Origin of the sequence: Cognatishimia maritima, assembly GCF_900129685.1 — a bacterium.
GTDB lineage: Bacteria > Pseudomonadota > Alphaproteobacteria > Rhodobacterales > Rhodobacteraceae > Cognatishimia > Cognatishimia maritima.
In genome coordinates this window covers 1-53,872 of the sequence record NZ_FQWM01000011.1, presented here as the reverse complement: position 1 = coordinate 53,872, position 53,872 = coordinate 1, and the positions used below count along the sequence as shown (strand labels likewise).

The 53,872-nt window shown below is 55.5% G+C and carries 45 protein-coding genes; 29 read left to right on the top strand and 16 right to left on the bottom strand.

Annotation, left to right across the window (positions count from 1 at the left end; all coding sequences use genetic code 11):
* The 6 genes from BUA39_RS16340 to BUA39_RS16315 form a co-directional block, all read left to right on the top strand.
* The coding region (locus BUA39_RS16340) for a glycosyltransferase family 4 protein (protein ID WP_131814616.1) at window positions 1-1,598 on the top strand (1,598 nt) is incomplete at its 5' end.
* The gene (locus tag BUA39_RS16335; RefSeq protein WP_072794301.1) at window positions 1,585-2,958 is read left to right on the top strand and encodes a sulfotransferase family protein; all 1,374 of its coding nucleotides are present in this window, start codon (window positions 1,585-1,587) and stop codon (window positions 2,956-2,958) included. The genes BUA39_RS16340 and BUA39_RS16335, both read left to right, overlap by 14 nt.
* Window positions 2,959-3,245: 287 nt before the next feature.
* Window positions 3,246-4,112 (top strand): glycosyltransferase family 2 protein, encoded by an 867-nt coding sequence (locus BUA39_RS16330; protein ID WP_072794300.1) that lies wholly within the window; start codon window positions 3,246-3,248, stop codon window positions 4,110-4,112.
* 12 nt (window positions 4,113-4,124) lie between these two features.
* Window positions 4,125-4,979: a sulfotransferase family protein gene (locus BUA39_RS16325; protein WP_072794299.1), complete on the top strand. Its 855-nt coding sequence runs from the start codon at window positions 4,125-4,127 to the stop codon at window positions 4,977-4,979.
* A complete protein-coding gene (locus BUA39_RS16320) occupies window positions 4,973-5,899 on the top strand; it encodes a glycosyltransferase family 2 protein (RefSeq protein WP_072794298.1) in 927 nt (308 codons plus the stop codon). Before BUA39_RS16325 ends, BUA39_RS16320 begins: the two co-directional genes overlap by 7 nt.
* 79 nt (window positions 5,900-5,978) lie before the next feature.
* Complete coding sequence (locus BUA39_RS16315) at window positions 5,979-6,575, top strand: methyltransferase domain-containing protein (protein ID WP_072794297.1); 597 nt, start codon at window positions 5,979-5,981, stop codon at window positions 6,573-6,575.
* A gap of 59 nt (window positions 6,576-6,634) precedes the next feature.
* Here the strand turns inward: BUA39_RS16315 and BUA39_RS16310 are convergent, their stop codons facing one another.
* The 4 genes from BUA39_RS16310 to BUA39_RS16295 all read right to left on the bottom strand — a co-directional run bounded on the left by BUA39_RS16310 (window position 6,635) and on the right by BUA39_RS16295 (window position 13,138).
* Entirely contained in the window at window positions 6,635-9,406 is a 2,772-nt protein-coding gene (locus tag BUA39_RS16310) for a M10 family metallopeptidase C-terminal domain-containing protein (protein ID WP_072794296.1), read from the bottom strand.
* A gap of 128 nt (window positions 9,407-9,534) precedes the next feature.
* Window positions 9,535-10,494 carry a glycosyltransferase gene (locus BUA39_RS16305; protein WP_072794295.1) on the bottom strand — a complete coding sequence of 320 codons (960 nt, stop codon included), beginning with the start codon at window positions 10,492-10,494 and terminating at the stop codon, window positions 9,535-9,537.
* A 106-nt stretch (window positions 10,495-10,600) separates the two neighbouring features.
* Window positions 10,601-11,608: a ParB/RepB/Spo0J family partition protein gene (locus BUA39_RS16300; protein ID WP_072794294.1), complete on the bottom strand. Its 1,008-nt coding sequence runs from the start codon at window positions 11,606-11,608 to the stop codon at window positions 10,601-10,603.
* A 126-nt stretch (window positions 11,609-11,734) separates the two neighbouring features.
* Window positions 11,735-13,138: an AAA family ATPase gene (locus BUA39_RS16295; RefSeq protein WP_072794293.1), complete on the bottom strand. Its 1,404-nt coding sequence runs from the start codon at window positions 13,136-13,138 to the stop codon at window positions 11,735-11,737.
* 541 nt (window positions 13,139-13,679) lie between these two features.
* Between BUA39_RS16295 and BUA39_RS16290 the strand changes: the two genes are divergently transcribed.
* From BUA39_RS16290 to rfbA, 5 genes are all read left to right on the top strand, one after another.
* Entirely contained in the window at window positions 13,680-14,702 is a 1,023-nt protein-coding gene (locus tag BUA39_RS16290) for a replication initiator protein A (protein ID WP_072794292.1), read from the top strand.
* 154 nt (window positions 14,703-14,856) lie between these two features.
* Window positions 14,857-15,414 carry a dTDP-4-dehydrorhamnose 3,5-epimerase gene (rfbC, locus tag BUA39_RS16285; protein ID WP_072794291.1) on the top strand — a complete coding sequence of 186 codons (558 nt, stop codon included), beginning with the start codon at window positions 14,857-14,859 and terminating at the stop codon, window positions 15,412-15,414.
* Window positions 15,415-15,419: 5 nt separating this feature from the next.
* Entirely contained in the window at window positions 15,420-16,484 is a 1,065-nt protein-coding gene (gene rfbB / locus BUA39_RS16280) for a dTDP-glucose 4,6-dehydratase (protein ID WP_072794290.1), read from the top strand.
* Complete coding sequence (gene rfbD / locus BUA39_RS16275) at window positions 16,481-17,332, top strand: dTDP-4-dehydrorhamnose reductase (RefSeq protein WP_072794289.1); 852 nt, start codon at window positions 16,481-16,483, stop codon at window positions 17,330-17,332. Before rfbB ends, rfbD begins: the two co-directional genes overlap by 4 nt.
* Entirely contained in the window at window positions 17,329-18,204 is an 876-nt protein-coding gene (rfbA, locus tag BUA39_RS16270) for a glucose-1-phosphate thymidylyltransferase RfbA (RefSeq protein ID WP_072794288.1), read from the top strand. The genes rfbD and rfbA overlap by 4 nt, the downstream gene beginning before the upstream one ends.
* A gap of 49 nt (window positions 18,205-18,253) precedes the next feature.
* On the opposite strand, the gene BUA39_RS16265 is transcribed toward rfbA, so the two are convergent.
* Both BUA39_RS16265 and BUA39_RS16260 read right to left on the bottom strand, forming a co-directional pair.
* Entirely contained in the window at window positions 18,254-18,877 is a 624-nt protein-coding gene (locus BUA39_RS16265) for a hypothetical protein (RefSeq protein WP_072794287.1), read from the bottom strand.
* A 428-nt stretch (window positions 18,878-19,305) separates the two neighbouring features.
* A complete protein-coding gene (locus BUA39_RS16260) occupies window positions 19,306-19,641 on the bottom strand; it encodes a hypothetical protein (RefSeq protein WP_072794286.1) in 336 nt (111 codons plus the stop codon).
* 257 nt (window positions 19,642-19,898) lie between these two features.
* On the opposite strand from BUA39_RS16260, the gene BUA39_RS16255 reads away from it, so the two are divergent.
* Window positions 19,899-21,209 carry a glycosyltransferase family protein gene (locus BUA39_RS16255; RefSeq protein ID WP_072794285.1) on the top strand — a complete coding sequence of 437 codons (1,311 nt, stop codon included), beginning with the start codon at window positions 19,899-19,901 and terminating at the stop codon, window positions 21,207-21,209.
* On the top strand, window positions 21,206-22,417 hold the full coding sequence (locus BUA39_RS16250; RefSeq protein WP_072794284.1) for a glycosyltransferase: 1,212 nt from the start codon (window positions 21,206-21,208) through the stop codon (window positions 22,415-22,417). The genes BUA39_RS16255 and BUA39_RS16250 overlap by 4 nt, the downstream gene beginning before the upstream one ends.
* A 76-nt stretch (window positions 22,418-22,493) precedes the next feature.
* Here the strand turns inward: BUA39_RS16250 and BUA39_RS16245 are convergent, their stop codons facing one another.
* The 3 genes from BUA39_RS16245 to BUA39_RS16235 all read right to left on the bottom strand — a co-directional run bounded on the left by BUA39_RS16245 (window position 22,494) and on the right by BUA39_RS16235 (window position 25,666).
* Window positions 22,494-22,709 carry a hypothetical protein gene (locus tag BUA39_RS16245; RefSeq protein ID WP_072794283.1) on the bottom strand — a complete coding sequence of 72 codons (216 nt, stop codon included), beginning with the start codon at window positions 22,707-22,709 and terminating at the stop codon, window positions 22,494-22,496.
* Window positions 22,710-22,838: 129 nt separating this feature from the next.
* Window positions 22,839-23,489, bottom strand: a complete 651-nt coding sequence (locus BUA39_RS16240) for a YjbF family lipoprotein (protein ID WP_072794282.1) — start codon at window positions 23,487-23,489, stop codon at window positions 22,839-22,841.
* Window positions 23,486-25,666 carry a YjbH domain-containing protein gene (locus tag BUA39_RS16235; protein WP_072794281.1) on the bottom strand — a complete coding sequence of 727 codons (2,181 nt, stop codon included), beginning with the start codon at window positions 25,664-25,666 and terminating at the stop codon, window positions 23,486-23,488. The genes BUA39_RS16240 and BUA39_RS16235 overlap by 4 nt, the downstream gene beginning before the upstream one ends.
* A gap of 505 nt (window positions 25,667-26,171) precedes the next feature.
* Between BUA39_RS16235 and BUA39_RS16230 the strand changes: the two genes are divergently transcribed.
* The 5 genes from BUA39_RS16230 (at window position 26,172) to BUA39_RS16210 (ending at window position 31,241) form a co-directional block, all read left to right on the top strand.
* A complete protein-coding gene (locus tag BUA39_RS16230) occupies window positions 26,172-27,605 on the top strand; it encodes a mannose-1-phosphate guanylyltransferase/mannose-6-phosphate isomerase (RefSeq protein ID WP_072794280.1) in 1,434 nt (477 codons plus the stop codon).
* A 61-nt stretch (window positions 27,606-27,666) separates the two neighbouring features.
* Window positions 27,667-28,635, top strand: coding sequence for a glycosyltransferase family 2 protein (locus BUA39_RS16225; protein ID WP_072794279.1), 969 nt, complete (start codon window positions 27,667-27,669; stop codon window positions 28,633-28,635).
* Window positions 28,635-29,366: a class I SAM-dependent methyltransferase gene (locus BUA39_RS16220; protein ID WP_072794278.1), complete on the top strand. Its 732-nt coding sequence runs from the start codon at window positions 28,635-28,637 to the stop codon at window positions 29,364-29,366. The genes BUA39_RS16225 and BUA39_RS16220 overlap by 1 nt, the downstream gene beginning before the upstream one ends.
* Complete coding sequence (locus BUA39_RS16215) at window positions 29,363-29,743, top strand: GtrA family protein (protein WP_072794277.1); 381 nt, start codon at window positions 29,363-29,365, stop codon at window positions 29,741-29,743. The genes BUA39_RS16220 and BUA39_RS16215 overlap by 4 nt, the downstream gene beginning before the upstream one ends.
* Before the next feature lie 439 nt (window positions 29,744-30,182).
* Window positions 30,183-31,241, top strand: coding sequence for a hypothetical protein (locus tag BUA39_RS16210; protein ID WP_131814615.1), 1,059 nt, complete (start codon window positions 30,183-30,185; stop codon window positions 31,239-31,241).
* 68 nt (window positions 31,242-31,309) lie between these two features.
* Here the strand turns inward: BUA39_RS16210 and BUA39_RS16205 are convergent, their stop codons facing one another.
* Window positions 31,310-32,896 (bottom strand): hypothetical protein, encoded by a 1,587-nt coding sequence (locus BUA39_RS16205; protein WP_072794275.1) that lies wholly within the window; start codon window positions 32,894-32,896, stop codon window positions 31,310-31,312.
* A 207-nt stretch (window positions 32,897-33,103) separates the two neighbouring features.
* On the opposite strand from BUA39_RS16205, the gene BUA39_RS16200 reads away from it, so the two are divergent.
* Genes BUA39_RS16200 through BUA39_RS16180 form a run of 5 tightly spaced genes read left to right on the top strand, consistent with a single transcriptional unit; the run spans window position 33,104 to window position 38,428 of the window.
* Window positions 33,104-34,111, top strand: coding sequence for a glycosyltransferase family 4 protein (locus tag BUA39_RS16200; RefSeq protein ID WP_072794274.1), 1,008 nt, complete (start codon window positions 33,104-33,106; stop codon window positions 34,109-34,111).
* A gap of 3 nt (window positions 34,112-34,114) precedes the next feature.
* Complete coding sequence (locus tag BUA39_RS16195; protein WP_072794273.1) at window positions 34,115-35,407, top strand: oligosaccharide flippase family protein; 1,293 nt, start codon at window positions 34,115-34,117, stop codon at window positions 35,405-35,407.
* A 17-nt stretch (window positions 35,408-35,424) separates the two neighbouring features.
* Window positions 35,425-36,324: a sulfotransferase family protein gene (locus tag BUA39_RS16190; RefSeq protein ID WP_072794272.1), complete on the top strand. Its 900-nt coding sequence runs from the start codon at window positions 35,425-35,427 to the stop codon at window positions 36,322-36,324.
* Entirely contained in the window at window positions 36,312-37,283 is a 972-nt protein-coding gene (locus BUA39_RS16185; RefSeq protein ID WP_110721867.1) for a methyltransferase domain-containing protein, read from the top strand. The genes BUA39_RS16190 and BUA39_RS16185 overlap by 13 nt, the downstream gene beginning before the upstream one ends.
* Window positions 37,283-38,428 carry a glycosyltransferase family 4 protein gene (locus BUA39_RS16180; RefSeq protein WP_072794271.1) on the top strand — a complete coding sequence of 382 codons (1,146 nt, stop codon included), beginning with the start codon at window positions 37,283-37,285 and terminating at the stop codon, window positions 38,426-38,428. Before BUA39_RS16185 ends, BUA39_RS16180 begins: the two co-directional genes overlap by 1 nt.
* 20 nt (window positions 38,429-38,448) lie before the next feature.
* Here the strand turns inward: BUA39_RS16180 and BUA39_RS16175 are convergent, their stop codons facing one another.
* From BUA39_RS16175 to BUA39_RS16165, 3 genes are all read right to left on the bottom strand, one after another.
* A complete protein-coding gene (locus tag BUA39_RS16175; RefSeq protein WP_072794270.1) occupies window positions 38,449-40,311 on the bottom strand; it encodes a YfhO family protein in 1,863 nt (620 codons plus the stop codon).
* Between the two features lie 27 nt (window positions 40,312-40,338).
* Window positions 40,339-41,457: a glycosyltransferase gene (locus BUA39_RS16170; RefSeq protein WP_242648626.1), complete on the bottom strand. Its 1,119-nt coding sequence runs from the start codon at window positions 41,455-41,457 to the stop codon at window positions 40,339-40,341.
* Window positions 41,458-41,544: 87 nt separating this feature from the next.
* A complete protein-coding gene (locus tag BUA39_RS16165) occupies window positions 41,545-42,495 on the bottom strand; it encodes a glycosyltransferase family 2 protein (RefSeq protein WP_072794268.1) in 951 nt (316 codons plus the stop codon).
* A gap of 266 nt (window positions 42,496-42,761) precedes the next feature.
* Between BUA39_RS16165 and BUA39_RS16160 the strand changes: the two genes are divergently transcribed.
* On the top strand, window positions 42,762-44,438 hold the full coding sequence (locus BUA39_RS16160) for a hypothetical protein (protein WP_072794267.1): 1,677 nt from the start codon (window positions 42,762-42,764) through the stop codon (window positions 44,436-44,438).
* A 129-nt stretch (window positions 44,439-44,567) separates the two neighbouring features.
* On the opposite strand, the gene BUA39_RS16155 is transcribed toward BUA39_RS16160, so the two are convergent.
* Both BUA39_RS16155 and BUA39_RS16150 read right to left on the bottom strand, forming a co-directional pair.
* On the bottom strand, window positions 44,568-45,641 hold the full coding sequence (locus tag BUA39_RS16155) for a polysaccharide biosynthesis/export family protein (RefSeq protein ID WP_242648625.1): 1,074 nt from the start codon (window positions 45,639-45,641) through the stop codon (window positions 44,568-44,570).
* A 178-nt stretch (window positions 45,642-45,819) separates the two neighbouring features.
* Window positions 45,820-46,587, bottom strand: a complete 768-nt coding sequence (locus BUA39_RS16150) for an ABC transporter permease (RefSeq protein WP_072794265.1) — start codon at window positions 46,585-46,587, stop codon at window positions 45,820-45,822.
* A 117-nt stretch (window positions 46,588-46,704) separates the two neighbouring features.
* Here BUA39_RS16150 and BUA39_RS16145 point away from each other — a divergent pair, with 117 nt between their 5' ends.
* Complete coding sequence (locus BUA39_RS16145; RefSeq protein ID WP_242648623.1) at window positions 46,705-47,865, top strand: KpsE/RkpR family capsule polysaccharide export protein; 1,161 nt, start codon at window positions 46,705-46,707, stop codon at window positions 47,863-47,865.
* The gene (locus BUA39_RS16140) at window positions 47,862-48,545 is read left to right on the top strand and encodes an ABC transporter ATP-binding protein (RefSeq protein WP_072794264.1); all 684 of its coding nucleotides are present in this window, start codon (window positions 47,862-47,864) and stop codon (window positions 48,543-48,545) included. The genes BUA39_RS16145 and BUA39_RS16140 overlap by 4 nt, the downstream gene beginning before the upstream one ends.
* Before the next feature lie 47 nt (window positions 48,546-48,592).
* Here the strand turns inward: BUA39_RS16140 and BUA39_RS16135 are convergent, their stop codons facing one another.
* Window positions 48,593-49,759, bottom strand: a complete 1,167-nt coding sequence (locus tag BUA39_RS16135) for a nucleotide sugar dehydrogenase (RefSeq protein ID WP_072794263.1) — start codon at window positions 49,757-49,759, stop codon at window positions 48,593-48,595.
* Between the two features lie 271 nt (window positions 49,760-50,030).
* On the opposite strand from BUA39_RS16135, the gene BUA39_RS16130 reads away from it, so the two are divergent.
* The 3 genes from BUA39_RS16130 to BUA39_RS16120 all read left to right on the top strand — a co-directional run.
* Complete coding sequence (locus tag BUA39_RS16130) at window positions 50,031-51,140, top strand: GSCFA domain-containing protein (RefSeq protein ID WP_084605053.1); 1,110 nt, start codon at window positions 50,031-50,033, stop codon at window positions 51,138-51,140.
* A gap of 52 nt (window positions 51,141-51,192) precedes the next feature.
* Window positions 51,193-52,233 carry a hypothetical protein gene (locus tag BUA39_RS16125; RefSeq protein WP_131814614.1) on the top strand — a complete coding sequence of 347 codons (1,041 nt, stop codon included), beginning with the start codon at window positions 51,193-51,195 and terminating at the stop codon, window positions 52,231-52,233.
* 45 nt (window positions 52,234-52,278) lie between these two features.
* The coding region (locus BUA39_RS16120) for a glycosyltransferase family 2 protein (protein WP_131814613.1) at window positions 52,279-53,872 on the top strand (1,594 nt) is incomplete at its 3' end.

Genomic DNA, 53,872 nt, shown 5'->3' with positions numbered 1-53,872 from the left:
ATAGCCTCTCTGGACCAAGAGTCGTCGAACCTGATGGGCGCCTCTGTGTCAGCGCTATGATCCGTCCGCGCACACCACGGCGTGGTGCGAGACGTACCATGGAGTTACTCGCCCTTCTGAAAGATGAGTTTGGTAATGCTATTACCATCCGCATTTTTGGATGCGATACGACGACAGAAGAGTTTCAAGAACTCCCTCAGGATTTCGAATTTATTAACCACGGCATTTTGACCCGTCCCGAAGTAGCAGCCCTGCTACGCAGCTCAGACCTTTTTATCGACATGTCGGATTACCAAGCCTTCGGCAGAACAGGACTTGAAGCCATGGCCTGCGGCACGCTTTCCGCAGTGCCCAACGTCGGCGGCGGTAGGGAGTATGCTGTCGATGGTGCCAACGGGTTGATCATTGATACACTAGATGTGGTAGGAGCCTTCGATTACATTGCGCCACTTCTACGGGATCGTGAGAAGCTGGCTGTCATGAAGCTGCGTGCGATCGAAACCGCAAGCCGTTATTCTCCTGACCGCGCAGCCATCAGTGAGCTTCTGACCTTCGCACCAGCACTCAGTGAAAGACGTGCTACATTTCCCAAGCCAATTCGACCTCGTGTGGCGGTCCTCTCGGATACCTCTGCGCCTGGACGTGATGATCTGCCAGGTCGTGGTAACGAAAGGCTACCTGGCCCCCTTTTGCAAAACGGCTTACAGGCCAACTGGAACATTCGTATCTCAGCTGCGGGTAACCTACCCACGCCCGGTAGCGCCGAGATTGCTGTTGTCCAAGGGCAAGTACCCCGTCAGTTGAAGGACCACTTTGAGGCATGGCAAAGTGCCTGGCGCAAAGCGGGCGGACGCCTGATCTATGACATCGGCAACCGACCAGACATTGTCATCAATAAACCCGAACGCATGTGCGCTGAGGCCGCAGATGTAATCACCATAACAACGGGACAGAACCTTCCACAGGATTTGGAAAGCAAAGCGACAATTGTCCCCAGCTTTCTTAGCCGAGAAAGCTGGGTGTTGGGCGACGCGTTGCGCGCGCCGGGTTCACCTTTAAAAATTGGGTATTTTGGAACGAAACAAAACCTCCCAGATATCGCTCGCATTGCAAGCGATTTGAAACAGGTGCTGGAGCAAAGTAACGCCGAATTGGAAATAGTGGGCCCGTATCAAAATACGGATCCGATTGTTGGGAAAAGGGTAGGTTTCTTTAAGCGCCGTAACGACCCTGCTTTACAACACCCTGAATTCTTATCTTGGCTACAGGAAATCGCCCAATGGGACATTGTGCTTGTGCCAGAAAGGACGCTGGACCCCGCCTATAAGTTTGCCCGGTCTGCGGCTCTTGGGGCTGCAGTAGTCTGCGCTGACAGCCCGGATATTCGCGGATTAGCCAAGCATGAGGAAAACTGCCTGCTTGTGCCAGATAAGCCTGGTGCATGGACCTCAGCCCTGCGAAGGCTGCTTGAAGACCATACGTTACGACAACACTTGGTCTACAACGCACTGCGTACCCTACAGGAAGGGTGGATCGCCGAGCAAAATGTAGATATCTACGACGCTATTTTGAAAAAGGCATTGAATGGTGGGCATTGAATCAAGACCTCAAGCCCTTTTAGTGCTCGGTATGCATCGCTCTGGCACCTCAGCCGTGACCGGGCTAACGGGGATTTTAGGAGCGCAGATGCCCGCACATCAAATTGGCGCAGGCGCTCAGAACGCTAAGGGGTTTTTCGAAGCCAAAGCTATTGCTCGCCTGAATGACCGCCTACTGGGTTTGCGAGAGCGGACCTGGGATAGCTGGTCTCCCATGACCGCGGTTACCGCAGCCGAGGCACCAGAGTTGGTGGACGAAGCGCTGGAACTGCTTGAAAGCGAATTTGGCGATGCCCCCCTGATTGCCCTAAAAGACCCGCGTATTTGCAGACTTGTACCCTTCTGGATCGAAGTGCTCGAGCGTTGGGGACGGCATGTCACTTTTCTGCTGCCGATCCGCCACCCTGTCGAAGTGGCGCAATCCCTGCAGTCGCGGAACGGGCTTGATTTGCAGACGGGCATCTTGATTTGGATCAACTATGTTCTTGAAGCCGAAGCCTTTTCCCGCGACAAGACTAGGCTCTTCGCAAATTATGCCCAACTTTTAGAAACCCCATTCGAGACTATCGGAAAAATACGCTCGCTCTTGCCAGAAGCACAACTGAAGTCGGACTCCGATGTCAGAAAAGCGGTCGCCGACTTTCTCGATCCCTCATTGCGCCATCAAAAAGAAACAACTGGGCAGCCTTTGCCAGCCCTTGTCAAAACTATCTACGCAATCTTCCAAAATTGGGCTCTGAGCGGCGAAAATACCGAGGATTACGCAACTCTTGACCGCATCCGCGAACGGGTCAGGCGCCTGATAACGACAGTAGATGACTCCAGTGTTGCTCTTCAGTCTCTGTCATTCCTACAAGGCGGAACCACCGCTGAACAGCCGGCATCACGCTCAGAGGTTAACATGACAAAATCAGAACTCGTACAGGGCCTCGAAGCTCTACGCGCAACTAATGCGGCGCTTCATGTGGAAATAGATGCTTTACAGGCAGAAATGCGTCTAAGAGACACCGAAATGCGCCTGATGGCTCAAGGGGTGACACAGCGAGACCATGAACTTGCGACCCTTGGCAAGCTCCTGATACAATGCGAGGCTAAGTTGGAAACCAACCACCACACCTATCAGCGTATGTACCAAAAACGACATACTCTGGATAAGGTTGTTCAATCTCTAAAAACAGAAAATGACCGCACCAGATCCAAGCACATTGAGCTGCAAGACCAGTATAATCTGCTAAACAGAGAAAACACTGAACTCCACGCCCTCGTCGCTCGAGTGGAGAATGAACGTCATGCTATTGCCAGCAGCACTTTTTGGCGCGCAAGTGCACCCCTTAGAAAAATATTGAATATTTTCCGGTGACCCCTTTTGGCGAGGGTTCTTCTCTGGTTTTATTCAAGGCAACGCCAACACAAAAGTGAGTAACGCAATACATGAAACTTCAATTACGCACACACTGCCCAGCGCATTTGGAGCAAACAATTGCTTTATTAGGCTATGCCGGATTTACCCTGACCAACCAGCTCTATTTTCTATAAACAGAACAGAGGCCTCGCAGGCGTGACCTTTAAGCCTTTGAAAATTGGTTTCGGGTTTTATCGCCTTTTCTTTTTTATATCGAGGCCTGTCATAATAAGGATTGAAAAACTATGACGCTGGTGATGACGCTGCTCGTCAGAGATGAAATCGACATTATTCAGCAAAACCTCGATTTTCATTTCAGCCAAGGCATTGACCACATCGTCGTAATCGACAACGGCTCTGTAGACGGCACCCGCGATATTCTAGCCGACTACGCTCGGGAAGCTCCCGTTACTGTCCTAGATGAACCTGAGCAGAATTACAATCAATCCCTCTGGATGAGCAATGCCGCCTTCTTGGCCCGCGATACCCTCGGCGCGACTTGGGTGCTGAACAACGATGCCGATGAATTCTGGCTTAGCCGGACAGGTGACCTGAAGGACCAACTCGCGGGGCAGACCGCCGACGGCCTTAAGTGTGAGCGCTACAATATGCTCTTTGCCTACGATCAGGCCCGTCCGCCAACCCGCTGGTCAGAACGCGCGCTCTACCGTGTCACCACGCCCCAAGCTGTCCCTGTCTCCGAGCTGCCCTTGCTTACCCCCCTGCCCTGCCCCTATTTTTATCGCAAACTTCCGCCAAAGATACTATGCCAAACCCGGGGCCTACAGGAAATTACCCAAGGCAATCACAACGCTCGCTATGCCCATAAAGCGGCGGTCGTCCCTTCCGACATTCAGATCTATCACTACCCTGTCCGCTCTGAACAACAGATGCAGTCCAAGGTCGAAAACGGCGGGGCGTCTTACGCGGCCAATGCGGATTTTCCAATGAATATGGGCTGGCACTGGCGCCGGTGGTACCAGATGTTACACAGCCGCGGCATTGAAGCCGTTATGCAGGACGCACTTCCCTCACAGGCCCAATTGCAACAGGATATTGCCGAAAGCCGTGTCACTCTGGACCGAACAATGATAGAGCTGCTGCGGAGCTGATCAGGAGGCCCTATGGAATTTTGCGTCGTCGGAACCGGGCGCTGCGGTTCGAAATTGTTGCGCAGCATGTTCAATTACCATCCTGATCTCTTTGTCTTCAACGAAACCCATTGGTTTGCCAAGCTCCACGAATGGTTCGGTACGGCGCAGGCAGCCCCTTCCGCCATGCTGGATGTCATCCAACGCTCGCGGCATGTGGATGGCTCTACCATTACCGAAGTCGACAGCGCGCGGTTTCTGACTGAAATGAATTTGCCTGACCGCCTGCCGCCCGCAGACTTCTGCGATGCCCTGGGGCGGTATTTCGCCCGGCAACACGGCAAAACGCTTTGGGCCGATAAGACCCCGGACTATGGGTATATGGCCAGCACCCTGCAAATCCATTGGCCCAAGTGCAAAGTCATTCATCTGATCCGCGATGGCGCAGCTGTAGCGCAATCCATGTCAAAACATCCCGGCTATCAAGCTCTCGCCGCGCTTGGGCAGCGGTTCTGGTGCCCGTTGTCGCTGGACTTCCCAGGAATAGACGCCCCAGATACCCCGCCTGACATGGCACGCTATTCCGAACTCTGGCATGATCGGCTCACGCGTATTCGCAACGAGGCCACACGCCTCTCCCCCGGCAGCTATCTCGAAGTCCGGCACGAAGACATTCTGGCCTCCCCGCAGGACAACCTTGATAAGGTGGCCCGCTTCACCGGGTTGCGCAGTCCCTCTGAATGGCAGCAGCAAGCGGAAACCCTGATTAACCCCAAGATCGCTAATAAACCCCGCCCAACCCATGTTTTATCGTCTTTCGCTCCGCACCATCTGACCCTGATGCGCGAACTCGGGTACCCCGCTGACTCGGATCATCTGCCGTGCTGACCCGCCTCAGTGACGCCCCAGATATCCGCCCCGATGATATTCTCATCATCGGGTGCCTGCGCAACGAAGCCCTGCGCCTGCCATGGTTTCTGCGCTACCACCGGCAGTTGGGTGTGACCCGTTTTCTCTTGGTGGACAATGGATCCAGTGATGGCTCGCGCGCGTTTCTGCAGGCACAGTCTGACGTCACGCTCTTCCATACCGACCAGAGCTATTCTGCCAGCCAATGCGGGATTGACTGGCAGAATACCCTGCTGACCACATATGCATCTGGGCATTGGACACTTATTCTGGATATTGATGAGTTTTTTATTTTCCCAGGGTATGAACGGACCGCCCTGCGCGATCTGCTGACCTACCTTGAGCAGATCGAAACCGACGCCATGGTCGCGCCGATGCTGGATATGTATGCGGACCGCCCTTTTGCAGAGACGGGATATGTCGCCGGTGAGAACCTATTGGACTGTTGCCCTTATTTTGACACGCAGGGCTATACACTCGGTAAAGCAGGCACTCCAAGCGCAGGCCTTCCCGTGCGCGGCGGCCCTCGCCAACGGCTGTTCTGGGCATCGCAAGACATGGACTACCCAGCACCTTTCTTGCAGAAATTTCCTTTGGTGCGCTGGCGCGACGATCTGTACCTCACCGCCTCAACCCATAAAATAGATGGCGTCCGCGTAGCCCCGGTGACCGGGCTTTTGCTGCATTTCAAGATGTTGCAGGATTTCGCAGAAACTGCACGAGAAGAAACAGAAAGACAGGAACATTTTGCAGAGGCTCGACAGTATCAAGCCTATGACCGAGCCTTACATCACCGACCCGACACCAAGGCCATATATGAATATTCGGAGCGTTTTCAGAGCAGCGCTCGGATGCAAAAACTTGGTTTGATGAAAACTCCTAAAGAGTACCCATTCTAATCTAGCGCCGAACGATTGCAACTCAAAATAGTCTCACCTATGGTCCAAGAATAGTATTCTTAAACAGGGCTTTCACGACATGCACGGCTATTGGAAAGATTTTTGTGTAGTTGATGACGAAGCTCCAGATCTTGGCGGAAACCTGCTACACGGTGATACTCAAGCAATCACGCCAGCCCTATGGCGTTTTCTGATTGATCGATTTTCACCCAGAACAGTTTTGGACATCGGTGCCGGTGAAGGCAACGCCCTGAGTTTCTTCCATCGTCAGGGTATAATTGCTCATGGATTTGATGGGTTACCGCGTAACGTTCTAAACGCCAAATATCCCATTGCCCTACATGATCTGAAGGCTGGCCCCTATATATACCCATGCGACTTGGTGCATTGCGTCGAAGTGGTCGAACACATTAAAGAAGAATTCATCGACAACCTTTTGAAGACGTTAATAAATGCCCCTATCGTTATGATGACCCACGCCCTACCGGGGCAGAAGGGTCACCATCATGTGAATACGCAGCCCGAAGCCTACTGGATCGACAAGATGTCCGAGTATGGCTATGCTCTATCGCTCGACAACGCTAAGTTCCGCGAAATTGCATCCCGCGAAAACGCAGATAGTTACTTCGGAGAAAGCGGTCTAATTTTTCTACGTCGTTTATCCGATCATCCTTAGCCGCACAAATACCTGTGGGAAAATCGGGCACACCGCCAACTTCTCATTGCAAGACCCCCTCAGAAAATAAAATCCGTCGCATCCAAATCGCTCAGGCTAATTCCGGCCAGCGTGATGGAATTGCCCGATCCTGTGTCAATCACCACATCGCTACCCGATTGCACGGCGTGGTTGGACAGGAGGTCGCTCAGGCCGGTAATTGCGGAAATCTCAATGAAATCAATACGTTCCTGACTACTTCCTGCGTCAAAACCAAGGATGCGGTCTACCCCGTGATCATCCGCAAAGACAAACGTATCGCTGCCCGCGCCGCCGGCCATCGTGTCATTGCCACTGCCACCAGTGAGCGTGTCATTGCCGCCACCGCCGGTCAGAACATCATTACCGCTCTCCCCGTTGACTTCGTCATTGCCAAGGTCCCCATGCACAGCGTCATTGCCGTCACCGCCAGAGACCGTATCGTTATCCCCACCGCCGCGCACAAGGTCATTGCCCCAACTGCCATCCAGTACATCGTCCTGATAGCCGCCAAAAAGGCTATCCGCACCGATCCCACCGTTCAAAGTGTCGGCGCCGAGTTCGCCGTTCAGCAGGTCGTTGCCGCCACCGCCATTCAACACATCATTCTGATAGCCACCATAAAGCTGGTCCGCCCCGGTTCCGCCGTTCAACACATCGTTGCCGCGGTCGCCAAACAGAGTGTCGGCCCCGTCCTCACCATTGAGCGTATCTTTGTCCCCACCGCCACGCGCGAAATCATCGCCAGTGCCACCATTCAGGACATCATCCTGATAGCCGCCAAACATCGTGTCATTCCCGGCGTCCCCGTTCAGCGTATCCGCACCCAATTCCCCCTTGAGGAAGTCGTCACCGTCCCCACCATGTAGAATGTCATCTTGGTAGCCACCATAAAGTTCATCAGACTCCGCACCGCCCATAAGCGTGTCGTTGCCACGGTCGCCAAACAATACGTCGCTGCCGTCCTGACCGAGCAAGGCATCTTCTCCGCCACCGCCACGTAGCAGGTCGTTGCCGGCACCGCCCTCGGCACGATCATTATCATTGCCACCAAATAAACGGTCATAGCCCACACCGCCAAAGAGCCTATCATTCCCCGACCCACCGGAAAGCGTGTCATGACCAGCACCGCCATTTACGGTGTCATCGCCGGCAAGGCTGTCGATAACATCATTGCTAGCACTACCCGTAATGGAATCCGCGTCCGGCGTTGGTCCCGTGCTCCCCGCTCCCAACAGGGTCGCCAAGCTCACGGTCTGGTCCGAGAACTGAAAATATTCGATGTTTGTGAATCGGTCCGTGCCGTCCGCCGAAACGATCTGCACAACGCCACCGCCAAGGTCCGTGACAGTTACGCTTGCGTAGCCAGCTCCAATCACAGCCGTATCCGTCCCTGCACCCCCATCGACCGTGTCATTTCCCGCGCCCGCATCCAGTACATTGTTCGCAGCATTACCAATCAGCGTATCATTGCCGCTGCCAGTCGACAGATTTTCGATCACTGCTCCGATGGCAATCACCAAATTGCCGGTTTGCCCGGCGATATTGCTGATCCCGCCTTGCCGCAGGTCCACAAGTTGGTTTTCGCTGCGCGTGGACACATCAATCAGGTCGGTGCCGCCGCTGTCATAGATGGTCAGCCCGACCGCACCACCGCCGTAGACGCTGCTGTCCACCGCATCACCATCAAACATGTAACCAAAAAGCGTCCCAAGATAGCCGCCGACATTGGAGTTCGCTCCCCAGACCGTATTGCCAGCATGCACGGTTGGTGTGCCATATAGGGACTGGATTGCATAGATATCCGCAATCATCGGCGTCACGGGCCGGTAATTTGACGCGTCCACATAGGTGTTTTCGCTATTGCTGAAATAGGACATGACCGACATCTGGTAGCTGTCGTTCAAATAGTGATTGCTACTGCCATAGGTCGCAGACCCGTTGTAATTGCCAGTATGCATCAGCCCCATCGCATGGCCGATTTCATGCATATAGGCGAGGTAAGCATAGCTGTCGATCGTCGTGCCGTAGTAATCAAGCCAGGTCTTGCTGACGTTAACCGAGGACTGCACGATATTGCCATTCGTTGGATAGTAGCTGTCCGGTCCTGCAAAAGCCCCCGAGGCCTCATCATCAAACAGGATGTCTGCACCAGACGATGTGCTGGTTGTATAGGTGATGCCCGTCACATTGGACCAGGCTTCCAGCGCCCAGAGCGCCAGCTTTTGCCCGTCTGCTGTCAGCGCCGAGATATTGACCGTCATCGTGTCGCCGGCCTTCTCGTCATGCTGCAGCGTGGTGTTTACGCCCCAGCCGAATTCCGTCATCTGCGTCGCAATCTGCTCTACGGTAAACACATTGGTTGCTGCCTGCAGCGTATAGTCGCCCGTGTCCGACCCATAGCCTGAAACGGCTATATAATAGGTGCCAGAGCTTGTCGCGGTGAAGCTATATTGCGAAAAACTATTTACACCGCTCCAGGCATCGTCATTGCCACCAACATAGGTGCCGCTATTGTCATAGAGCGCCAAGACCGTATCCGACACCCCGTTGTAATACCCTCCAGTGCCCCATGCCGAAAACACATAGGTTTCACCGGCTTCAAGTGTGATACTGACCCAATCCGCATCCCCCGAAGAACTGATGGAGCCATCAAAGGTGTCATTCACACTCATGCTGGCCGAGGTTGCGGTGCTGGCGGCCGCATCGCCGCTTTCGCTGATCTCGGCCTGTGGTGTGATCCCGGCCCAGCTAGCTTGCCCCAGAACGTCCGGCAAGGGCTGTCCGTCATTGACGGCTTCAATGACCTTCATCTCACTGGAACATAAAATACACACAAGAAACTCCTAAACGATACGGATCTGCATCAAAAAAGACTGAAATTTTGAGGCTACAATATGGCGCTGGCATGCAAAGAAAACTGCTTTTTGCCGAGCTGCGGCTAAACGCGCTTTAGCAGCGTCGCAATCCAGATCGCGCAGGTGCCAGACCGGGACTGCCGGTAGGGACGCAGGCGAAAAAATGCCTGAAGACGGCGCAGAAAACGCCCGCTATGCATCTCGGAAAACAACGCAAGCGCGGTTTTATTTTCCGGCGTGAAGCGATGCGATGACGCCTGCAAAACCGGGACATTCACCGCACTCCAGGCGTGTAAATCGCCGCGCAACAAAGCCCAGAGCCGCACCAGCTGCGCCCAGTACCCTAAGTTTGCTCCGATCGCGTTATTGCCGTGCTGGCGATACAGCAGCGTTGGCTCATCTTCATGCAGGACAAGGCCCCCTGCCCCGGTGATCATCTGATATGCCCACCAGTCATGCACAACAAAAGCTTCGGCATCGCCTGCCGCAGCACAGAGCAGCCGCGCCCCGGCCGAATTGACTAGGATGGTGTTCCCTGCGGCGATGTTTTGCACCAAAGCGTTGCGGAACGCCGGAGGCTTTGGGCGCGGGGCCGACAATCGCCGGTTCTCAAGCGCCTCATCAACCACCCAGGTTCGGCTGCAGAACAGCGCCGGCTGATCCTCGGGCACGTCAGTCAGGGCGGCAACGCCCCTGGAGAGACGATCAGGAAGCCATTTGTCATCCTGATCAGCAAAGGCCAGCCAGCCACCCGAAGGCATATGGTCGCCCGCGCGCAGCAAGAGGCTTTTGAAATTCGCCGTGCTGCCTTCTTGCGGGCCTGGCAATAACTGCCCCCGGTGGGTTTCGTAAAAGGCTGCAAGCAGGTCTTGCGTGCCATCGGCAGACCCATCATCACTGGCCAAGAGTTGCCAATTCTTATGCGTTTGATCGGTAAAGCTCTGCAGTTGCTCTGGCAACCAAACTGCGCCCTCATAGGTGGCCATGAGGATGGTGACGTGAGGTGTCCCAGCAGATTGGGATACGTCGAATTCTGCTGTCATCGCCCCTGCACTCAATTGTCTCGTTTGTCAGAGGGTGCATACAAGAGCTGATGCTGCTCTGCATCCCCCAAAAAAATGTTTCGCGCGCGAAACATTTGGCGGTTTCCTACCGCTGGTATTTCAGCCAGTTCAGCAGTTTGGCGCGCAGTTGTGGGGTCAGGGCCTCGCCTGAAAGTTCCAGCCGATCACCTTTGGCCGACGTAACCGCCACAAGCCCTGGGCGCAATTCTTGCCGGCTGGGTTGGGGTTTGGGGGCTTTTGCTTCGGCGTTGTTAGAGACTGTTTTCCCCTGTTTTAGACTCTCATTTAGCAGGGCTTGCAATTGGGCCTGTTCGGCCTCGGCGCTGTCGGGTTTTGCCTGTTGCAGCGCCCCAAGGACCTTAGCCGCAAAACCGGCGTCGTCTTCGATCTGCTTCGCCAGCCCCAGCCCCAGCCGTTCGCCGATGGCCTGGGGGTAGGTCAGGTGATCGCCCAATGCGTCAACCACCGTCAGAAAGCTGCGGATCTTGGAGCGTTTGGCGCGAGATGCGGCTCTAAACAGGCTGAGTAGAGCCTGTTTTTCCGTGTCAAACACGCCCTGCTCGACCGCTTTCATGGCAATCCGCGCGCGTTCGAAATAGCTCAGACCCACGCGGATTTCGTTTTCTTCCACCATGGCCAGATAGGCATCAGAGGCCTGATCGGGTTTGCGCAAAAGCGCCTCGACCATGGCAACGCCCTGCCCGGCTTCTTCGGCCAGCCGCCGCAGTGCTTCGCAGCGTCGCCAGCCGGAAATCAGCCCGTAGCGGCCACCGTCGAGCACCACCACTTCGATGGGCATCTGCTGACCGCGGGTGCGGATGGATTCCACGAGGGTCTCCATCTCGGCCTCATCAAAGGCCACGCGGTCGCGCACCAGATAATTCAGATCGATCTGCGACAGTGGCAGGCTTTGCACCAGACGGCCGTTTTCCAGATCATCCTTACGCCGCTGGGTCAGCTCTTCTAAGGCGGCCATGGCAGAAGCATCAGAGGCGACATCGGCAATGGGCGCGCGTTTGGCGGTATCCGCCGCAGGGGCTGGATCGGCAAAGAAGGCCGGGTTGGCCGGTGTCAGGCGTTTACGCTTGGCCATGGGGACCTCCTGTGAAGGCACGAGGGAAGATGGGATGGTCATTGGGCACTCCTGCAGGGTTGGGCTGTGTCAGAGCCACATAGGAAGCAGGAGAGGGGGTTAAGATCGCGTGAGGTCGGCGTACGGTCATTCTGCAGCCTCTTGCCCAGTATCATTTTCGGCAAGTTCATCGCGCCGCCAGCTGCCGATCAGCAACTGTTTGAAGGCGGCATAGGTGGCATCGAAGGCTTCGCGGCCGCGCACATAGGTCTCGCGGTTGAAATCCCGATAATCCGCCTCGTAGATGCCCTGCACCTGTTCGCCTGCCTGACCAATCAGCGCGGTGAAATCCTGCCGATGCGGGGAAAGCGTCTGGCCCAGATAGGCCTGCATGAGGGCCGCCAGTTCGGCCTGTTGCGTGCCATCATAGCGGGTCACGACCGCGCGGACGGCATCCCATTGAAAGGCCAGTTCATCGCGGCCCAAAGCACGGGCGGCCATGTTTTCGGCTTCCTCGATGCTGCCAAAGGTGGAATGCAGCATGTCAAAGAACCGCCCGGTGCTGTCAAACTCCAGGAAAGACGCGCCCATGGGCACGAGCAGGATGTCAGCGGCGGCGAGGCCATTGATCGTCAGATAGCCAAGGGCCGGGGGGGTGTCGATGAAGATGACATCGTATTGGTCGAGGATGCCGTCGGCCTCAAAGCTGTCTGTCAGCGCCTCCCAGAGCTTCCAGCCGCGCCCCTGCATGCGCCAGACGGGGATCTGGAATTCAGCCCAGTAGAGGTTCAGCTGCGCGCCGATGAGGTCGATATTGGGCCAATGGGTGTTTTGCACCAGATCCTGCGCTTTGACCTCCAGCGCGTCGGTCAGCGTATCATCCAAGGGCAGGGGGGCTTCGCCCCGATCCAGCCGCCGCTGGTTGTCAGACCGCAGATGCTGGGCGTAGTGGCGCGCCAGCAGGGGAAAGACGGTTTGCCATTCGTCATCCACTTTGCCGCCAAAAACCGATGTCATCGAGCCCTGGCTATCCAGATCCACCACCAGCACCTTGTAGCCATCCAGGGCCGCGCTCATGGCCAGATGGGCCGCTGTGGAGGTCTTGCCTACCCCGCCTTTGAAGTTTGCCACAGCCACCAGCTTGGCGGGCTGACCGGCGGGCCGATAGGGGAGGTATTCCTTGGCCTTGCTGCCCTCTTGGCCAAAGTGGGCGCGCAGACGCAGAACCTCATCAAGCGTAAACCATTTCGCCCCACCCGGTGTTTCGCTGCTGCCCTGGGGCAGGTCAGGGTTTTGTTTCAGCACGCGGCGGAAATGGCCGGTGGCGACAGGGATCAGATATTTGGTGATTTCCCAGGTCGAAAACAGACGCAGCTGACGGGAGCCATCGGCCTCTAACCCCCGGCTGGCGAGGTCCGTACGCCCCGCTTCGCAGGCCTTGGCGATGCTGCCGAACCCCGCCGTGGTGGTCGGGTCGCCCAACATGCGGAGCGCCTGATCGGGATCAATATTAAAATACGGAGGTTTGCCCGCCTGTGCGTCAGATTTCATCTGAGTGATCCATGTCTGTGATCCAATGCCGTGATCATTGCCTGTGCCTGTGTGGGGCGATGGGGCTGCTCTTTTTCAGGTGCTTTTCGCCAATGTTCGCCCTTTTGACCAGTATAGCAAAAAACTGCACACATGAAAGAAAATAGCTGACATGGCCATCATATTCTCAGCAAATCAAGGGATTTCAACCTGCGGATCGCTTGCGGTTTGACCGCTGATCCCGCTTTTTTCAGTTATTATCTGTTATTTATACGTTACGGGGATTTGGGCCTTGCCGTAAACCCCTTTGAATCCTGGCTCATTTGGCCATTTTCAAAGAGCGCAGTGACTCTGAAACCCCGATGGTCCGACTCTGATCCCCCGAAGCGGCGACTCTGAACCTCCGAAGTGCCTCTGGACCCGTCCTGTGGATAACTCTAGGGTGGGCGTCACTGAAACCCCGAAAACGGGGGCAGGGATTCGAGCGGGATTTGGCGCCTTTCCGCGAGACATAATGAGCAGTAGGCGCGGACCATTGAGGTCCATTGGTGAGGGTACAGGTATGGCGCAAGCCGTTTCATCAGGTGTGACCAATGGGGCAGGGGTGATCCCTGTGAAAACCGGCGACTTCTTCGTCTGCGATATTTTTGACGCCAGCCCCAAGGATGATCTTGGGACGATGGAACATCCGATCTTTTCACTGTCGACGCGACCAGACCGGCGCATTCTGGAGTACACCCATAATGGCGTGGCGGTGCAGGTGACGCCCTCGGTCAAGGGGCGCGCCACGATCCACGACAAGGACATTCTGATTTACTGCATCAGCCAGTTGATGGCGGCGGTGAATGCAGGCCGGGCGATTTCCCGCAGGCTGACGCTAAAGGCGCATGATCTGATGTTGGCCACAGGGCGCGATACCTCGGGCGATGGCTACACGCGATTGCGGGAGGCCTTTGAGCGGCTGGCGGGCACCCGCATCACCACGAACCTGACGACGGGCGGTGTGGAAACCACCCGTGGCTTTGGCCTGATCGAAAGCTGGGAGATTGTCAGGAAGGCAAAAGGCGGACGGATGGTGTCGGTCATGGTCACGCTCTCTGAATGGCTGTTCCGGGCAGTGGAGTCCAAATCGGTGCTGACGCTAAGCCGCGATTACTTTTCCCTGCGCAAACCGCTGGAGCGGCGCATCTACGAGCTTTGCCGCAAACACTGTGGCCGCCAGCCCGAATGGCGGGTGAGTGTGGCGACCCTGCACAAAAAAGCGGGATCGGCTGCGCCGCTCAGGGTGTTTCGCGCGGCCATGCGCAAGATGATCGCGGAAGGCAAATTGCCCGATTATGACCTTTTGGAAGAACCGAGCGATCTGATCACAGTCAGCCGCCGTGGCCAGGTGGTGGCCGATCTGGACGCGCCGGTACTAAAACCCGAAACGTTTGACACCGCCCGCGCCCTGCGCCCCGGCACCGATGTCTACGCGCTGGAAGCCCAATGGCGCAGCTTCTGGGCCGAGAGCGGCAAGCCGCGTCTGCAAAGCGCGGATAAGGCGTTTTTGGGCTGGGTGAAATCAGCCCAGAGTTCCGTCTAGGGTTCCGGCCAGAACTCTGGGCGACCTTAAGGCATATTGCGAAAGCCTGCCGGGAAACCCATCCGAATTTCATTGCAGACTTTTACTTGTTGCACTGGCTCGTTATGCAGGGCCTGACCGAGACCATTGCCACGCGAAATTATGTAAGAAGATTATGTTATACGTCACAGAAACCCCGCTCCCCGGTGTCCTGATCCTTGAACCGCGCCGCTTTGGCGATGCCCGTGGCTTTTTCAGCGAAAGCTGGAACAAGCAGCGCATGGAAGAAGCCGGCATTGATCTGGATTTCGTGCAGGACAACCATTCGCTTTCCGCCCAGGTGGGCACTGTGCGCGGTTTGCACTTCCAATCCCCTCCCCACGCGCAGGACAAGCTTGTGCGCTGCGGACAAGGCGCGCTTTTGGACGTGGCTGTGGATGTGCGTAAAGGCTCCCCCACCTACGGGCAGCATGTGGCAGTCGAACTGACCGCTGAAAACGGCAAACAGCTGCTGGTGCCCAAAGGCTTCCTGCACGGCTTCCTGACCCGCGCGCCAAACACCGAAATCATTTATAAATGCACCGATTACTACGCGCCCGAATGTGACGGCGCAGTGCATTGGGACAGCTGCGGCATTGATTGGGAATTTGAAGGCGACGCGCTCCTGTCCGAGAAAGACGCCGCCGCCCAAACCCTCGCAGACTTCGACAGCCCATTCGTCTGGGAAGGATAAAGACTATGAAACTTCTTGTCACTGGCGGTGCGGGCTTTATCGGATCAGCGGTGGTGCGCCGCGCCATTGCTGCAGGCCATCAGGTGGTGAACCTGGATGCGCTGACCTATGCGGCCTGTCTTGAGAACGTGGCCTCGGTTGCGGATCATCCAAATTACAGCTTTGTTCAGGCCGATATTCGCGATCGGGCGGCATTAGACACTGTTTTTGCCCAACACAGACCCGATGCCGTCATGCATCTGGCGGCGGAATCCCATGTGGACCGCTCGATTGACGGGCCGGGCGATTTCATCGAGACAAATATCACCGGCACCTTCAACATGCTGGAAGCCGCGCGCAAATATTGGATCGAAGCGGGCAAACCCGAAAACTTCCGCTTCCATCATATCTCCACCGATGAGGTCTATGGTTCGCTGCCAAATGACCCCGCCGTGATGTTCACGGAAGAGACCGCCTATGATCCGCGCAGTCCCTATTCCGCCTCAAAAGCCGCCTCAGACCATCTGGTGCGGGCCTGGGCCGAAACCTATGGGTTGCCGGTTCTGCTGACCAATTGCTCCAACAACTACGGCCCCTATCATTTCCCCGAAAAGCTCATTCCGGTGATCATCCTGAATGCTCTGGCCGGGAAAGACCTGCCGATCTATGGCGATGGCTCCAATATTCGCGACTGGCTCTATGTCGAAGATCACGCCGATGCGCTGCTGACCGTGGTGGCAAAGGGGAAGGTGGGCCGGACCTATAATATTGGCGGGGAAAACGAGCGCACCAACTTGGAACTCGTAAAAACGCTCTGCGGGATTCTGGATCGCTTGCAACCGCGCGCCGATGGTTTGCCCTATGCCGATCAAATCACATTTGTGACCGATCGCCCCGGCCATGATGCGCGCTACGCGATTGATCCGAGCCGCATCCGCAAGGAGCTCGGCTGGCGCCCGTCTGTGACCGTCGAAGAGGGGCTGGAGAAAACCGTGCGCTGGTATCTTGATAACGAAGCCTGGTGGCACCCCCTGCAGGCGCGGCACGGCGTGGGTGAGCGGCTTGGAGTTGGGAAGGGGACAAAGGCATGATCCTGGTCTTTGGCAAAACCGGGCAGGTGGCGACCGAATTGCAACGGCAGGCCGAGGTTGTGGCCCTGGGCCGTGATCAGGCGGATCTGTCAGACCCCGCCGCCTGCGCGGCGGTCATTCTGGAACGGCGCCCTGACGCGGTGATCAATGCGGCCGCCTATACCGCGGTGGACAAGGCCGAAGACGACGAAGCGCTGGCGACCGTCATCAATGGCGAAGCCCCCGGCGCCATGGCCAAGGCCTGCGCCGAATTGGGCATACCCTTTGTGCATATCTCAACCGATTACGTCTTTGACGGCTCTGGCGACCAGCCTTGGAAGGCAACGGACCCGGTTGCCCCGATCAACGCCTATGGCCGCAGCAAGCTGGCGGGCGAACAGGCAGTTCAGGCGGCGGGCGGGCACTACGCCATCCTGCGCACCTCTTGGGTGTTTTCCGCCCATGGCAATAACTTCGTGAAAACCATGCTGCGGCTGTCTGAAACCCGCGATGCGCTGAGCGTGGTGGCCGACCAGATCGGTGGCCCGACACCAGCGGCAGATATTGCCGCCGCTTGTCTTGAGATGGCGCGCCAGCTTGCAGCGGGGCAGGGGGCCAGCGGCATCTATCACTACGGCGGCGCGCCTGCGGTCAGTTGGGCGTGTTTCGCGCGCGAAACATTTGAACGTGCCGGGCGGCCGGTGACGGTGACGGATATCCCCAGCGCGGACTACCCAACGCCGGCCAAACGCCCATTCAATTCCCGGATGGACGGCACAGGCCTGATGCAGGATTTCAAAATAGAGCAACCGGACTGGCGCATGGGGCTGGACCGGGTTCTGACAGACTTGAAGGTGAATTCACAATGACCCAACGCAAAGGCATTATCCTCGCAGGCGGCTCTGGCACGCGGCTCTATCCGATCACGCTGGGGGTCTCCAAACAGCTTCTGCCGGTCTATGACAAACCGATGATCTACTACCCGCTGTCGGTCCTGATGCTGGCGGGCATCCGCGAAGTGGTGATCATCACCACCCCCGACGATCAGGCCCAGTTCCAGCGCACGCTCGGAGATGGCAGCCAATGGGGCATGTCTTTCACCTTTATCAAACAGCCCAGCCCCGATGGGTTGGCGCAGGCCTATATTCTGGCCGAAGATTTTCTGGATGGCGCGCCCTCGGCCTTGGTTCTGGGCGACAACATCTTCTTTGGACAGGGCCTGCCGGAACTCTTGGCGGCGGCCGATCAGCGCGCCTCTGGCGGTACGGTCTTTGGCTATCGCGTGGCCGACCCGGAACGCTATGGCGTGGTGGATTTTGACGCCGAAGGCCGCGCAGTTTCGATCATTGAAAAGCCCGAGGTGCCGCCCTCAAACTTTGCCGTCACCGGGCTTTATTTTCTGGACGGAGAGGCCCCCGCGCGGGCGCGCGAAGTCCAGCCTTCGGCCCGGGGCGAGTTGGAAATCACCACGCTTTTGGAAATGTATCTGCACGAAGGCAGCCTGTCCGTCGAACGCATGGGGCGCGGCTATGCCTGGCTGGATACCGGCACGCATGGGTCTCTGCTGGATGCAGGCAATTTTGTACGCACGCTTGAAAAGCGCCAGGGATTACAGACCGGCAGCCCTGATGAGATCGCTTTTGATCAGGGCTGGATCAACCGCGCGCAACTGGCCGCGCGCGCGGAGCGGTTCAAGAAGAACGATTATGGGGGGTATTTGAAGCGGATTTTGGGGGAATAGAAGAGTTGCAACGGCTACCTTTTGGGGGTGGCCGTTGTATTTTTTGTGATCATGATTTTCGGAAATCAGCCACGTTTTTATAAGATTCAGCAGCCATAAACCCGTCGAAGTCAAACGCTTTGAAATCGGCTTTAAGCCCGGTCCAGGCTGCAAGTTCTCTGACAAACTGTCGTTTGTGACGCTCGGCCTTTTCGTAAGAAACAAACAGCGTGGGGCAGGCGAGTTCACGCGCGAGCCCAAGGTTCTTTTGCTGTCGTTGTAGGCTGGCGTTGGTGGCTTTCAGCCCGTCATTCTGGGAGCCCCAACGTTGCAACCCGCGTGCATTTGCGGCAGGATCGCGGAACACACAGATGAGGTGTGGGTTGACGATGTCGTCCCAGATGTCTTTCAGGTAGTCTGCGGCATGGGGGAATTTCCAACCCCAGACATCATGGGTCGCGTTATATTGGACAAGCGTCTCGCGCATTTCCTCGCGGCTATATTGCCGGGTGAACAGCGGGCTTTCATGGTTCTGCTCACTGACCTGCGGTCCAAGATCAAGACCCATCCCCCGCAATACGCCGGCAACCATCGATGTGCCGCCGCGCATGACGCCGATGACAACATAAGTACGGGGCCCCAATGTGTCGTTCTCACCGATGGCCAGAATGGCGCTTTCTCGTTCAGTATTCATGCAGAAATTCCAAGTGCTCGACGCTGTCTATTCTCAACTCAAATGCCGTGGCCTCAGACCCAACGAATACAGGTTTGCTGACCTTCCATGTGCGTTTGTCTTATAGCGGGCTTGTCAGCTTGCGCAACTCGTGGCGGGCCGCGAATTGCAGTAGGCGGACAGAGACGTCATTAGAAGATAAAATCATCGGCATTAAAGGCGTGAATCCAATCGTTTCCGTGGCCGTCTGCTAAAACCAAGGTATCATTGCCTGGCCCCCGGTCATGGTGTCAGCCCCGATGCCGCCTCCAATGTGTCCTTGCCACTTTGTTCACAAGGCACTTGGTCTTGGTGAGAAGGGCTATCCGTAGACACGGCATTTGTTTTCTAGATATTTTTCAAGTTTTTAACGATGTCTTCTGAAAGTTTTATTGTTTCCGAGGCCCTCGTTACGGCGTGGGTATTTGAGCAATCAGGCTATCTAGAAAACGGATCAGCTTATCCTCGGGCAGTGCAAATCCGCTGCTGAGAGTCCCCATCGGAGGGCTTGACCACGGGCCGTCGGCGGACAGCCAATGAAGCTGGGCTTCCATGCGATTGGGCGTCAGAGTCAGGACCTGAAGCGTTGCCGGCAATGCTCCGGTCTCTGCGTTTTGCTGGGGGCGCACATCATAGCTCTCAAACCGGGCGGCAAGTCGCGCTGCAAATAGGGCGCAGAGATCGGCTGGAGCCGTGTCAGGTGCCACGCAGCTGTAGGAAATCTGCGGATTGGGTGTCTGAGACATGGCAGTGCTTTCACTGGAGAGTACGTGTGAAATGAGACATATGGTCAGAGCGAAAAGAGTCCCCCTGCCTGAGAGTCGATGCGGCCTATGCAGCCGTGAGATACTGTTCGCCATTAAGGAGTCTCCATTTAGGGGTATTTTAGAAAGCGGACGCTGAGCGTGCAACTCAGGTTGCGGTGGCTTGCCGATCAAGGGGGGATACCTTCTCAAAGGGCGGGCGAACCTTTAAGGACGATCTCTGAGGCAAAGGTTAGAACATGATTCTGTTTGATATTTTAAGCCGCGAGAAATTGAAGCGGTTCTTTTTGATTTTACGACAAGAAGGGCTGCGCCCGGCAATGAAAACCGGTTGGCGTTATGTCAGCGCGCGTCTTCGGGGCAATGGTTTGACCAGCATTCACCGTGCAGGTCAGGCAGGGGCGGGCGGGCCTATGATGGTCTGGCTGGAGCTAGCTGAACAGAAGGCCTTTCATGTGTCTGAGCCACCCGCGCTTGTGATGAAGCGACGTAAGGTGGCGATGATCGGGGACCTCAACTTGCCGCAATGCCGCAAGTATCGGGTCGAACAGCTGGATGAGCTGTGGCGGTTGAAAGATGTCGGCTACGATTTTGCCCATTACGAGGATATTCCCCGCGCTATGGCGCTCATGCAGGATGCCACTCATGTGATGTTCTACCGTCTGGCAAACCTGCCGGTCACATCGACCCTCGCCTATGAAGCGCGTCGTCTGCGCTTGCCGATCCTTTATGATCTGGATGATCCGCTGTTTTCTGTATCGGCTTATGGCACCTATCAGAACATGAAAGCGCTGCCCGCCTGGCGCAAAGCGCATTTCATGCAGGAGGCGCCACGTTATCTGGATGTGATGAATGGGGCGGATATGATTTCCGTTTCAACGCCCGGCATGGTGGCACATACGCAGCTTTACACCAATCGACCTGTGCATATGCGGCGCAACTTTGCGGATCAGGTCTCTTTGCAGGCGGGCCAAAGGGCCATGGCGCAGGTGCAAAAAGATGCGTCCTCTGCGTTTCGGGTTGCGTTCGCAAGCGGGTCACAGGGCCATGAGGTGGATTTCGCAGAAGTCCAAGAGGATATCATTGCCTTTCTGGATGCAGGCCAAGATCGCGAATTGGTCATTCTGGGCCATTTTGACAAAAAGCTTCTGCCTGACGCCCTGCGGGCCCGCGTGAAAACCCACCCGTTTTCCACCTATGAGACATATCTGGAAACACTGGCATCAACAGATGTGGCGGTGATGCCTTTGGCTGATGATCTGTTCAACCGCTGCAAAAGCGGTGTGCGAGTGATTGATGCAGCCTCGGTTGGCGTACCAAGCCTTGTGGGCACGGTGTCGGATATGACGGCCTTGGTGATGGACGGACAGACAGGACATGTTCTGCCAGCCGGAGCCAGCTGGCGGACGGCGCTTGAAGATATGGCGCAGGACCGGAGGCGCACGCAGGCCATGGGGCAGGCGGCGCGCAAGACTTTAGAAAAGGAATGGTCAGCCCGCCTGGAGCAGCCGGTGATGGATCCTGAAATCACCCGGTGGGTCTGCTCATGAGTGTGCCGCATATCCTCGTCATCAATATCTACTTCGCGCCTTATACCTATGGCGGAGCCACCGTGGTGGCCGAACAGGTCGCGCATCATTTGAAGGATGATCACGGCTATCGCGTGACGGCCATCTCGGCAATGAGCCGGAGCGACATGCCGCCATATGCGATCCTCAAAAGTGAAGTCGACGGGATTGTCAATTATCTGATCAATTTGCCGTTTGGGCGATCTTATGGGCAGACCTACGACAACTCCGAGGTCACCGAAGTGGTTGCGAGACTGATCCGCCGCCTTGAGCCCGACCTCGTACATCTGCATTGCTTACAAGATATCGGTGCCGGGGTTATTGGTGCGGCCAAGCGCCAAGGGGTGCCCGTCATTCTCTCGACGCATGATTTCTGGTGGCTCTGTGAGCGGCAGTTCATGATCCGCACCGAGGGGCGCTATTGTGGCCAGGATCCGATCCAGATTGAAAACTGCAAAGGCTGTGTGGACGACCTGTCGCGGGCGCAGCAGCGGATGGAGCGCCTCAAGGCACTGGCAGCCGAAGCGGATTTGCTGACGTTCCCCAGTCAATTTGCCCATGACCTTTGTACGCGCTCCGGATTGGTGGCGCAGGATAGCATGGTCTGGGCCAATGGGGTGCATCTGCCGGGGCAGGACTTCCCGGTGCGACAGGCTGCGCGGCGGGCGGCGGAGTCGAGACTGGTTTTTGGCTTTGTCGGGGGGCCTTCGCTGATCAAGGGCTGGCCGATTATTCGCAAAGCATTTTCGCAGTTGAAAGCCGATCAGGAGTTTGACGCTCTGTTGGTTGAAGGCAGCTTGGATGGCAGTTGGTGGGGGCGTGCGGATTTTTCTGACCTGCCGGGGCGTTGGCAAGTTGTGCCGCGGTTTGCGCAGGCGGAGATGGATGGGTTTTACGCCCGTATTGATGTGCTGCTCTTTATGTCGCAATGGAAAGAAACGTTTGGGCTGACCATTCGTGAAGCCTTGGCGCGGGGCATCCGTGTCATCCAGACGGACAGCGGTGGTACGGTCGAGCATCCGGCTGCCGATCCGGAACGATTGCTGCCAATCGGGGCTGGCCCTGAATGTCTTGTGGTGGAACTCAAGCGTGTGCTTGCTGAAAAAGATATGCACCCTGACGCTTTGGATGTGGTCAGCTTTGCGGATCAGGCCCTTACCCTGCACAGGCGGGTTCAAGCTCTTTTGTGACGAATTTCAAAACGGGCAGCCAAACAAAAAAGGCGGACCAAATGGCCCGCCTTTCTGCATCCCTTTCGGGACAAATTTAGTCGGTTGTTGTTGTGCTGCTGTCGTCGTCACCCAGCAGAACAGCTGCCAGAAGCAGGCCGCCAGCGATCAGCGGTGCAGATGCACCCAGGCTGCTGCCAGCAACAACTGGAGGCATAACCATTGCGTCGTCTTGACCCACAACTGGGTTACCAGCGGAAGCTGCGGTGCCAACCATTGCGGTCAGAGCGAAAGCGGCGAAGAACTTTTTCATAATTTAAACTCCATAGAACGTTGGCCTCAACCTAGATAACCTTTTGAGTGTTTTCAACCGGCATGTTTCTTGTCTTGCTGCAGTAGCAAAAAAACTCTGGTCCGATGGCAATTTTACCACGGTGATTGGTTATTTTTCCAGCACTCTTAGCATAATATAGCCGATGGTTGGTCCCGCCCACTGTCGGGATTGGCGCATTTGGCCGCTGCCTGCGTCCAGCCAGTAGTCGTTTTGAATGATTCCCGCCGGGCCCTCGCAGCGCTCGCGCAGATGGGTGGTGGCATAGGCTTTGCCGAGAATATCCAAAGAGGTCCGGCCCAACTGTGCGCCCTGACAACTCAGGGTGAAGGTCTGGCTCTGGTTGTCGCCGTGATGCAGCACAAACTGGCGTTTGCCATCGCGGGTAAGGGCGGAGGCTGAGAGTAGATCATCGCGCAGCCCGCGGGTGGCGATCAAGACGCCTGACCGTAGCGCGAGCGTCACATCGTCATCGCTGCGCCAGACGGTGATCACACCGGGCTGGGTGTCGGTGCGCTGCCGCTGGGCCACCAGATAGGCGGTCTGAGCGCGGTTCTCGATCGTGGCTTCCAAAAGCGGGACGTTGATCTGATTGAGTGCGGCACGGGTCACGGTGGGGGCCGCCGCTGTCTCTTCTTTGGCCAAAAGCCTTTTTGAGCTGCTGAAAAGTTCGCTTAGTACGTTGGTCGGTTGATCCCCGCGGCTGCAGCCCGCAAGCGCCGCGATCAACAAAAGGCCAGAAATCAGCTTGAAGCGTGTCATTCCCAGAACCTCGCACTTTGATCGGTCAGGCTGCGCTGATGCGCGGCCCGGATGTCGTCATAAAGCCGCCCCGGCACATCCACGCGCTGCGCCCCGTCACGCTGAATCGGGCGAATGACGGCGGTCTGCGTACCGCGGTGTGGGCGGCCCAGCATCCAATCCAGCGGGATGGTGAACTTCAAGCCTTTGTCAAAAGAGCCTTCGCCGAAATCTGCGGCTGAAACATCGGTTTTTGAGGCAAAAGCCCCCACGGACCAGCCATTGGAAAAGGTTTTGTCCACCGAGAGCGTCGCCCCCACATCGCCTGCCAGATAGCGGCCAACATCAAGCTGCACGAGGAAATCCTGCGGCGCTTCGTAATAGGCCGAGGCATGGCCGGTCACGATATTATAATCCCGGAACCCAAGGCGTTGGTTGAAATCGCGCTGCTGCACGTAGTTGGCCTCAAGCCCGAAGGCGAGGCGGCTGTCGACCGGCTTCCAGAGAACCTCGCCCGAGATGCCGCCATACATTTTTTCCAGATAACCGGCGGTGGCGCGGGCATAGAGATCGGGGGCCAGTTTCCAGCGGCCTGTCACGTAAAGGTTGCGCAGGGTGGTGTCATATTGCGCGTATTTGTCCTGATCGGTGCGCACATGCGGCAGAACGGAATTGGACGCGCGGGTGCCGTCGACATTGCCCGCCAGCCGGTGGCGGACCGCCCCGGCGACTTCCCAACCGGGCGCAAAGGCATAGCTGGCCTTGGCTTCGATGCCCACGTCCGCGCGCAGCGGCACATCCGGGTCAAAGAAAGAGGTCGAGAGGTATGGGCCGATGCCGCCGGTGAAATTCGGATAAAGCGTCTCGTTGCTGAGGGCGCTGTCTGCCAGCGCGGGCGCGCCGGAATATTCTGCGCGGGCCTGTAGGGCCTCTGTGGCGTCCGGCGCAAATTCCAATGCTTCCAGATCGCTGCGTTTGAGCGTCATGCGCGAAAGCGGCAGGCCGCCCTCCATGGGTACGATGTGAAAGATTTCCACAGACGCTGGCAGGCTGCGCGCCATGGCGCGGGCCGCGCGCCCGTTGGTCAGGCTGAAGGACCGGTGGCGATTGCTGCGATAGCGCAGCTCGGCACTGGTGCCGGTCAGGCTCAGGCTTTCCAGAACCAGCCCGTCTTCGGCGAGTTTTTCCGTCAGCGTCTCGCGCAGGCTGACCTGTTCGGCCTCGCTTTCGGCCCAATCCTGACTCCACTGCGCCGGGGTCGTGGCCCAGAGGCTGCGCGGGGTCAGGGGCACCGGGGCTTTGACGCGGATCGGGTTGGCCGGGCGTTTGGGGTTCAGCTGCATCTGCGCGCTGATCCCGAGTTGTGACCCATAAAGATAATAGGCCCCTAGGCGCAAACCCGGTCGCGCCTGATATTCCACCCCGAAACTCAGCGGGGATTTGCGCTCAAACACATCGGAGGCTTGGGTTTCATTCACATAAGCGTCTGACGAATATTCCGCCTTCAGCCCCCAGCGGTCATCCAACTGCCATTCAATGCCAGCAAAAGGCGCGACATCACCACGAAACCATTGGTCATAGCTCAGCTGGCCGCCGGTCGAGCTTGGGTCATAGGCCGCGCGGGTGCCGATTGTATCGATCGTGCCATAAGAGCCAAGCCGCCCCCAACCGAGACCCGCGCTGACCTTCAGCTGACCGGGCGCGCGGCCCGCTGCCAGGGCAGGGGTTTCAAAGGTCTTGGTGCCGACAACATATTCACCCGCATAAAGACTGGTGCCGATGAAATCCTGCAGGCCCACGGCGACGGCAGGGCGGTATGTGCCTTCGTCCCAGAGACGCAGACGCAGATCAAAACTGCGGTCGTAATAGTCGTCAAAGCCAAAAAGGTTCAGATCCTGCACCCCAATATAGCGGAAAGTCGCGGTGGCCCAGGGCGTGGGTTGAAAGGTGACGTTATAGCGGCTCTGCCCGGCAAAGGTGGAAAAACTGGTGGCCAGTTGCCCTTCGGGCATCATCTCGGCCGAGGCGGTATCCATCAGCCCTGGCAAGCCGTAAAAACTCAGGGTGGGAGAAGTCAGCGGATCAAACTCTGGCGCGCCTTGCTCTTGCGCAGTTGCTGGCACCAAGAGGGCGGTTGACAGCAGCAAGGCCCCCGAGGTTTTCCGAGAAAATCGCGTAAGAAAAGACTTACCGGGCATCCGTTGTTCCGTCCCAATCAACACTTTGACATTACGTCCTTACAGCATGAATGCCCGGGGTGGGGCAACGCCGGATTAGGCGCAGGGCGACACTTCGCAGGCGGGTGCGGTCATGGGGGCACGTTTCTCAGGAATTTTCTTGGGAAACTTAGCCAGATTAAACTTTTTCGGCGCTCGGAAATTTGCAATATATTTTTATTTATCAATGAATTAACATAATTTTCCGTAAACTTTGCGTTTTGACCCTTCGAGAGCGGGTTTCCCGCGCTAAATTGGACAAATGGCCAATGGGTTGTTTCAGCTAGGCACCGGGCTCTTTGTGGTAAACGCAGAGCTTCAGCTTTCCCTTGCCCCGGCTTGCCCCAAGTTGCCCAAGTGTGGTCACCTTTGATTTAAAGTTTAAACAAAGTGTTAGGTATAACCGTCTTCAATAAGAGCAGATGTAACGCGCAGATTTGTGGGTGCCCTTTGCGCATGATCGGCACCCCATGAAGGGACAAAGACAATGACCATTGTACCGGTTTTACTCTGTGGCGGGTCTGGAACGCGCCTTTGGCCCTTGTCGCGCAAGAGCTATCCCAAGCAATTTGTGCCCCTGATGGGGGATGAGACCCTGTTTCAGGCCGCCGCGCAGCGGTTGACGGGGCAGGCGGGCAGGGTGGTGTTTGACGCCCCGCTTGTGCTGACGAACTCTGACTTTCGCTTTATCGTGACCGAACAGTTGCAGGCCGTGGGCATTGATCCCGGCGCGATCCTGATTGAGCCCGAAGGGCGCAACACCGCCCCCGCGATCCTCGCCGCCGCGCTGCATGCCGCCGCGCATGATCCCGAAGCCGTCCTGCTGGTTGCGCCGTCAGATCACGTGGTGCCCGACACAGAAGCCTTTCACGCCGCGGTCGCCCGTGGGCTAAAGGCGGTTGAGGTCGGGCAGCTGGTGACCTTTGGCATCACGCCCACCCATGCAGAAACCGCCTATGGCTATCTGGAACTGGCGGAGTGCCCGGATCACACCGGCGCGCCGGTGGCCTTAAAGCGCTTTGTCGAAAAACCGGATGAGGCGCGCGCGCAAGAGATGCTGGCGGCAGGCAATTTCAAATGGAACGCGGGGATTTTCCTTTTTAAAGCCGCCGACATGATCGCGGCCTTCAACCAGCATGCGCCAACCCTGCTGGACCCTGTGCGCAGCGCCCTGACAGCCGCGCGACCCGACCTTGGGTTTTTACGCCTTGACCCCGACGCCTGGGCGCGGGCTGAGGATATCTCGATTGACTATGCGGTGATGGAAAAGGCCACGAACCTGTCTGTTGTGCCCTTTGATGCGGCCTGGTCTGACCTTGGCGGCTGGGACGCGGTCTGGCGGGAAAGCGGGCCAGATGCCGATGGCATTGTGACCTCCGGCGCAGCGACCGCCCTGGACTGCAAAAACACGCTTCTGCGATCGGAAAGCGAGACACTGCAAGTGGTCGGCATCGGGCTTGAAAACATCATGGCGATAGCCATGCCAGATGCGGTTTTGATTGCGGATATGAGCTGCGCACAAAGCGTGAAAAAGGCGGTCACGGCTTTAAAGGAAAAAGGCGCTGCCCAGGCCACGCAATTCCCCAAGGATCACCGCCCCTGGGGCTGGTTTGAAAGCCTTGTGGTGGGCGGGCGTTTCCAGGTGAAACGCATCCTGGTGCACCCCGGCGCGGCCCTGTCGTTGCAAAGCCACGTGCACCGTTCTGAGCATTGGATCGTGGTCGCAGGCACGGCCCGCGTCACCATCGAAGACAAGGTGAAACTGGTGACGGAAAATGAATCCGTCTACATCCCGGTCGGGTCCAAACACCGGCTGGAAAACCCCGGCAAAGTGCCCATGGTGCTGATCGAAGTGCAAACCGGCGCTTATGTCGGCGAAGATGACATCGTCAGATATGACGATGTCTATGCGCGGGGGTAGGGCGCTTGCTGGCCTTCTATTCTCTGTTAGAAACAAGTGCGAGTAGCAAGTTTGGGATGTGATGCAGGATATTGACCCCATAGAGCAGGCTGAGGCAGCGCCTTTTGTTGTGTCTCTGATCGTGCCCGTCTTTAATGAGGCAGAGGCTGTTCGTCGGTTTGTCGACACTGTGACGCAGGTGCTGGCAGGGGTCGCGACATTTGAGGTTGTCTTTGTAAACGATGGCAGCCGAGATGCGACAGAGCGCAAAATCGAAGCGCTCATGGCAGAAGGTAAGCCCCTCCGCCTTATTAATTTGTCACGTAATTTCGGCAAGGAGGCGGCTTTGGCCGCAGGTCTTGCCCATGCACGCGGCGATGTCATTATTCCCATGGATGTGGATCTGCAGGATCCCCCAGAACTTATTCCAGAGATGCTTGAGCGCTGGCGCGCGGGTGCAAAAATTGTGAATGCGCGGCGCATTGACCGCTCACAGGACACTTGGGCGAAACGGCTTTCGGCAGCGGCCTATTACAGGATTTTCAACTGGCTCGCAGAAAACCCAATCCCCAGCAATGTTGGCGATTTCCGCCTGCTGGATCGCGAAGTTGTGCAGGCCGTGCTGCAAATCGGCGACCGGTCGCGCTTTAACAAGGGTATTTTCAGCTGGGTGGGGTTTGAAACGGTCGAAGTCACCTATGAGCGTCCCGCCCGCGCCGATGGTGCAAGCTCCTGGAGCTGGTGGCGGCTGTGGACGCTGGCACTGGATGGTATCTTTGCCTCCTCAACAGCGCCCTTGCGCATTTGGTCTTATGTCGGCGGCACGATGGCGGTCTTTGCCTTTGCCTATTCGGCCTATGTGTTCCTGTCAGTACTAATCACGGGGCGCGATGTGCCCGGCTATGCTTCGACCCTGATTGTCATTTTGATTTTCGGCGGGCTAAACATGGTCGCCCTTGGCATTATCGGAGAATATATCGGTCGCATTTACTACGAGGTGCGCAAAAGGCCGCTTTATATCGTGCGATCGGTGAAAGAGAGCGAAGACTGATGGATCGTGGTGTTTATGACCGTATGAATGCGCTTGAGGCAGAACATTGGTGGTTCGTGGCCCGTAGGCGCATTATCGAAACCGCGATCCGGCAGTTTGTGCCCCTAGGCCCATCGCCTCGCATATTGGAAGCCGGGGTCGGGACCGGTGGCAATATTGCCATGCTACAGCAATTCGGAGACCTGCAGGGCTTTGAATTTGATGCCCCCGCCCGCGACATGGCGACGGCCAAAACCGGGCTTAGCGTGCCATATGGGGCTTTGCCGGATGATATCCCGTTTTCCGACGGCCGGTTTGATCTGATCTGTCTGTTTGATGTGTTGGAACATGTGGAGCCGGATGCCGAGTCTCTGGCAGCCTTGGCGCAAAAACTGGCCCCGGGGGGTCGCATCTTTGTGACCGTGCCCGCCTACCCTTGGCTTTGGTCCGAACATGATGTGAGCCATCACCATTTCCGCCGCTATACCCGCAAATCGCTTGCACAAGCGGCACAGAGCGCGGGGCTGACCGTAGAGCGATTTTTCAATTTCAACGTCTTTTTGATGCCGCTTATTCTGGGGGTCAGACTGGTCAAACGCCTACTCGGGTCCAAGGCCTCAGATGATGTGATGCCGGGGCCGGGGCTGAACCGGGTTCTGGGGCGGGTCTTTGCTGCGGAACGCCATCTGATCGGGCGCACGCCGATGCCTGCCGGGGTTTCGCTGGGCGCGGTCCTCATGCGAAACGCATGACAATGCTGGCTGGTCAAATCAAACGGTTTTTGGGCGTCGGGCTCCTCGCGACCGCTGCGCATGTTGTGACCGCAACCGCAGTGGACGCACTCTTTGATGTTGCGCCGCTTATTGCGAATTTCTGCGGGTTCTCAATGGCGGTTCTCTGGTCCTACATCGGCCACACCAAAGCAACCTTTGCGATCCGCCCGCGCCATGGGTTTCACTTCCCACGGTTTTTGGTGGTCTCGTTGATAGGGCTGACACTCAGCAGCCTGATCACATGGTGGGGGGTGGAAAAACTCGGTGCGCCCTTTGCTCTGACCATGCTGCTGGTCGCGGTGGTGGTGCCTGCCTTTACCTTTGTCTCGCTGAAGCTTTGGGCGCTGAAGACATGAGGTTTGCAATATGAAAACCGACGCTCAGACGCCAGCCCGAATAGGACCGACGATCCTAGTTTTTATGGTTTCGGCCGTCGGAACCTTTCTGCTTTTTCAAGGGCGTCTCATTAACCATGATACCGCTTGGTTTCTAATTGCGGTCGAGCGCTGGCTCGCTGGCGCAGAACTGTATCATTCGGTGATTGAGGTCAATCCGCCCCTAAACTTCTACTATACACTGCCCGCCAATTGGCTGGCACATCTCACCGAGATGTCATTGCCAGATGCGCAGTATGCAGTGACATCCCTTTTGATTGGCGGCGTTTTGGCGTGGTCTTATCGTATCTTGGTGGGCCATGATCGCTCCGTCCCAGCGCGCCAAATGGTCTTTGTTGTGTTGCTATGGGCGGCTGTGGTCCTTCCTGCGCTCAGATACTTTGCGCAGCGGGATCACCTTTTGGTCTTGTTCCTGATGCCGTGGGTCATGGGATTAGCGTTTCATGAGCGCGGAGCCTATGGCAGGGGCGGAGCACTGCGTGGTGCGTTTGCGGCACTGGGCATTTGTCTAAAGCCACATTTTTTGGTCTTTCCGATTTTTGTGACACTCGCTCTTGCGTTGCGAGAGCGCAATTTGCGTCCGCTGTTGGCGGCATCAAACATCAGTATCATCGCGATGGGTGCAGGCTATGTCGCTTTCGTCTGGGTAGTCCACCCAGCCTATTTCTTAGAAATCGTGCCAACAGCGGTCCTGACATATGGCGCGTACGGGGGCACAAATAGTCAGGTCATTTTAAATATCGGGATTATAAAGCTGCTCTTCGTTGCGCTCTTATTGTTGGAATGTTGGCGGCAGAAATCGCTTCCCCAAGGTCTAGGTCCGCTTGCCGCTTTATATTTCGCTGGCGTCGCCTCTTATACGTTGCAGTGGACCGGCTACGGATATCAGGCGGTCCCCGTGCATAGCTTTGGATTAATCCTATGCGGGTTCTTAATCCTGCGCAGCCCTGTCAAAGCAATCATACGCTCCGCGATTATTTGTGCGCTTATGATTTCCCTGCTTTCCATTCATCGCGGGTTCTACAAATCGCTGAGCGTGCAGAATTTAGCTGCTGAACTCGTGAAGGGGCCGACTGAGAGCGGCATAACTATTCTGAGTTCACATGTTTTCCTTGGACCGATTGTCGCGCTGGAACTGGGGGTGCCTTGGCACAATCGCTATCCAGCTTTGTGGACAGTTCCTGCCATCGCCAATGCCAAAGCGGAGGCGGCTTGCAATCAGACAGAGGCAGTATGCGCTGAGCTACAGGTGCTCGCCGCAGAGACCCGCGCCAATGTGTTGGAAGATCTGCAGACCGGTCTTCCTGATGCCATCGTTTTTGACAAAAAGGCCGGGTATTTCAACGAGCCCGGGTTTTCTTATGAGGTGTTCTTGAGGCGGTCTGCAGGACTGTCAGATTTCTTCGATGGATACACGCAAAGAGTAAGTACAGACCGGTTTGATATCTTGTACAAATAGGTGGTTTGCAACATCATTTCAGTGCGCTTGATACATATCGGAAACGGCACAGGCGGCATAAAACTCCATCATGCCGGAGACCGGATTCCCAGCAACGTAAACCTTCCTTTGGAGCCTAGCTCTAACACCGTCTCACTGAGAGGTGCTGGGGGCGACATTTTATCCAAAAACAAAATATGCGTGAACTTTGTCTCCCAATCTCGCAGATACGCATAGGGGAGTGATGGATCGATTGCATCTGCGTTCAGCAACTGTTCGATGCTCTTTGGTCGCAAAGCGGCGGTCGCGTATTGGTCCCATTCCCCCTTTAAAATGACCGCATGCGAGCCCTGAAAAAAAGTAGGAATAAAAGCATCTTGATAGATCATTGCGTAAGCTTGTGCATGCCACAATCTTCGCTGCATGTTTTCCTGGTCTGAGGCTCTCAATGGCAAAAGGCGGCTATTCGGAGGGAGCTCGGAAAGGACAACCTTAAGGTCATTTATGTCCTGATTGTGTGTCGCCCATAGTTTCTCAAATTGAGCGGCCTTCAAAAACAGCAGGCCTGTCAACACAAGCGTCAGCACTGCCTTGTGATGCAGGCGTAAGCCCATACAATAGGTTCCGGCAATCAGCAGAGTCATTGCCACAAATGGGAACCGTATATGGATCAGTGCCACGCCGTTCAGCCAAGAAGGCGCGATCAATGACAGCAAAGCAAGCGCAATAACCGGCCCTTTCATTGAACTGACGATATGAAGTCGGGGGCCGGAGGTTCGAAAAATTGCCAAAAAGCAAAGACCCAAAACGAATAGGGTCAGAAGCGCTGAAAGAAAAATCTCCGGAAATTCATGTAACGGATTTTCCCACTGGATCGATAGCAGGGCACGTAGCCTGCCGCTCCACCAGTGGCCAAGCTCCGTACGGCTTCCCAATGCGCCTGCCGGCTGGCTCATGGTTTGATAAAGATACCACAGGGTCGGTATCAGGAATGGAACTCCTGATATGAACGTGTCGGAAATTTTATGTGTCCTGCCCCCTTCATCCCCAATAATCAGGTGAATTTCCCGACCTAAGAGCGCGACGATGAGCACACCAAAAGCCAGCAGGTGCATCGTATAAAGCAATATGCTGATTGGCAGGAAAATTAGGGCACGCCAGACCGTCGACCGCCGTTCCAATACCAACCACAAAGAAAGCGCGTGCAGACTGAACGGTATTGTAAAGACATAGTTCTGAAACCCCCAGATGAAGTTTCCATTATAGACCAACAGTCCGGCGATAGCGGGCCATGCCGCCCAGCGCCCCGTTGCGACACGATTGAGAACCACAACTGACAAAATAAAGTTAACGACGTAGACCATCATGGTCATACGAGCGAAGGCGACAGGGTCTCCCTCCATTCCGGTCACCAGCCAAAGCAAATCCGTGGCCGAATTGGGGTACAAAAAAGCTGCCTGGAGATCGTAATATTTCGAGAGCGGTCCCTCAGGGTCTGCCATTACTGTAAATCTGGCGATGTGATTGGGAATATCCACCAAAGGCAAGTAGGGCTGCCAAAGCATCGGATACAGCATCAGCAGAGTGGCGAAGGCGAAGGCGAGGAAGGCAAGTGCGGCCCCAATTCGGGGGTGCCGCAGAATACCTTGGTGTGCTGATCCCTCTGACATCGACATAGCTGCTGTCCTCTTGGCAAGCTTCTTGTAGTTATTCAGCCTCACCTGAATGCCCTTTTGATAAAAACTGAATGTCTGATGTAATCAACGACATAATTTGGATTACAAAGTGATTGATGGGGTGTTTCAGAAGAGGGTTTATCCCGCACATGTGGTCTCTTAGATATTTGTCGCCCGGTAAGCATCACATTCTTGAGGTGCAATAAGATGGCCAAAAAACGCGTACTTCAGATCGTGCGGCGGCTGGACGTTCCGCGTGGGGCAGAGCGTCTTGTTGCTGATCTGGTGCGCACCCAAGACAACCACGACGTTCTTGTATTTGACGGTAGCGGCAGTTTCTATGATCTGGGCACCGGACAATTAATACAGGTGCAGGGCTTTGCCCAAGCGCTCTGGTATTGCCTTAGGAACCGGCACCAATATGACCTGTTTCATCTGCATATGGTCCCGGCCTGTTATTTGGCATTTTTTCTGCGTCAGCGCGCCATTCTCCATGTGCACAGCGCGCATTACCCCCGCCGAAAGCGCCATTTGGTCCGCCTGCTTGATTGGGGCCTGCACCGCATCGCGCGGTCCACGATCACGGTGAGTGCAGAGGCGAGCGACGGCATGCGCGCCTTCATTGGGGATGTGCCTCGTATGTACACCCTGCCAAATTTTGTCCCAGAAGTTGCTCCCGTTACAAAACCCATCACTACAGAAACAGGCATAACGCGCATCCTAATGGTTGCGTCATTAGATCGGCCAAAACGGCAAGACATCCTGATCAAAGCGCTAGAATATCTGCCGCAGTATTTTGTTGTTACACTGGCTGGTGTTGGGGCACATGAGCAAAGCTTGCGTGACTTGGCTAAAAACTTGGGCCTGGCAGACCGGGTGGTGTTTTTAGGGGCGGTCAAAGATATCGCCTCGGCTTATGCAAGCGCGGATATATGTGCGCTCATCTCTGACTGGGAAGGGTTTGGCTTGGTCGTACTTGAGGCCGCACAACTTGGCAAAGTGACCGTTGTCACCGATGTGCCGGGGTTGCGCGAAAGCTGCCCTGACCCCCGGCTTATCGTTCAAGACCCGACCCCGGAGGCCGTTGCCAAAAAGATTGTCGAAACCGTCGAATTGAAAGACGATGCAGCACTCTCTGACGTTCTGAAGTCACATGCTGCGAAGCATTCCATCGGAAATTATGTCACCCAACTGGACAAGCTCTACGATTTATAACGGATGCTTCAAACAAACCTCTTCCAAAAACTAAGCGCGCCCTTCGGCCAGTTCTCCCAAATCTTGCTCATGCGGCTTTATGCGGCAGCGGCCAGTTTTGCACTGACGATGCTATTGGGGCGGCTGCTTGGCCCAGACGGGTTCGGGGCCTATGTCTTTGCCTTGGGCTTGGTCAGCATCGCCGTTCTTTTTACCACTTTTGGGTTTCAGCACCTCGCGGTGCGCACGCTTCCTCAAATGCTGGTGCGCAAGGCACAAGACGAAGCGTCGGGCTTTATTCTCGGCACATTCTTGGCAGTTTCAGTCCTGTCGGTTACGGTCTGTGCGCTCGCCATTTGGAACGTTCCGCTGCTTGCGCAAGACACTGTTGTGCAGGGCACCGTCGCCGCGGCTGCGGGGCTCTTGCTGGTGCGATCTCTTAACTTGATGCGCACGGGCGTCCTGCAGGGGCTAGGCCGCCCGATTGCCGGGCATCTGCCGGATCGTTTGATCGAGCCGTCGGTTCTGCTGATTGCTGTTTTGGTGTGGGTCTATGTGACATCCGACATCAGCCCACGCACGGCCATGTTTCTGACGGCGGGGGCAAGCCTCCTGTCGTTGCTCATTGGCCTGCACAGCCTGAGACGCGCCATCAGGTCGATCTGGCACCCGCCCGATTTTTCCAAAGCCCGTGATTGGGTCATCGAAGCCGGGAAATCGTCTGTTCTCTTTGGTGCCGCGACCTTGCTGGGGGCGACGGACGTCATCATGTTGGGATATCTATCCACCCCCGAGGAAACCGGGCTTTATGGGGTTGCAGCACGGTTTTTTCTGCTGGTGTCCTTACCCTTCCACGCCGCCGGTGTGCGCATTTCTCAGCAAGCCGCAAAACTGCATGCCGAAAATGATCTGGCCGGATTAGAGACACTTTCCAGAGGCCTTGCGAACCGGATGCTGCTCGCAACGCTTGCCTTGGCGATCCCAAGCACCGTGGCTGCACTCTACATCGAGGTGATTTTCGGGGCTGGGTTCAGCGCGGCGGCAACTCCGCTGCTCATTCTTGTGTGGCTTCGGGTTGTGATATCCGCTGCGGGCGTGCCAGGGCCGATATTAGCAAACACACGCCATGTGGGCACAACGGCCATGACAGTGGTCGCGGCAACCGCATTGAACATCGTCTTGAACGGTATGCTCGCCCCGCGTTTCGGCGCCAATGGTGCCGCAGCCGCAACAGTTGTCAGCCTCGCCCTAATGACAGTTGGGCATTCGGTGATGTTGCGGCGCAGGTTGGGTATTTATTCTTTCGTAACGCGTTAAGCCGGGTTGGACCAAAAATGTCTGCAAATGAAACCATAGGGAAATTCCCCAACCTGTTCTTAGTCGGGGCCCCCAAATGCGGGACAACCACCCTGCATCATCTGTTCACGCAGCACCCAGATGTGTACTGCCCTTACAGAAAAGAACCCGCCACGCTGATCGGAACGCCTGTTCGTCAGAATGGCTTTTCTATGGGGTACAGCGACTATTGGGCAATGTACGAAGGCTGGCGTTCCCAGAGATACGCCCTAGATGCATCCGCACTCTATTTTGCGTCGCGTTCAGCCGCCGAGAACATCTCAACCTTTTCTCCGAAAGCAAAAATTATCGTCGCTTTGCGCAACCCGGTCGAAGCAATCTACTCGTTTTATTACGAGGCTAAATCTCAATCGCACGAGAAACAGATATCGTTCGAAGAGGCGCTTGAAGCAGATGATGCGCGTCCTGAAGGGGCAGGGGTGTATCGCCCTCGATATCGCCAGACATTTAGCTTCACAGGTCATCTAAACAGGTACCGTGAACTCTTCGGACCAGAGAATGTGTATGTCGTCCTAATGCAGGATCTGAAACGATCTCCTCAAGATGAGTATCAAAGGATTTGCGACTGGCTGGGGATTTCAACGGACGTTTCTGACACGGACTTTGCGTCTCAGAATAAGGCGAAAGCCCCAAGATCGACCACTCTGGCCAAATTTATACTTTCGCCACCTAAAGCGCTACAGCGCCCGTTATCTAAAATCATCAGCAAGGAAAAACGCTATAGGTTCCAAACGTACTTGCGCAAAATAAATTTTCGGGAAGAACAGTATCCTCCCATGCAGCCGGAAACCCGAGGAATACTCATTCAATATTTCCGCCCGGACATTGAGCGACTCGAACAATTGCTTGATCGCGACCTGTCCGAATGGAAGATGTAACAACAATGTCGATCTCTAAGCAATCCGGCCAAGCGCTCACCGATATTCTGCCTTTGCTGCGCTCGCCACTTTGCCAAGCGTCTTTTGGCTCCGATGCGTTATCTGACGATGGCCTGTGTGCCGAGAACGGTACAAAATTCCCAATCATTGATAGCCAGCCCGTCCTCGTGAATTTCGAGAACAGCATCTTGGATCGCGACAGCCTTCTTGCAAGCAAAGCCACCAGTTTGATCGGACCTCGGCCGGTCAAACGGCAGCTCTGGAAGCGCATTCTGCTTGGCCGCAACACGATGTCTCCCAAAACCGCGCAGGACCTCGCAGAAAGACTACGGTCACAGGTGCCTGACCCGGTGGTTTTGATCATCGGCGGGGGGACCGTCAGTGACGGCGCCGAGGTTCTGTATCAAACAGAAGGCCTCCGCATCATATCCTTTGATGTCTACGCAACCCCCAACACTGACTTCGTTGCGGATGCACATGATATCCCACTCAAGGACCAAAGCGTGGATGCCGTCTGGATCGAAGCGGTTCTAGAGCATGTGTTGTCACCTCACGACGTGGTCGAGGAAATCTGGCGGGTTTTGAAACCAGACGGTCTTGTCTATGCGGGCACGCCTTTTCTTCAACCCGTTCACGAACGCGCTTATGATTTCACGCGCTTTACCGAAAACGGCCACCGCTGGTTGTTTCGTCGTTTCAACCTGATCGAAAGTGGCGTTGTTGCCGGGCCGGGCACCGCGCTCTTCCAAATTCTCCGATATGCCGCCGGTGCCCTGCTTGGAAGTCGCAGGTGGGGCTCACGTCTCACTGCGCCCTTCTTCTGGTTGCGGTTTATCGACCTTTTCAGCAACCGCGCCCATGCCAGTGACGCGGCCAGCGGCGTCTATTTTTTCGGTCAAAAATCCCAAAAAACGCTTAAACCAAAGGACATGCCCGGCGAATTTAGAGGCGTGCGGTGATGGAAAAGCGGATCGCTCTGGTGTCGGGCACGGCTTGGTATTTGTGGAACTTCAGGCGGAATGTGATTGCGGCGCTGGTCTCAGAGGGTTGGCAGGTCACGGTGATTGCGGGTGCCGATGAATGGACCTCGCATTTGGCCGCCATGACTGGTGTGCAGGTGCTTGACTGGCCCGTTTCTCTGGATGGGTCCAACCCGATTGAAGAATGGGCGGCCCTGCGGCGGGTCTGGCGATTGTTAAGGCGCGCGCGGCCCAAGGTCGTCTTTAACAACGGGATCAAAGCCAATGTCTATGGCGGCCTCGCCTGCCGTCTGCTGCGCCTGCCATATGTGAACAATGTCAGCGGTTTGGGCATGCGTATGCGCAAGCGTGACGCCATGGGGCGCATCCTCACCAGATTATACAGTTTTGCATCATCACGTGCTGAAACACTCCTAGTGCAAAACCCCGCCGATCTTGATTTTCTAAGGTCCCATGGCCTGTCAAAATCGACCCCGGTTGTGCGCACCATGGGGTCGGGGGTGGATCTCACACAGTTTCAAAACGCGCCTCTGCCACCTGATCTTCCACGGCGTTTTGTCTTTGTCGGTCGCCTGCAAACAGACAAAGGCATCGAGGACTTCGTCGCGGTCGCGCAGCGTGCGCGCGCAGCCCATTTGCCCGCAGAGTTCACGGTTGTCGGAGACACCTTCCATGCCAATGCCGGGGCCATCCGCGCGGCAACCCTAAAGGACTGGGGGAGGGCGCAAAATATTCAGTTTGTGGGGCGGCAAACGGATGTGCGCCCCTATCTGACGGCGGCGCATGTCCTTGTTATGCCCTCCCATGGCGGGGAGGGCTTGCCGAAAGTCATTCTGGAAGCGGCGGCCTCCGGGCGTCCGGTGATCGCAAGCGATGTGGATGGCTGCCGCGATGGCCTTGTCGAGGGTCAAACAGGCTGGCTTGTCCCCCCGCGAGACCTAGGGGCGCTCACAGAGACTGTCGGGAAGATATGCGCCATGGCCTCTTCTGACTTGGAGACCATGTCGGCCAAGGCAAGAGAGTTGGCAGAGCAACGGTTTTCAGATCAGTTGATAGCGGAGACATGCCTGCGATTGGCTGAATCTTCAACTTCCAATACTGTTTCCGGAACTCGCAATTTGTAAGACTGAGCCTGTCGTATTTTTTATTGCAGGCAATCAATTTGGTGGGAAAGAGTGTCGGGGGCCGGGGTCCGCATTTCAAGCAACCGTAGATCACTGTTTGATTGCGATATATTCTCTACCATCCAACTCGCGACCAAAACTCTGTACCCTGCCTGACAGGCTGCATAAACGAATTCCGTGTCAATCTTTCCGGTTACGACATGGGGCAGCGCAACGAGCTTCTGCGGGTCGGAAAAAGCCGAAGCAAAACTTTCGGGCGAACCATAGATCACCACGGGTCCAGTGATCATGTCTGCGTCGTTAGAGCGCTGAGCCGTCACTTCCCGGCGGTTTTGTGTCGCTTGAATATCGTCAATGGCAAGAAAACTCGAAGCTCCTAGCCCGATGCCCATTACAAATAACGAAACTGCCGCTGTAACTGAGTTCAAGAAAAAGCCGGCAAGTGCTAAAAGCACTGCAATAATCACAAACAGGTAAACTGTCGCAATCTGATGTAACAGCGCGATTTGCCCGGGAAACAGCAGCAGTAAAATGCATGCCGTGAGGAATGCGGAGAGCCCCAGCATCAAACGGGGCTTCCTGAAAAAACATTTCTGTTCAAGGGTCTGAATAATCCAGGCGGCCAGTATCCCCAACACAGGCAATGTCGGCAGCAGGTAGCGCATGTTTGGCGACAATCCGCCATGCCAGTTGCGCATAATGAATGGCAGCGCCCAAACAACAAAGAAGATCAAAATGATCGAAACAGAACGCTGACGCCCCCCCCACTTCATCCCCAACAGCAGAGCCAGGCAGCCCAACCAGGGCAGACTCTGCGCCAGAGCTTTTTTTGGCACCCCCCAGAAAATCAGGGTTCCATTAGCTTGGGGTCTGACACCTTCCCGCCAATCAGAAATCGTGGTCGCATCAATCAGGATCGCATTAATGCCCGTCACGAGCTTATTCATTGCAGGCACGCTTACAGAGGACAGCAGAACCCCCAAGCCTAAAACCCCAACAACAATACGCGGGTCAATCTTTCGAGTGCCGCGATACAGGCGCAGCAGAACCAAACATCCGGCAATAATGATACCAACGGACAAGAGGGGCAGGTAGGCCGTCACATCAGAGCTGCCGCCGGAAGAGGTCCCGTAAGACAGCGGGTTCCATGTATCAAATTTGGTTTTGTTAATCAGCGCCAGCAATGCTGCAACTGGCAGAAACCCTGCCGCTCCAGCGGACAGGGTCACTATGGGAATCCGGGCATATAATATCGTCACAATGGTAATGACGGGTAGAAGAAGCAGGCCATCAAGCCGAAAGAACATACAGACACCAATCGCGATGCCGCTCAAGAAAGCAGATCCGAAAACGTACTCTTTTCTATCGATTACGTTCAGAAACAGCAGAAATGCCAAGTTCACCAAGAAGACCGTCACCGCGTGCGGCCAATGTGCAAACACATATTCTGCCCAAAATGTGCAGATCGTCAGCAATATCACGGAAAGATTTGCAATGTCTGCCGATTGAAACAAACGACGTGCCACAGCATGGGTAACCCATAACGTGCCAACACCCGCGCAGACATTCAGAGCAATGAGAGCCTTTGATCCGAACAGCCAAGTCAAACCGGCACCGGCTATCGCTGTGCCTGGTGGGTACTGGGGCGTAAAACCATTCGGGCCTTTGGCCAGTAGCCAAATTCTGAGATCCTCTGAGCCAAACGCCTTAAAACCATTTTGCACCTCGAAAGACTGAGACGTCCTGAACGCTTCCACCCCGATGGCATAGATGAGTTCATCAATGAGATATAACCCCTCGGAACTCAGCGCACCTGCAAGCACCAAGATTGCAGAAAATGCGAGGATTAAAGCGGCCCCCAGTCGTCCAAAAGCTGTGGTCATTCAAGCACGTCTCCAGGTTCTCCCGGCTTAAGCCACAACAAGTGAGGCAAACTTTTCCCAAGTAAACCTCTGACCAAACTGTTTGGCGGCGATACCAGCAGGGTCTGTTTGTGCACGTGTCATCCCCCAGATATGATCGGCAAGCTCGTCAATAGAATTTGGCGAAAAGAGCCAACCTGTTTCACCGTCCTTCACGATTTCAGCAAAGCCGGGCAACCGCGTTGCAATTACGGCTCTGCCATAGTGAAAAGCGGTGGCCACAACTCCGGAACCTGTGACGGATCTGTAAGGTAAGACAACAGCATCTGCCCTCTGAAAAAGCGCAGCGGCCTCGCGATCATCAATAAAGCGACTTCGCAATTCGACAAGATCAGATATGCCCAGCCGGTCGATCAATTCAGTTGTGTCTTTTTCATTTTGCCAAAACTGCCCTGCAATGGTGAGCCGCAAATCCCTCCGCCCACTTTTCGCAATGGCCTTCAATAGCAGGTCGAGACCTTTGTAAGGCCTTATAATGCCGAAAAATAACAACTCTATGTTTTGCTCGCGCGTCAAACGCCCTTCAGGCTGGGGCAGGGTGTCAAAGACCGGATGGGGCGAAAAAACACTTGGCGTGCCTGGCTGAAGCTCTGAAAGGCTCTTCGCCAGTGCTTGGCTATGGGTGATGAACTTATCCGCATTCGAAAGTTGACACCGAGATAACATACTCTTCCATGACGCCTGCTCATGATCCGCAACATTGTGTACGACCACATAACTGCGCGCGCCGTGTTGCCGCGCTTTTTTTGCGATATAACCAAGGGCCGGGGCCGTCGTGAACGTCCAGGCGGGCGACACCAATATATCTGGCGTAAATTTTTGAATGGCGTGGGCCGTGTGAAACCAAGACGCGGGGTTTACCCCGTCTACAGTTTCTTCATATCGAAATGTGGGAGACGATAGGCTTGCGTCCCTTTCATCTCCGCCCGGATATAGCCACCCCGGATATTGACGCTTAAAGCCCCAGACCCTGACCTCATTCGCAGAGTCCGCTAAAAGGGCTTCTGTGAGAGCACTCGTGTGCCGTGCAATGCCGCTTTTAATAGGTGGCAATGGTCCGACAATGGCGATTTTTCTGAGCGTTGATTTTAACTTTGCCTGCGCCACCTTCAATGAGTGTCCTTTATTGCAAAAGCCAAGCAGCGTCGACGGTCGCGATGACCTCGCCATATGCTCTTAACACATGCCCTTAATCTAGTCCTTAGGCATATCGGAATACCGCAACATTTCCCGCGCCCGGATGTCTTCCAGAAGATGCCGGTTGGCAGCAATCAGGTCCGCCAAAATACCCACCGCACAGAGCACCGTGGCCATGGCCAAAAGCGCAGATGCCAGCACCAAGGATTGAATGTTCCCGCTGCCATCTCCGGCGGCGTAATGCACCAGGAAGCGGGCAATCGCCACCAGACCCGGCAGGGCAAACAACGCAGCAAGCGTAAAAAAGAAACGCAAAGGCGCATAGACAATACTGATGCGAATGATCGTGCCGCTGGACCTGAAAATATATTCGCGCATAGAGCGGAAAAGGCGCGATGGCCTCGTCACGGGGTTCACCCGGATGGGCACAGAGGTCATGGGAATGCGCTTGCGCCCGGCTTGGATAATTGTCTCAAGCGTGTAGGTGTATGGGTTGATAACATACAGCCGGGCAGCAGCACTTTTGGAATAGGCGCGAAACCCAGACGGGGCATCAGGGATCTGCGTCCCGCTGGCTTTTCTGACCACCCAACTCCCAAGGCGTTGAAAGACTTTCTTGATCGGTGAGAAGCTTTCGATCTCTGAGATCGGGCGCGCGCCAACAACGATTTGCGCCTCACGGTTCAAAATGGGCGCAATCAGCTTTGGAATATCCGCGGCACAGTATTGGTTATCCGCATCCGTGTTGACGATAATATCGGCAGACTTCTGAAGCGAGGCTTCGATCCCGGCGGTAAAGGCCCCTGCAAGCCCGACATTGGTGGGCATTCTGAGGATATGATCAGCCCCTGCGGCTTTGGCGACATCAACGGTTTTATCCGTGGACCCATCGTCAATTACCAGGATTTCGACCTTGTCGACGCCTGCAACAGTACGCGGTATCTCGGAAATGGTTTTTGCAAGCGTGCCTTCTTCATTAAAGGCCGGAATTTGAACGATAAGTTTCATGCTATAAGTGATGCGCGATATTGGGACAGCTATTGCCCGGAGCGTAGGGGGTTTAGCCCAATTCCGCTATCAGATTTTCACAATGCATCTCTTACCTTCTGATGGTTGACGATCAGCAGGCAGCAAATCGTAACCCAAGTCAGTGTCTGAATTTCTGGAAGACCACTCACCCCACTCCCTAAAACTCTAATCAAATAATCTGCCCAACCTCAGGCAATATTAAATCCACTGTTTCATCCTCCGCAACAATGCAAGGGGGATGACCGATGCCTGAGATGCATGCTGCGAGCGCCGAACAACATACAATGCATGCTGGCTTATTTGGCGGCAACATTCTGACTCATCGTGATCGCATTGGCGACGATGGGACTTATGACGAACTCGCAGAAGAGTTGGGGATTACGGGTATTCGATATCCTGGTGGCGCAGTCACCGAATTCTACTTCGATATATCAGACCCTGACCGCGCAAGTGGCGTTCACCCACATACGGGCGAAGAGCACACGCTTATACCCTATTCCAGCTTTTTGTCCTGGGCCGCAGATACGAATATGCCCGTTACGGTGGTCATTCCGACCCGGGAGTTCCTTTCTGAAGACACCGATGAGAATGGCGATAGATTTCCCGAATTTGATGAGGCTTTGCTGCGAGGCTTCATAAGGGACACCGTCACGGGGGCATATGGTGATGCCGAAATCGAAGGGTTCGAAATTGGCAATGAATACTGGGGGAGCGGGGAAATGTCCTCCGTTGAGTATGGTCGCCTCTCCAGCGAAATGGCTGCTATCATCGATGACGAACTCGACAGTCTTGGGCAGGGAGAAATTTCCATCATCACCCAAGTCGGGGCGAGCCATGGTTTTGCAGATCTGAGCCTTGACTACGATCATCTTGGAACCGGTGAAGAGCAGCTTCAAGCCGTCGCCCTAGACTACGGGCTTTTACTGAACTCCGAAGATCACCTTTATAATGGCGGAGGGGTGAATTGGACCAAGATTGCAAACGAACTGGTCATGAAGGAGTTCGACACACCGGAGGAACGTGATGCGCTCGATGCCATCGCAGCGCATGTTTATTCAAAAGCGCCCGTGTTTCCAGGGAGCCGGCATTTTGTCCTGAATTCGATCGAACAAACATGGCTTCAAGACCATCCAGATCTGGAAATCTTCGTCACTGAGTGGAACCAGAAAGCACACACTGACGCCTTTGATGCTGAGGAAGACTACGGTCTCAAACAGGCCGCTGAAATGCTTTATATCGTTGATGAGATGTCTGACCGCGGTGTTGATATTGCCCACGTCTGGCCACTTCAACAAAGTGCCAAAAGCGCCTTAAGCTATGGACACGACTTTGAGGAACTGTCTCCCGCCGGAGAGATGTTTAAAATGATGCGGGAAAACCTTCCCGGAAAGCAGCAAATTGACCTCGCCACCGATGGATCAGACGGCGAACCCTCTGCAGACGTTCTTAGCTTCTATGGAGACAATGAGTTGGTGGTTTACGTAATGTCCCGAAGCGAGGGCACCACGATGGAAGACCTCGGCATGAACGCTATCATTGCGGATTATGATCATCTTGAGATCACCAGGCTTGGCGTCGAAGCGGGGCAATCCCCTGGCAGCACTCAAAGCAATGCCGAAATCGATATCCTTGATCCCAGCGAATATTATGTGGATGGCACGATCCAAGCTGATCTCGACGGTTTTGAGATCATGCAGCTTGTTTTTTCGGACGTCGTATTAACACCGGAAGTCGAGGCGCTGATTGAGGGCGGTGTTGACGATCCAGAACCCATTCTACCGCCAATCGACCCAGTAGAACCGGAGGAACCAGAAGAACCGGATGAGCCAGGTGCAGAAGCCGATGCCGAGGGGGCGGGGCTAGCGGTTGAAGCTATCTTTGCCGCTGCAATTGTACCGCTGTTTCTGCTGTTGGTGGCGTGATTTTCAATTACATAATTCGTTGTTTTCTAACAAAAGTCGCACTTCAGGGTAGCGCGCTCCCCGCTACATAGCGCAAAACGCATAAGGTTTATTATGATAAATACTTCCCGGAGTTCGTCGCTCACCCAATCAATTCAGCGCACGATTGATGCTGAGAACACGCCCCATCAAACCCAGAACCGTCTGCGCTGAGGTCACCGGAGATTCCGTGGCCAGAACGGTGTCATCCGGGTGAATGAGAAAATTGCGCGCTGCAAACAGGCCGTCTGCGGATGTCAGATCAAGCGTGAAAATCGTCTCGGCCTTGCTCGGTCCGGTGCCGCCAACTGCGCTATCGGGGTATTCGCGCAGGATCAGGACACCTTGGGGGTTCGCGCGCCCATCGTTGAGCCCCCCGATGATGGACAGCGCCTCAAGCGCCGTGATCTCTTCCTGCTCAAAATACACCAGCCGCTCACTGCCCGTGGCCCCAAGCGCAATGAAGGATCGGTCATCCTTGACCACCACAATCTGATCGCGCCCCCGCAGGATGATGTTTTTGGAGGCATCCGCCAGCAGAGCCTCCGCAGGGATTTCATAGGTCTTGCCCGCCCGGATCAGGCGCACGATTGGGTGGCGTAGGCCTTTGTCGATCCCTCCGGCTTGAGCAAGGACACTCAGCAACGAGGCGTTGCGATTGGCCAGTGGGTAGCTTCCGGGCCGCCCGACACCGCTGACAATATCCACCGTATTGCCCGGTCCCTGCTGGAGCTGCAATTGCACTTGGGCGGATTGTGTCACCATGCCCAGCTTGTCCTGAATGGCCTGCCGCGCCGCTGTTGTGGAGAGGCCCGAAACCTGAATATCCCCGACATAGGGCACAAAGACGTCCCCCGAGGCAGAGACCTCCAGCCGCGTAACCTGCGTTTGCTTCTGACCCGGGCCAATCAAGAGAGAGTTTTGGTCGCTGTCCCAGATGGTCAACGTCAACTCATCCCCCGGAAAAAGCCGATTTGACAGCGGACCACGTTGAACTTCGAGCCAATGATAGCTGCCGCTCCAGCCGGTCATCGGCCAGCTTTTGAGACGCGCAAGGTTGGCACGCGTAACAGGTTCAACGGCAAAGGCCGCCACCTCATCCTTACTGGCGTTGACAATCTCGGCTTCCAGCGCCGCACCGCGTGGCAGGGTGCAGCCCGCAGCCGCCATGCAGAATAATAACACAGCTGCTGTTCTAAACCTGAAAGTCAAATGAACATCCCCCGACGGTACAAAGTTTTGAAGACTTTTATGGTGAAAGTGGCCGGAGTCATAGGGTGAAGTTCGTGATTGCAAACAGACGCGATCACCCATGACTTAAATTCAACACACTGATCGAGTAAATCCCAAGAACATAACGCCACTAGCGGTGAACAAGATCTTTGTAGTGGCGGCGCAAGAGCAACAGGCCTAGAGAGAGCGACACAGCTGACAGCCCATAAACATAAGCGGGGGACACAAAGGCGCCTTCATAGGTCACATAGATGCCCCGCCGCATTTCCCCAGTCACATGGACCAAAGGGTTGAACCACAGAACGGATGCGTATGGCTCCGGAATGGATTCAAACAGGAAAAAGATGCCTGAGATAAAAAACAGCGGACGATTGACGATCGCCCAAACGCGTTCCCAGACCGGGAAACGCATGAAAAGGTAACAGTTCAAGGTCCCAAGCCCTGTCGCAAGCGCAAGGGCCATGCCGATGCTTGCCGCAATAAAACGGAATTCCAAGATTACATCTAGATCGAAGCCAACGATAATCCCGATCAGCACGATGCTCATCACAAGACACTGGGTCAGCCCATTCAGGATCAGCCGCGCCAGCAACGGATCGGCATAGGTGATGGCCGGAAAGGCAAGCAGAGGCCGTGAGAACCGTAAGGCCTGCGCCATTTTCCCGGACACGTCCAGGTACATCATGAAAGGCAGTAGCCCCGAGGCATAAAACAGCGGGAAATTGGTGCCCAGAGACGGGGTGCGCAGCGCAAGCGAGAAAATAAGCGTCAGCAAAATGATTCCCGCTGCTGGCTCTGCAATTGCCCAGAAATAGCCAAAGGCCGATCGACCATAGGTCGTGGACATTTCGCGCAACACCAACGCGGCCACGGTGCGTGACGTACGAAATGAGCGCATTTTCTGAGGTATGATTTGACTGTCCTGCACGCGGAAAAGTCCCGTGTTTGAGGTTGCTGCTTTGAGTGCGCTCAGCCATATTGCAGAAAGATTGAAATGAAAACAACGAGGGTTGATTTGACCCAGTCACCCGCCCCTTCCCCACAGGCTGAAGAAACACAGGCTCTGGCACGCTCTGCCTTCCTGCGCAAACGCCATTTTGCCCTGCTGCTGTCTTTCCTGTTGTGGGTCGTCCTGCCCACTTTCGGGAGCGGCGTATATCTTTATACGGTCGCCAAGGACCAATATGCCTCTTACGTGGGCTTCGCGGTCCGCAAGGAGGAAACCAGTTCCGCCATCGAAGTGCTTGGCGGCATCACCGATCTGGCTGGCACCAGTTCCTCAGACACCGACATCCTCTTTAAGTTCATCAAAGGGCGCGAAATGATCCGTGCGATCGACGCCAAGCTGGACCTGGAAACCCTTTACAGAAATCCGGCGGATCCCGTTTTTGGTCTTTCCGAAGGGGCCAGCCAGGAAGCGCTGGAGCGCTATTGGAACCGGGTGGTGAAGATCTTTTACGATCGTAACAGCGGGCTGATCGAACTGAGGGTCACGGCATTCCAACCCCAAGCGGCACAGGATGTCGCCAATGCCATCGTCGAAGAAAGCACACGCATGTTGAATGCGCTGACCACCATCGCCCGCGAGGACACCACCCGCTATGCGCGCGAAGAGTTGGATCATTCGCTTGTGCGCCTCAAGGAAGCACGGCAGGCCATCACCCAGTTCCGCGCCAAGACCCAGATCATTGACCCACTGGCCGATACCGAAGGCCGCATGAGCCTTTTGAACAGCCTGCAGACCCAGCTGGCCGCAGCTCTCATCGAACTGGATCTACTGCGTCAAAGCGCTCAATCCGGGGACCCCCGTATCCTGCAAGAAGAACGCCGCGTCGAAGTCATCCAGGCGAGGATCGCTGAAGAACGTCAGCGCTTTGGCAGCGAGGTCGGCACCGGAGACGACACCTATTCCAAACTGGTCGGCGAATACGAAGCGCTAGCCGTGGATCAGGAATTTGCCGAAAAAAGCTATCTGAACGCACTGGCGACCTACGATGCGGCCCTGGCCGAAGCCCAGCGGCAATCACGCTATCTGGCCACCTATATTCCCCCCACCCTTGCGGAGGAGGCCGAATATCCACAGCGCTTCACCCTGCTGCTTTTGATTGCATCCGGGGCACTCTTTAGCTGGGCCATCGCCGCACTGATCTATTATTCCGTCCGGGACCGGCGATGATCCGACTGGAGAACCTCAGCAAGACGTATCACCTGAATGGGCAGCACAAGGTGGTGGCGCAGAACATCAATGCCGCCTTTCCCGCCCAGACCTCGGTGGCGTTGCTTGGCCGCAACGGGGCCGGTAAATCCAGCCTGCTGCGTATGATCGCAGGAACAATGACCCCGGATTCTGGTCGGGTTATCTCAGCGGGGTCCATTTCCTGGCCGGTGGGATTTGCCGGCAGCTTCCACCAGGATCTGACCGGCGTGCAAAATGTACGCTTCATTGGGCGGATTTACGGCGTAGACACAGACGAATTGATCGACTCCGTCCGGAGCTTTGCGGGTCTGGGGCATCACTTCAACCTACCGGTGCGCAGTTACTCGTCGGGCATGCGTTCGCGCCTCGCCTTCGGGGTCTCAATGGGCATCGACTTTGACACCTATTTGGTGGACGAGGTCACTTCGGTTGGGGATGCGGCCTTTAAGGCCAAGAGCATGCAGGTTTTCGGCGAACGCATGCAGGGCCGCAGCGCGGTTGTGGTCAGCCACTCAATGGAAATGATAAAATCCATGTGCCAGCACGGTGCGGTTATCGAAAACGGGCAGTTGACCTATTACGAGGATATTCAGACCGCGATTGACCACCACTTGGCCATCGTGCGCGCTGCCCAGGCCACTGGCGTCGCCCTGTCCTGACGAACGAACCGGAGACCGTCCGGCAAGATCCCCAGAGCAATGCTGCCTCAGGTCACCCGGAAAATGTCGCGGGTGAACACCTTTTCCAGCACATCTTCTAATTCATCGGTGATCCTGTTCGCTATAATCACATCACTTGTTGCCTTAAAGGCCTCGAGATTGCGTACCACTCGGGAATTAAAAAAATCCTCCGCCTCCAGCACCGGCTCATAGACAATCACTTCGATGCCCTTGGCCTTGATGCGCTTCATGATGCCTTGGATTGAGCTTTGCCGGAAATTGTCTGATCCCGCCTTCATGACAAGGCGATAGATTCCCACGACCTTTGGCCCGCGTGCCAGCACCTGGTCGGCGATGAAATCCTTGCGCGTGCGGTTGGCATCCACCACCGCCCGGATAAGGTTCTGAGGTACATCAGCATAATTGGCGAGCAACTGCTTGCTGTCCTTGGGAAGGCAATAGCCGCCATAGCCAAAGGAGGGGTTGTTGTAGTGGCTGCCAATCCTTGGATCGTACCCTATGCCTTCAATGATCTGGCGTGTATCCATGCCATGCGCCATGGCATAGCTGTCCAGCTCATTAAAAAACGCCACACGCATCGCAAGGTAGGTATTGGCAAAAAGCTTGATCGCCTCTGCTTCTTCCGGCCCGGTGAACAACACTGGCACATCGCGGTCCTGTGCCCCTTCGGCCAGCAGGGCAGCAAAACGCTGCGCCGCCTCACAAGAGGCCCCCACCACAATCCGCGAAGGATGCAGGTTGTCATAAAGCGCCTGTCCTTCGCGCAGGAACTCGGGGCTGAACATCACCCGGTCGGTGTTGAGTCCGGCCCGAACACGGCGTGTGAATCCGACCGGAATGGTGGATTTGACAACGATCACCGCGCGGTCATTGACCGCCAGCACCTCGGCGATGACGGATTCCACCGAAGAGGTATCAAAAAAGTTGGTGACCGGGTCGTAGTTTGTCGGCGTCGCAACCACGACAAAATCGGCATCCCGATAAGCGGCCTTGGCATCGGTTGTGGCGGTCAAGGTCAGCGGCTTATGGGCCAGCCAATCCCCGATATCAGCATCCTCAATCGGCGACTGCCCGGCATTCAGCGCAGCGACGCGCTCAGCCGAAAGATCAACCGCAACCACCTGATTGTGCTGCGCCAATAGCACCGCATTGGACATGCCCACATAGCCGATCCCAACAACTGCGATTTTCATGAAAATATCCTTCGACCTAAAATCATTCGTTTCATGCCATGCGGGAAAAAGGGTCGCAAGGAGATGTCATAAAAGATATGCCTCGGGCGCAATCGTGCCGCTTAAAAAACAGCGTATTGGAAAAACCTCGTGCACGCGCCACTATTTTCGCGAGAATATAGGACGGTTAGGGCCATTAAAGCATTAGGCTAACCAGCATAGCAGTTTGACGCCTTGCCAAGACCCTTTGAAAAGGTATGGTGCGCGTAAAATTTTGGAGATTAAAAAGATTATGCGTAGCACCCCAATTTTAGGTAATCTTGCTTTCAAGTTGAGCCGTGAAAATGCTCTCGCCCGCTGGAAAGGAACTCCAGATTCGGCAAAAGACCGCCTAAATGGTAAAATTTGTATTCCCGTAGGCCGCCAAAGTTTTACAGCAGATAGTAGCGCGACGTTCTTTGCAATGGGTTCCTGTTTTGCCCGAAACGTCGAAGAGCGCTTAGAGCTTGCAGGTGCCAAAGTGCGCAGCCGTGATATCGATAGTATCCCTCATTTGGCCGCAGAAACTGCGCGCGCGACCGGAGCGTTCAATAAGTACAACCCATATTCGGTTTTGCAAGAATTGGAGTTTGCATCAGGAGTGCGCGTTTACCCAGAAAACGCTCTTTTACCTGCGGGTGAGGGCCAAGTCTACGATGGACAATTGCGCAGTAATGCTGGCAGCGGTACAGTCGAAACCATGATGCGCCGGCGTGAAGCAATAAATGATTATTTCCAACAAGCATTCACATCCGACATTTTTATTTTCACTCTGGGACTGATCGAAGCGTGGTATGATCGCGAAACGGGTCTCTACCTCAACGAGGCACCGGCGCCAAGACTGTTGAGATCTCAAGGTGACCGTTTTGAATTTAAATGCCTCACTGTGGATGAAGTCAAAACCGCGATCGAACAAATCGACGCCTTGTTGTCTATGCATGGCAAGCCGGCACAAAAACGGGTGATGACAGTTTCCCCGGTACCAATCGGCAGGACCTTTACTTCCGACGATGTAATCGTGGCAAATATGACCTCAAAGTCTACATTGCGCGTTGCGGCCATGGAATTTCTGGCGGCCCGTGACAGCTTTGACTACTTTCCGAGTTATGAAGCCGTGATGCTTAGTCATCCGGATCTCTCATGGCAATCAGATCGCCTGCATGCCAGCGATTTTATCGTTGGAGAAATTATTAAGACATTCTTGCACCGCTACGAAATCCAAGAAAACATAACTTTCGCTGAAGCGGATCACTCTGAAAGTGATGATGAAAAGATCATTCGCCGTCTCAATCGCGAAATCGACAAATACAAAAATGAAATAATACGGATGGAAGCTATGCTCAAATCTAAAACGGCGTCCTGAGCATAACGCGCCTTGTTGTTTCAATATTTTATGCCGAGACGGAAGCCACTTTGTGACTAAGACTATATTCATCCACGTGGGGGCCGGGAAAACTGGAACCACAGCATTGCAGAGCTTCTTTGCAAGAAACGAAGACCGTTTCGCGGCGCAGGGCATCTACTTCCCACAAGAAGGGCGTGTGCAGATCGACAAGGCGCTGGTGCATCATAAATTGTCCGGGATCGGCGGGTTCCGTGATATGCCGGAAAATGAGATACTGGCACTGTGGAAAGATATTGCAGCGCTGACATCCCCAACCGTCATTATTTCATCCGAGTTTTTGCACAGTCGGATCAAAGCGGCTGATGGTATCGCTTTCTTTGAAAAGGTCCGGGACATCCTGTCCGGCTGGGACATCAAGATCGTTTTTTATATACGCCGGCAAAGCCATTGGGTACAAAGCGCCTATTCACAATGGGTCAAACAGAACCGGGAAAGCCGCCGTTTTTCGACCTTTATGCGGCAATTCAAAAATTATCCCATCAAACAAATTCCAATGTTTGGCACCGTGTTTGGCATCGAAAACGTGATCGTACGCCCTTTTGAGAAAGCGCAGTTTATCGACCAGGACATTCACAAAGACTTTTGCGCGGCCATCGGCCTTGAATGGCACGAAGATTTCGAAATTGAGCATAGTAACCCAAATCCGCGCCTGGCTCTTGATGCGCTGGAACTCAAACGACAATTCAACAGCCTGAACAAAAATCCGCATATGCTGCGCCGGATTCAACGAGACCTGATCAGCTACTCAGCCCTGTCTTCCGAATTGCAGGGAAAAGCCATCCACCATTCCCACGCTCTGATGACACCGGAACAGCAGCTTGAACTAGAAACGCAGTTTGAACCTCAATACCGCGACATTGCGCAGCGGTTCATGGGGCGCAAAGATGGCACGTTATTCACAGATGGTTTTCTGGAAACCCCACCAGCGCCGGCGGAATCCCAATATGACGCCCCGAACACCGAGCTCCCGACCCTCTTCCTGATCATGCGCCTTTATCAAAAGTTAGAGGCACTGGAAAACGCCCGTGCTGCACAACAAGACAAGCGCTGAACCCGGTCCTGTACTTTCAAATCGTTTCAAAAAGATCATTACATCATGTCCTCCCAAAACGACCCCATTCAGACGATTGCAAACAGTGCTCTTTTTGACGCTGACACCTATGCAGCCGCGCACCCCGATGTGGCGCTTTCAGGTCTCTCACCCGCGGAACATTACCTGCGGCTTGGCGCACGGCTGGGGCGCAATCCGGGACCGGATTTTGATTCGGTGGCCTATCTGAAGGTCTACAAGGATGTGGCCGCGCGTGAGGAAAACCCGCTCTGGCATTATGAAACACACGGGCGAGGCGAAGGCCGATCTCCCAAGCCAGAGCCCTTTGCCCCCCCTCAGGGGCAGACACGGGTGGATATCGTCGTACCGGTCTACAACGCTCTTGACGACGTGCAGGCCTGCCTGAAATCCTTGGCCGACGCCCGTAACGGCTATCCTTTGCGCGCCCTTGTGATCAACGATGGCTCAGATACAGCCACCACCCAATGGTTGCGCGAAGCCTGTGCTGCCCTCGGCACCCCCATGGCCACTTTCGACCTGATCGAACACCCTGAAAATCGCGGATACACCAAGGCAGTCAACACTGGGCTCAAAGCCTCCAACGCCCCTTACGTGGTGACTTTGAACAGCGATACGATCGTAACGGATTACTGGCTGGACGGGTTGATCCGCTGCATGCGCTCTGATCCGCAGATCGGCGTGGTCGGCCCCCTGTCCAACGCCGCAAGCTGGCAGAACGTTCCCGATCTGTTTGGGGAGGACGGAAAATTCGCGATCAACGCCCTGCCGGGGGGGGTCACCCCCAACGACATGGCTGACCTCGTCCGTCGCGTCAGCAAAAAGAGCTATCCGCGCAGCCCCTTCGTGAATGGCTTCTGCTTCATGATCCGCCAGGATGTGTTAGCCGCCGTTGGTTATATGGACGAGATCGCCTTCCCGATCGGCTACGGCGAGGAGAACGATTTCTGCGTACGGGTGCAGGATGCTGGCTTCAGCCTGGCCTTTGCCGATGACACCTACGTTTTCCATGCAAAGTCCAAAAGTTTCGGGTCTGCCAACAAGGAAAAGCTCTCCAAGGCTGGTGGTCAGGCCATCCGCGATAAACACGGCGCCGATAAATTTTCTACTCTCGTGAAGCAGGTCGCGCAGACCGACCAAATGGATGAGGTCCGCGCACCAATCAAGGCCGCATTGAACCGCCGCAACCTATCCGCAGCGGCGGGGGCAGTAGACTGGGTCACTACCCAGCGAGTGCTGTTCGTGTTGCCCGTGCGCGGTGGCGGCGGCGGGGCCCACTCGGTGGTCCAAGAGGTCGCCGCTATGCGCGCTTTAGGTGTGGTCGCTAAGGTTGCTATTCGCGCGGCCGATCTGGATGATTTTATGCGCCTTTATGGCGATATAGAAAATGCGCACGAACTTTTCGCTCCCTTCACAGACGGAACGCTAGCCTATGTGGCAAAGGAATATGATGTACTGGTTGCGACGATTTTCACCTCGGTGAGGCTTGTCGCTCGCGTCGTAGAGCAACTACCTTGGATCCTTCCTGCGTATTATGCGCAGGACTACGAACCAATGTTCTTTCCCGAAGGTGACGCTCTCTGGCGAGAGGCCTACGACAGTTATACGGCCATTCCCGATG

What these genes read in the sequence shown, in the direction of transcription:
- BUA39_RS16205 (WP_072794275.1), bottom strand. Translation starts at nt 32,896, where the DNA reads ATGTCGATGTCAGAGGGATCAGCACACCAAGGTATTCTGCGGCACCCC.
- BUA39_RS16290 (WP_072794292.1), top strand. Translation starts at nt 13,680, where the DNA reads ATGGCGCAAGCCGTTTCATCAGGTGTGACCAATGGGGCAGGGGTGATC.
- BUA39_RS16260 (WP_072794286.1), bottom strand. Translation starts at nt 19,641, where the DNA reads ATGTCTCAGACACCCAATCCGCAGATTTCCTACAGCTGCGTGGCACCT.
- BUA39_RS16180 (WP_072794271.1), top strand. Translation starts at nt 37,283, where the DNA reads ATGGAAAAGCGGATCGCTCTGGTGTCGGGCACGGCTTGGTATTTGTGG.
- BUA39_RS16300 (WP_072794294.1), bottom strand. Translation starts at nt 11,608, where the DNA reads ATGGCCAAGCGTAAACGCCTGACACCGGCCAACCCGGCCTTCTTTGCC.
- BUA39_RS16240 (WP_072794282.1), bottom strand. Translation starts at nt 23,489, where the DNA reads ATGACACGCTTCAAGCTGATTTCTGGCCTTTTGTTGATCGCGGCGCTT.
- BUA39_RS16330 (WP_072794300.1), top strand. Translation starts at nt 3,246, where the DNA reads ATGACGCTGGTGATGACGCTGCTCGTCAGAGATGAAATCGACATTATT.
- BUA39_RS16235 (WP_072794281.1), bottom strand. Translation starts at nt 25,666, where the DNA reads ATGCCCGGTAAGTCTTTTCTTACGCGATTTTCTCGGAAAACCTCGGGG.
- BUA39_RS16255 (WP_072794285.1), top strand. Translation starts at nt 19,899, where the DNA reads ATGATTCTGTTTGATATTTTAAGCCGCGAGAAATTGAAGCGGTTCTTT.
- BUA39_RS16185 (WP_110721867.1), top strand. Translation starts at nt 36,312, where the DNA reads ATGGAAGATGTAACAACAATGTCGATCTCTAAGCAATCCGGCCAAGCG.
- BUA39_RS16130 (WP_084605053.1), top strand. Translation starts at nt 50,031, where the DNA reads ATGCGTAGCACCCCAATTTTAGGTAATCTTGCTTTCAAGTTGAGCCGT.
- BUA39_RS16250 (WP_072794284.1), top strand. Translation starts at nt 21,206, where the DNA reads ATGAGTGTGCCGCATATCCTCGTCATCAATATCTACTTCGCGCCTTAT.
- BUA39_RS16175 (WP_072794270.1), bottom strand. Translation starts at nt 40,311, where the DNA reads ATGACCACAGCTTTTGGACGACTGGGGGCCGCTTTAATCCTCGCATTT.
- BUA39_RS16265 (WP_072794287.1), bottom strand. Translation starts at nt 18,877, where the DNA reads ATGAATACTGAACGAGAAAGCGCCATTCTGGCCATCGGTGAGAACGAC.
- BUA39_RS16220 (WP_072794278.1), top strand. Translation starts at nt 28,635, where the DNA reads ATGGATCGTGGTGTTTATGACCGTATGAATGCGCTTGAGGCAGAACAT.
- rfbC (WP_072794291.1), top strand. Translation starts at nt 14,857, where the DNA reads ATGTTATACGTCACAGAAACCCCGCTCCCCGGTGTCCTGATCCTTGAA.
- BUA39_RS16245 (WP_072794283.1), bottom strand. Translation starts at nt 22,709, where the DNA reads ATGAAAAAGTTCTTCGCCGCTTTCGCTCTGACCGCAATGGTTGGCACC.
- BUA39_RS16135 (WP_072794263.1), bottom strand. Translation starts at nt 49,759, where the DNA reads ATGAAAATCGCAGTTGTTGGGATCGGCTATGTGGGCATGTCCAATGCG.
- BUA39_RS16230 (WP_072794280.1), top strand. Translation starts at nt 26,172, where the DNA reads ATGACCATTGTACCGGTTTTACTCTGTGGCGGGTCTGGAACGCGCCTT.
- BUA39_RS16225 (WP_072794279.1), top strand. Translation starts at nt 27,667, where the DNA reads ATGCAGGATATTGACCCCATAGAGCAGGCTGAGGCAGCGCCTTTTGTT.
- rfbD (WP_072794289.1), top strand. Translation starts at nt 16,481, where the DNA reads ATGATCCTGGTCTTTGGCAAAACCGGGCAGGTGGCGACCGAATTGCAA.
- BUA39_RS16160 (WP_072794267.1), top strand. Translation starts at nt 42,762, where the DNA reads ATGCCTGAGATGCATGCTGCGAGCGCCGAACAACATACAATGCATGCT.
- BUA39_RS16295 (WP_072794293.1), bottom strand. Translation starts at nt 13,138, where the DNA reads ATGAAATCTGACGCACAGGCGGGCAAACCTCCGTATTTTAATATTGAT.
- rfbA (WP_072794288.1), top strand. Translation starts at nt 17,329, where the DNA reads ATGACCCAACGCAAAGGCATTATCCTCGCAGGCGGCTCTGGCACGCGG.
- BUA39_RS16150 (WP_072794265.1), bottom strand. Translation starts at nt 46,587, where the DNA reads ATGCGCTCATTTCGTACGTCACGCACCGTGGCCGCGTTGGTGTTGCGC.
- BUA39_RS16200 (WP_072794274.1), top strand. Translation starts at nt 33,104, where the DNA reads ATGGCCAAAAAACGCGTACTTCAGATCGTGCGGCGGCTGGACGTTCCG.
- BUA39_RS16140 (WP_072794264.1), top strand. Translation starts at nt 47,862, where the DNA reads ATGATCCGACTGGAGAACCTCAGCAAGACGTATCACCTGAATGGGCAG.
- rfbB (WP_072794290.1), top strand. Translation starts at nt 15,420, where the DNA reads ATGAAACTTCTTGTCACTGGCGGTGCGGGCTTTATCGGATCAGCGGTG.
- BUA39_RS16165 (WP_072794268.1), bottom strand. Translation starts at nt 42,495, where the DNA reads ATGAAACTTATCGTTCAAATTCCGGCCTTTAATGAAGAAGGCACGCTT.
- BUA39_RS16305 (WP_072794295.1), bottom strand. Translation starts at nt 10,494, where the DNA reads ATGACAGCAGAATTCGACGTATCCCAATCTGCTGGGACACCTCACGTC.
- BUA39_RS16215 (WP_072794277.1), top strand. Translation starts at nt 29,363, where the DNA reads ATGACAATGCTGGCTGGTCAAATCAAACGGTTTTTGGGCGTCGGGCTC.
- BUA39_RS16195 (WP_072794273.1), top strand. Translation starts at nt 34,115, where the DNA reads ATGCTTCAAACAAACCTCTTCCAAAAACTAAGCGCGCCCTTCGGCCAG.
- BUA39_RS16315 (WP_072794297.1), top strand. Translation starts at nt 5,979, where the DNA reads ATGCACGGCTATTGGAAAGATTTTTGTGTAGTTGATGACGAAGCTCCA.
- BUA39_RS16335 (WP_072794301.1), top strand. Translation starts at nt 1,585, where the DNA reads ATGGTGGGCATTGAATCAAGACCTCAAGCCCTTTTAGTGCTCGGTATG.
- BUA39_RS16310 (WP_072794296.1), bottom strand. Translation starts at nt 9,406, where the DNA reads ATGAAGGTCATTGAAGCCGTCAATGACGGACAGCCCTTGCCGGACGTT.
- BUA39_RS16325 (WP_072794299.1), top strand. Translation starts at nt 4,125, where the DNA reads ATGGAATTTTGCGTCGTCGGAACCGGGCGCTGCGGTTCGAAATTGTTG.
- BUA39_RS16190 (WP_072794272.1), top strand. Translation starts at nt 35,425, where the DNA reads ATGTCTGCAAATGAAACCATAGGGAAATTCCCCAACCTGTTCTTAGTC.